At 70.3% G+C, this 56,225-nt stretch carries 50 protein-coding genes, 2 pseudogenes and 1 riboswitch (1 of these 53 running past the window's edge); of the genes and pseudogenes, 22 read left to right on the top strand and 30 right to left on the bottom strand.

Translation table 11 applies throughout. The annotated features are described in order from the left end of the window. Positions 1-330, bottom strand: the start of a protein-coding gene (locus tag ACFXC1_RS12625; RefSeq protein ID WP_463293455.1) for a GMC oxidoreductase. It extends 1,302 nt beyond the left edge of the window; only the first 330 of its 1,632 coding nucleotides appear in the window; the start codon lies at positions 328-330; its stop codon lies beyond the left edge, outside the window. Positions 331-587: 257 nt separating this feature from the next. After that, on the bottom strand, positions 588-1,730 hold the full coding sequence (locus ACFXC1_RS12620; RefSeq protein WP_381241999.1) for a glycosyltransferase family 4 protein: 1,143 nt from the start codon (positions 1,728-1,730) through the stop codon (positions 588-590). A gap of 122 nt (positions 1,731-1,852) precedes the next feature. On the opposite strand from ACFXC1_RS12620, the gene ACFXC1_RS12615 reads away from it, so the two are divergent. Further along, entirely contained in the window at positions 1,853-3,088 is a 1,236-nt protein-coding gene (locus tag ACFXC1_RS12615) for a glycosyltransferase 87 family protein (protein WP_381242680.1), read from the top strand. Positions 3,089-3,151: 63 nt separating this feature from the next. Here the strand turns inward: ACFXC1_RS12615 and ACFXC1_RS12610 are convergent. Both ACFXC1_RS12610 and ACFXC1_RS12605 read right to left on the bottom strand, forming a co-directional pair. Continuing rightward, positions 3,152-3,877 (bottom strand): annotated as a pseudogene (locus ACFXC1_RS12610) (MATE family efflux transporter); the annotation flags it as partial. Between the two features lie 453 nt (positions 3,878-4,330). Next, a pseudogene (locus ACFXC1_RS12605) lies at positions 4,331-5,002 on the bottom strand (MATE family efflux transporter); the annotation flags it as partial. Between the two features lie 97 nt (positions 5,003-5,099). On the opposite strand from ACFXC1_RS12605, the gene ACFXC1_RS12600 reads away from it, so the two are divergent. Beyond that, positions 5,100-5,630 (top strand): PadR family transcriptional regulator, encoded by a 531-nt coding sequence (locus ACFXC1_RS12600; protein ID WP_381241998.1) that lies wholly within the window; start codon positions 5,100-5,102, stop codon positions 5,628-5,630. On the opposite strand, the gene ACFXC1_RS12595 is transcribed toward ACFXC1_RS12600, so the two are convergent. From ACFXC1_RS12595 to ACFXC1_RS12575, 5 genes are all read right to left on the bottom strand, one after another. After that, complete coding sequence (locus ACFXC1_RS12595) at positions 5,618-6,808, bottom strand: hypothetical protein (protein WP_381241996.1); 1,191 nt, start codon at positions 6,806-6,808, stop codon at positions 5,618-5,620. The genes ACFXC1_RS12600 and ACFXC1_RS12595 overlap by 13 nt on opposite strands. A gap of 30 nt (positions 6,809-6,838) precedes the next feature. Continuing rightward, a complete protein-coding gene (locus ACFXC1_RS12590) occupies positions 6,839-7,861 on the bottom strand; it encodes a C40 family peptidase (protein ID WP_381241994.1) in 1,023 nt (340 codons plus the stop codon). 220 nt (positions 7,862-8,081) lie between these two features. Next, positions 8,082-9,116 (bottom strand): C40 family peptidase, encoded by a 1,035-nt coding sequence (locus ACFXC1_RS12585; RefSeq protein WP_381241992.1) that lies wholly within the window; start codon positions 9,114-9,116, stop codon positions 8,082-8,084. Positions 9,117-9,326: 210 nt separating this feature from the next. Then, the gene (locus ACFXC1_RS12580; protein ID WP_381241990.1) at positions 9,327-10,670 is read right to left on the bottom strand and encodes an NYN domain-containing protein; all 1,344 of its coding nucleotides are present in this window, start codon (positions 10,668-10,670) and stop codon (positions 9,327-9,329) included. 38 nt (positions 10,671-10,708) lie between these two features. Next, positions 10,709-10,948 (bottom strand): hypothetical protein, encoded by a 240-nt coding sequence (locus tag ACFXC1_RS12575; protein ID WP_019067815.1) that lies wholly within the window; start codon positions 10,946-10,948, stop codon positions 10,709-10,711. A gap of 161 nt (positions 10,949-11,109) precedes the next feature. On the opposite strand from ACFXC1_RS12575, the gene ACFXC1_RS12570 reads away from it, so the two are divergent. After that, the gene (locus ACFXC1_RS12570; RefSeq protein ID WP_381241988.1) at positions 11,110-11,844 is read left to right on the top strand and encodes a rhomboid family intramembrane serine protease; all 735 of its coding nucleotides are present in this window, start codon (positions 11,110-11,112) and stop codon (positions 11,842-11,844) included. Further along, complete coding sequence (locus ACFXC1_RS12565; protein WP_019062383.1) at positions 11,841-12,122, top strand: Lrp/AsnC family transcriptional regulator; 282 nt, start codon at positions 11,841-11,843, stop codon at positions 12,120-12,122. The genes ACFXC1_RS12570 and ACFXC1_RS12565 overlap by 4 nt, the downstream gene beginning before the upstream one ends. On the opposite strand, the gene ACFXC1_RS12560 is transcribed toward ACFXC1_RS12565, so the two are convergent. The 7 genes from ACFXC1_RS12560 to ctaE form a co-directional block, all read right to left on the bottom strand. Beyond that, positions 12,119-12,805, bottom strand: a complete 687-nt coding sequence (locus ACFXC1_RS12560) for a hypothetical protein (protein WP_381241986.1) — start codon at positions 12,803-12,805, stop codon at positions 12,119-12,121. The genes ACFXC1_RS12565 and ACFXC1_RS12560 overlap by 4 nt on opposite strands. Before the next feature lie 10 nt (positions 12,806-12,815). Next, on the bottom strand, positions 12,816-14,177 hold the full coding sequence (locus ACFXC1_RS12555; RefSeq protein WP_381241984.1) for an aminotransferase class V-fold PLP-dependent enzyme: 1,362 nt from the start codon (positions 14,175-14,177) through the stop codon (positions 12,816-12,818). Positions 14,178-14,343: 166 nt separating this feature from the next. Continuing rightward, positions 14,344-14,460: riboswitch (SAM riboswitch) on the bottom strand. Positions 14,461-14,536: 76 nt separating this feature from the next. After that, entirely contained in the window at positions 14,537-15,601 is a 1,065-nt protein-coding gene (gene trpD, locus ACFXC1_RS12550) for an anthranilate phosphoribosyltransferase (RefSeq protein WP_381241982.1), read from the bottom strand. A 134-nt stretch (positions 15,602-15,735) separates the two neighbouring features. Next, the gene (qcrB, locus tag ACFXC1_RS12545) at positions 15,736-17,373 is read right to left on the bottom strand and encodes a cytochrome bc1 complex cytochrome b subunit (protein WP_381241981.1); all 1,638 of its coding nucleotides are present in this window, start codon (positions 17,371-17,373) and stop codon (positions 15,736-15,738) included. Continuing rightward, on the bottom strand, positions 17,370-18,425 hold the full coding sequence (qcrA, locus tag ACFXC1_RS12540; RefSeq protein ID WP_381241980.1) for a cytochrome bc1 complex Rieske iron-sulfur subunit: 1,056 nt from the start codon (positions 18,423-18,425) through the stop codon (positions 17,370-17,372). The genes qcrB and qcrA overlap by 4 nt, the downstream gene beginning before the upstream one ends. Further along, on the bottom strand, positions 18,422-19,231 hold the full coding sequence (gene qcrC / locus ACFXC1_RS12535; RefSeq protein ID WP_381241978.1) for a cytochrome bc1 complex diheme cytochrome c subunit: 810 nt from the start codon (positions 19,229-19,231) through the stop codon (positions 18,422-18,424). Before qcrC ends, qcrA begins: the two co-directional genes overlap by 4 nt. Before the next feature lie 80 nt (positions 19,232-19,311). After that, positions 19,312-19,932, bottom strand: a complete 621-nt coding sequence (gene ctaE / locus ACFXC1_RS12530; RefSeq protein WP_019067823.1) for an aa3-type cytochrome oxidase subunit III — start codon at positions 19,930-19,932, stop codon at positions 19,312-19,314. Positions 19,933-20,110: 178 nt separating this feature from the next. Between ctaE and ACFXC1_RS12525 the strand changes: the two genes are divergently transcribed. Next, complete coding sequence (locus tag ACFXC1_RS12525; protein WP_381241976.1) at positions 20,111-20,512, top strand: response regulator transcription factor; 402 nt, start codon at positions 20,111-20,113, stop codon at positions 20,510-20,512. 82 nt (positions 20,513-20,594) lie between these two features. Here ACFXC1_RS12525 and ACFXC1_RS12520 read toward each other — a convergent pair whose 3' ends face one another. The 4 genes from ACFXC1_RS12520 to ctaC form a co-directional block, all read right to left on the bottom strand. Then, a complete protein-coding gene (locus tag ACFXC1_RS12520) occupies positions 20,595-21,860 on the bottom strand; it encodes a L,D-transpeptidase (RefSeq protein WP_381241974.1) in 1,266 nt (421 codons plus the stop codon). A gap of 130 nt (positions 21,861-21,990) precedes the next feature. Next, a complete protein-coding gene (locus ACFXC1_RS12515; RefSeq protein ID WP_093625810.1) occupies positions 21,991-22,389 on the bottom strand; it encodes a cytochrome c oxidase subunit 4 in 399 nt (132 codons plus the stop codon). Continuing rightward, positions 22,386-24,122 (bottom strand): aa3-type cytochrome oxidase subunit I, encoded by a 1,737-nt coding sequence (ctaD, locus tag ACFXC1_RS12510; RefSeq protein WP_359604843.1) that lies wholly within the window; start codon positions 24,120-24,122, stop codon positions 22,386-22,388. The genes ACFXC1_RS12515 and ctaD overlap by 4 nt, the downstream gene beginning before the upstream one ends. Continuing rightward, the gene (gene ctaC / locus ACFXC1_RS12505) at positions 24,119-25,078 is read right to left on the bottom strand and encodes an aa3-type cytochrome oxidase subunit II (protein WP_328831917.1); all 960 of its coding nucleotides are present in this window, start codon (positions 25,076-25,078) and stop codon (positions 24,119-24,121) included. The genes ctaD and ctaC overlap by 4 nt, the downstream gene beginning before the upstream one ends. A 285-nt stretch (positions 25,079-25,363) precedes the next feature. Here ctaC and ACFXC1_RS12500 point away from each other — a divergent pair, with 285 nt between their 5' ends. Beyond that, entirely contained in the window at positions 25,364-26,737 is a 1,374-nt protein-coding gene (locus ACFXC1_RS12500; RefSeq protein WP_381241972.1) for a cysteine desulfurase/sulfurtransferase TusA family protein, read from the top strand. A 93-nt stretch (positions 26,738-26,830) separates the two neighbouring features. Here the strand turns inward: ACFXC1_RS12500 and ACFXC1_RS12495 are convergent, their stop codons facing one another. Next, positions 26,831-27,805 (bottom strand): carbohydrate kinase family protein, encoded by a 975-nt coding sequence (locus ACFXC1_RS12495; RefSeq protein WP_381241970.1) that lies wholly within the window; start codon positions 27,803-27,805, stop codon positions 26,831-26,833. Positions 27,806-27,936: 131 nt separating this feature from the next. Between ACFXC1_RS12495 and ACFXC1_RS12490 the strand changes: the two genes are divergently transcribed. Both ACFXC1_RS12490 and ACFXC1_RS12485 read left to right on the top strand, forming a co-directional pair. Further along, positions 27,937-28,158, top strand: a complete 222-nt coding sequence (locus tag ACFXC1_RS12490; RefSeq protein ID WP_381241969.1) for a hypothetical protein — start codon at positions 27,937-27,939, stop codon at positions 28,156-28,158. A gap of 170 nt (positions 28,159-28,328) precedes the next feature. Next, positions 28,329-30,089: a hypothetical protein gene (locus tag ACFXC1_RS12485; protein ID WP_381241967.1), complete on the top strand. Its 1,761-nt coding sequence runs from the start codon at positions 28,329-28,331 to the stop codon at positions 30,087-30,089. A 99-nt stretch (positions 30,090-30,188) separates the two neighbouring features. Here ACFXC1_RS12485 and ACFXC1_RS12480 read toward each other — a convergent pair whose 3' ends face one another. After that, the gene (locus ACFXC1_RS12480) at positions 30,189-30,545 is read right to left on the bottom strand and encodes an iron-sulfur cluster assembly accessory protein (protein WP_019075810.1); all 357 of its coding nucleotides are present in this window, start codon (positions 30,543-30,545) and stop codon (positions 30,189-30,191) included. A 277-nt stretch (positions 30,546-30,822) separates the two neighbouring features. On the opposite strand from ACFXC1_RS12480, the gene nadA reads away from it, so the two are divergent. After that, on the top strand, positions 30,823-32,007 hold the full coding sequence (gene nadA / locus ACFXC1_RS12475) for a quinolinate synthase NadA (RefSeq protein ID WP_381241965.1): 1,185 nt from the start codon (positions 30,823-30,825) through the stop codon (positions 32,005-32,007). Positions 32,008-32,025: 18 nt separating this feature from the next. Here the strand turns inward: nadA and ACFXC1_RS12470 are convergent, their stop codons facing one another. The 4 genes from ACFXC1_RS12470 to ACFXC1_RS12455 form a co-directional block, all read right to left on the bottom strand. Continuing rightward, the gene (locus ACFXC1_RS12470; RefSeq protein ID WP_381241963.1) at positions 32,026-32,709 is read right to left on the bottom strand and encodes a response regulator; all 684 of its coding nucleotides are present in this window, start codon (positions 32,707-32,709) and stop codon (positions 32,026-32,028) included. Beyond that, positions 32,706-33,926 (bottom strand): sensor histidine kinase, encoded by a 1,221-nt coding sequence (locus ACFXC1_RS12465; protein WP_381241961.1) that lies wholly within the window; start codon positions 33,924-33,926, stop codon positions 32,706-32,708. Before ACFXC1_RS12465 ends, ACFXC1_RS12470 begins: the two co-directional genes overlap by 4 nt. A 242-nt stretch (positions 33,927-34,168) precedes the next feature. After that, positions 34,169-34,447 (bottom strand): PspA-associated protein PspAA, encoded by a 279-nt coding sequence (gene pspAA, locus ACFXC1_RS12460; RefSeq protein WP_359604823.1) that lies wholly within the window; start codon positions 34,445-34,447, stop codon positions 34,169-34,171. Between the two features lie 34 nt (positions 34,448-34,481). Then, complete coding sequence (locus ACFXC1_RS12455; protein WP_200716465.1) at positions 34,482-35,282, bottom strand: PspA/IM30 family protein; 801 nt, start codon at positions 35,280-35,282, stop codon at positions 34,482-34,484. Between the two features lie 287 nt (positions 35,283-35,569). Here ACFXC1_RS12455 and ACFXC1_RS12450 point away from each other — a divergent pair, with 287 nt between their 5' ends. From ACFXC1_RS12450 to ACFXC1_RS12440, 3 genes are all read left to right on the top strand, one after another. Further along, positions 35,570-36,172 (top strand): DUF3043 domain-containing protein, encoded by a 603-nt coding sequence (locus ACFXC1_RS12450; protein WP_381241959.1) that lies wholly within the window; start codon positions 35,570-35,572, stop codon positions 36,170-36,172. 83 nt (positions 36,173-36,255) lie between these two features. Then, entirely contained in the window at positions 36,256-36,957 is a 702-nt protein-coding gene (locus ACFXC1_RS12445) for a class I SAM-dependent methyltransferase (protein WP_381241957.1), read from the top strand. A gap of 76 nt (positions 36,958-37,033) precedes the next feature. Continuing rightward, positions 37,034-38,116, top strand: coding sequence for a S1C family serine protease (locus ACFXC1_RS12440; protein ID WP_381241955.1), 1,083 nt, complete (start codon positions 37,034-37,036; stop codon positions 38,114-38,116). A 43-nt stretch (positions 38,117-38,159) separates the two neighbouring features. Here ACFXC1_RS12440 and ACFXC1_RS12435 read toward each other — a convergent pair whose 3' ends face one another. Then, entirely contained in the window at positions 38,160-38,372 is a 213-nt protein-coding gene (locus ACFXC1_RS12435; protein WP_019075820.1) for a hypothetical protein, read from the bottom strand. A 114-nt stretch (positions 38,373-38,486) separates the two neighbouring features. Here ACFXC1_RS12435 and ACFXC1_RS12430 point away from each other — a divergent pair, with 114 nt between their 5' ends. Then, the gene (locus ACFXC1_RS12430) at positions 38,487-39,689 is read left to right on the top strand and encodes a bifunctional adenosylcobinamide kinase/adenosylcobinamide-phosphate guanylyltransferase (protein ID WP_381241953.1); all 1,203 of its coding nucleotides are present in this window, start codon (positions 38,487-38,489) and stop codon (positions 39,687-39,689) included. On the opposite strand, the gene ACFXC1_RS12425 is transcribed toward ACFXC1_RS12430, so the two are convergent. Beyond that, complete coding sequence (locus tag ACFXC1_RS12425; protein ID WP_381241952.1) at positions 39,678-40,202, bottom strand: methyltransferase domain-containing protein; 525 nt, start codon at positions 40,200-40,202, stop codon at positions 39,678-39,680. The genes ACFXC1_RS12430 and ACFXC1_RS12425 overlap by 12 nt on opposite strands. 137 nt (positions 40,203-40,339) lie before the next feature. On the opposite strand from ACFXC1_RS12425, the gene cobT reads away from it, so the two are divergent. The 3 genes from cobT (at position 40,340) to ACFXC1_RS12410 (ending at position 43,926) form a co-directional block, all read left to right on the top strand. Next, entirely contained in the window at positions 40,340-41,431 is a 1,092-nt protein-coding gene (gene cobT, locus ACFXC1_RS12420; RefSeq protein ID WP_381241950.1) for a nicotinate-nucleotide--dimethylbenzimidazole phosphoribosyltransferase, read from the top strand. A 69-nt stretch (positions 41,432-41,500) separates the two neighbouring features. After that, the gene (locus tag ACFXC1_RS12415; protein WP_381241949.1) at positions 41,501-43,267 is read left to right on the top strand and encodes a phosphatidylglycerol lysyltransferase domain-containing protein; all 1,767 of its coding nucleotides are present in this window, start codon (positions 41,501-41,503) and stop codon (positions 43,265-43,267) included. Further along, a complete protein-coding gene (locus tag ACFXC1_RS12410) occupies positions 43,264-43,926 on the top strand; it encodes a hypothetical protein (protein ID WP_381241947.1) in 663 nt (220 codons plus the stop codon). The genes ACFXC1_RS12415 and ACFXC1_RS12410 overlap by 4 nt, the downstream gene beginning before the upstream one ends. 220 nt (positions 43,927-44,146) lie before the next feature. Here ACFXC1_RS12410 and ACFXC1_RS12405 read toward each other — a convergent pair whose 3' ends face one another. Further along, on the bottom strand, positions 44,147-44,914 hold the full coding sequence (locus ACFXC1_RS12405) for a hypothetical protein (protein WP_381241946.1): 768 nt from the start codon (positions 44,912-44,914) through the stop codon (positions 44,147-44,149). A gap of 60 nt (positions 44,915-44,974) precedes the next feature. Here ACFXC1_RS12405 and ACFXC1_RS12400 point away from each other — a divergent pair, with 60 nt between their 5' ends. Beyond that, a complete protein-coding gene (locus ACFXC1_RS12400; protein ID WP_381241945.1) occupies positions 44,975-45,760 on the top strand; it encodes an adenosylcobinamide-GDP ribazoletransferase in 786 nt (261 codons plus the stop codon). Positions 45,761-45,845: 85 nt separating this feature from the next. Here the strand turns inward: ACFXC1_RS12400 and ACFXC1_RS12395 are convergent, their stop codons facing one another. Beyond that, positions 45,846-46,640 (bottom strand): endo alpha-1,4 polygalactosaminidase, encoded by a 795-nt coding sequence (locus ACFXC1_RS12395; RefSeq protein WP_381241943.1) that lies wholly within the window; start codon positions 46,638-46,640, stop codon positions 45,846-45,848. Between the two features lie 246 nt (positions 46,641-46,886). On the opposite strand from ACFXC1_RS12395, the gene ACFXC1_RS12390 reads away from it, so the two are divergent. The 5 genes from ACFXC1_RS12390 (at position 46,887) to aceE (ending at position 56,096) form a co-directional block, all read left to right on the top strand. After that, on the top strand, positions 46,887-48,404 hold the full coding sequence (locus ACFXC1_RS12390; RefSeq protein ID WP_381241942.1) for a leucyl aminopeptidase: 1,518 nt from the start codon (positions 46,887-46,889) through the stop codon (positions 48,402-48,404). A gap of 303 nt (positions 48,405-48,707) precedes the next feature. Then, a complete protein-coding gene (lpdA, locus tag ACFXC1_RS12385; RefSeq protein WP_381241940.1) occupies positions 48,708-50,096 on the top strand; it encodes a dihydrolipoyl dehydrogenase in 1,389 nt (462 codons plus the stop codon). A 57-nt stretch (positions 50,097-50,153) separates the two neighbouring features. After that, positions 50,154-51,974: a 2-oxoglutarate dehydrogenase, E2 component, dihydrolipoamide succinyltransferase gene (gene sucB / locus ACFXC1_RS12380; RefSeq protein WP_381241939.1), complete on the top strand. Its 1,821-nt coding sequence runs from the start codon at positions 50,154-50,156 to the stop codon at positions 51,972-51,974. Positions 51,975-52,471: 497 nt separating this feature from the next. Next, positions 52,472-53,095, top strand: coding sequence for a GntR family transcriptional regulator (locus ACFXC1_RS12375; RefSeq protein WP_362984919.1), 624 nt, complete (start codon positions 52,472-52,474; stop codon positions 53,093-53,095). A gap of 298 nt (positions 53,096-53,393) precedes the next feature. After that, complete coding sequence (gene aceE, locus ACFXC1_RS12370) at positions 53,394-56,096, top strand: pyruvate dehydrogenase (acetyl-transferring), homodimeric type (protein ID WP_381241938.1); 2,703 nt, start codon at positions 53,394-53,396, stop codon at positions 56,094-56,096. Positions 56,097-56,225 lie beyond the last annotated feature (129 nt).

Raw genomic sequence — 56,225 nt, 5'->3', positions numbered from 1 at the left:
CTCGGTGCGGGTCTTGAACCACATGGAGCGCTGGTCCGGGTTGGCGGTGTTGCAGAAGATCTTGCCGTCGGAGCCGGGGGTGTTCCAGAGCCGGCCCATCTCCAGGACGAGGGTGGTGATGCCGGCCTGGCCGAGGCGGAGGGCGGCGACCGCTCCGCCGTAGCCGGAGCCGACGACGATCGCGCGTGCGGTTTCGACGGCCGCGGGTTCGACCGCCTGCGCCGACTGGAGGCCGATTCGGGTGAGACCCGCCGCGGCGGCGGTCTGGAGGGCGATCATGCCCAGTATTTGACGTCTCGTCAGCTGATGCTGCGTCAGTTTTGCTGTCATGCGCGCAGCATGTGCGGATTATTCGGTTCCGCCAAGGGGCTGCGCCGGTTTTGGGGCGTCGTGGGCGGTGTCGGCTGAGGTGTCGGGCGGGTGCTGGTTGTGTGCGGCTGGTCGCGCAGTTCCCCGCGCTCCTAAAAACAACGGGGTCGCCCGGGGCGCGGGGCTGTATCGATATGCGGCTCCGCCGCGTGGGCGCGACCGGCTCCCACGCACCCGCACCCACCCTGGTCGATCAAGTGGCACCCCGGACGGCGCCCCTACAACAGCGCCCTCAGCCTCTCCGCCAGGAGGTCCCAGCGCCACCTTTCCTCGACCCACTGCCGCCCCCGCTCACCCATGTTCCGGCGCAGCTCCGGGTCCCCGAGCAGCGCGAGGATCCGGTCGGCGGCCTCCTCCGGGGAGCCGCCGCGCACCACCCACCCGGTCTCGCCGTCGAGCACCGCGTCCGGCGCCCCGCCGGAGTCGCCGGCGACGACGGGCAGCCCGGTGGCCGACGCCTCCAGGTAGACGATGCCGAGCCCCTCGACGTCGAGCCCGCCGCGCCGGGTCCGGCAGGGCATCGCGAAGACGTCACCGGCGCCGTAGTGCGCGGGCAGTTCGGCCCAGGGCACGGCGCCCGTGAAGCGCACGGAGTCGCTCACACCCGTCTCGCGCACCAGCCGCCGCAGGTCCTTCTCGTACGGCCCACCGCCCACGATCAGCAGGACGGCGTCGGGCTGCCGGGCCAGGATGCGCGGCATGGCGAGGATCAGCGTGTCCTGCCCCTTGCGCGGCACGAGCCGCGAGACGCACACGACGACGGGCCGCTCGGTCAGCCCGAGCCGGGCCCGCACTTCCGCGCCGCCGGAACCCGGATGGAAGACCTTCTCGTCGACACCGGGCGGCAGTTGGACCATCCGCGCCGCCGCCTCCGGACTCAGCGCACCGGCGATCCGCGACCGCGTGTACTCCCCGAGATAGGTGATCGTGTCCGTCGACTCCCCGATGCGGTGCAGGAGTTGACGCGAGGCGGGCAGCTGCGCCCACCCGGCCTCGTGACCGTGCGTGGTGGCCACCAGCCGCTCGGCACCGGCCTTCCGCAGCGCGGGCGCCATCAGCCCGAGCGGCGCCGCCGCCCCGAACCACACCGCCGTACAACCGTGTTCACGCAGCAGCCCGACGGCCGTCCGGGTCGCCGCGGGCGTCGGCAGCAGCATGGTCGTCGTGTCCCGTACGACCTTGAAGGGCTGCTCGGCGTCGAAGGCTGCCGTCGCCTCGGCGCCCTCCCGGCCGCGCTTCCAGGTCGAGGCGTAGACGACGAGCCGCTCGGGCTCGAGCCGCAGCGCCATATTGTGCAGGAAGGCCTGGATGCCCCCGGGCCGGGGCGGAAAGTCATTGGTCACGATCAGGGTCTTGCGCACGCGGCCGACCTTACCCGGGTGGGTTCACAGCTCGGCACGGCCGCGCTTCATGGCCATCGCACAGCGGGTCGGGAGAACATGTGGCCCACACCCGGCAGGCACGGAACGGAACAGGGGCTCAGGTGGAGATCGCGGGCGCGAGACGGCGGCTGGCAGTGCTGCTGGGGACCTGGGGCGTGACCCGGATCGTTCTGCTGCTGTTCGTCTTCAAGGTGTTCGTGTTCCCGGGCCCGGACGTCACCAGCGACGTGTCGGTGATCTACCAGGGCTGGTACGAGACCCTGCGGCACGGCAGCTTCCCGCTGGACGACGTCACCTGGCAGTACCCGCCCGCCGCCGCCCTCCCGATCCTCTCCCCCGCCCTGCTCGGCTTCCTGGACTACGCGTCGGCGTTCTTCGTCCTCGCCTGCCTCGCCGACCTCGCCGTCCTGGCCCTGCTCGTCTACACGGGCCTGCGCCCCGGCCGCACACTCCGCGGTGCCTGGGTGTGGGTGGCGGGCGTCCCGCTGCTCGGCCCGACCGTGTACGCGCGCTACGACGTGATGGTGACCGCGGTCGCCGTGGCCGCGCTGCTCGCCGGCGCCCGGCACCCGCGCGTGATGGGCGCACTGGTGGGCTTCGGCGCCCTGCTGAAGGTGTGGCCCGCGCTGCTCCTGCTGGGCGCGGTCAAGCGCCGGGCGTGGGGCGCGGCGGCGGTGACGGTCGTGGTGGTCGCCGGTGTCTTCGCGATGTCGATGCCGGGCGCGTTCGCCTTCCTGACCTTCCAGCGCGCGCGGGGCACGGAGGTGGAGTCGCTGGGCTCCCTGGTCTTCCATGTGGCCCGGCACTTCGGCTGGCAGGGCCAGGTGCTTCTGAACTACGGCTCGGTCGAGTTCGTCGGCCCCTACGTCAACTGGGTCAGCACGGCCGCCCTCGGCCTCACCGCGATCGCCTTCGGCTGGCTCATGCTCTGGCGTCTGATGGCGGCCCGCTTCCTCCCGCACACCCTCGCGGACGCGGCCTTCGTGGCGGTGCTGATGTTCACGGTCACCAGCCGGGTCATCAGCCCGCAGTACGTCGTCTGGCTGATCGGCCTCGCGGCCGTGTGCTCCTGCTTCCGCGCCAGCCGCATGAAACTGCCGGTCGCTCTCGTCCTGGCGGCAGCCTTCGTGACGGTCCTGGAGTTCCCCGTCTGGTTCGCCGACGTGGTCGCCGGCGACAACCTCGGCATCGTCCTCCTGTTCCTCCGCAACGGCCTGCTCGTCGCGGCGGCGCTCACCGCCGCCCGGGAACTGTGGCGGGCCTCGGTCACCTGGGCGGACGTACCCCCGCTCCCGAATCAGGCCACCCGCTCGAAGGCGACCTCGGCCTCCTCCTGACGCCGGGCCTGTCCTGCGGGTCACGCGGCGGGCGCGGAGGCCGCTACGCACTCCCCGCCGAGGTCACGTGCTCCTCCGCCTTGCGGCGGCACGCACCACCCCCTGCTCGTCGGCGTCGACGGCTCGCCGTTCCTTCCCGGCAGCCCGGTCCGCCGGACGGGCCCCGGCACGCCGGAACAGCACGGCCACCACCCCGCACTGCACCCCCATCGAGAGCGCCATCGCCAGACACACACCGGGCAGCCCGAGCCCCGACAGGCCGTACGCCAGCGGGAGTTGGACCGCCGTGCCGAGCACGGTGACCCGGAGCAGCGCCGGTGCTCCCCCACTCCCCTCGAAGACCCCGCCGAGCGCGATGAAGCAGGCCATCAGCAGCAGATAGGGGCCGACGCAGCGCAGGAACAGGGCGCCCTCGTGGGCGACTTGGGGGCCGGTGCCGAACGCGGCCATGATCCAGGGAGCGGTGACGCAGAGCAGGACGGCCGCCACCACACCGACCGTGCCGGACACGAGCACGGCCTGCCGTCCGATCTCGCGCCTCGCGTCCTTCCCCGTCCCCCGCAGGTGCGCGGTGTGGATGGAGGCGGCCTGCCGCACGGAGTAGAAGGCCATCGTCGCGACGTACAGCACCTTGTATCCGATGGCGTACGCGGCCACCGCCGACACCCCGAGCCGCGCCACGATCGCGACCAGCACCAGCGCACCGCCCTGCCGGACGGTGAAGTCGGCGGACATGGGCAGACCGGTGGTGAAGGTGCGCCGCAGAGCAGCGGGGAGAGAGTCGGCGGGCGCCGGCTCTCCGGGGGCGGGCCGAGCGGGCGCAGGCCGAGCAGATGCGGACTCGGCGGGTGCGGGTGCGGGTGCGGGTGCGGGTGCGGGTGCGGATCGAGCGAGGACGGCCTCCGGAGGGCCGGGCTCGACAACATCGGACTCCCTGGAAGCCGCTTCGGCGGATGCGGACTCGGGGGACGCAGGCTGGGCAAGGACGGCCTCCGCAGGAGAGGGCCCGACGACATCGGACTCGCCGGAAACCGCTGTGGCGGAAGCGGACCCGGCGCAGGCGACCTGAGCGGGGACGGCCTGAGCAAAGACGGCCTCCACAGGGCCGGGCCCGACAGCAGCGGGTCCGGCGGAAGTGGACTCGGCGGATGCAGGCTCGGCAAGGACGCCCTCCCCAGGACCTGGCCCGACAACATCCGACTCACCACATACCGCTTCAGCGGAAGCGGCCCCTTCGAAAGCAAGCCCAGCAGGAGCGCGCCCCGCAGGGATGGCCCCCGCCCGCAGCACGGCGTTGCGGCGCAGCGCGCGCAACCCCACCCCCAGCGCGAGCACCCGGCACAGCACGGTCGACGCGGCGGCGCCCCGGACGCCGTAGAGGTGGATGAGGAACGGGTCGCAGACCAGGATCAGGCCGTTGGCCAGGAGGGCCAGGCGCATCGGGGTCCGGGTGTCGCCGGTGCCCTTGAGGATGCCGTCGACGAGTTGCTGGGCGTAGAAGACGGCGATGCCCGGCAGGGAGATCGTGAAGTAGGCGACCGCGAGAGGGAGTTCGGGGCCGGTGCCGCCGAGGAGCAGGCGGGACAGTGGGGCGCGGAGCAGGAAGCCAGCCACGACGACCGTCGGGGTGACCAGTGCGCACAGGGCCCAGCCGCCGCGGACCGCCGAGCGCAGCGCCGCCGGGTCGCGGGCTCCCCTCGCGTGGGCGACCAGCACGGTCGTACCGGAGGCGAAGACCAGGGCGACGCCCAGCAGCACGTTCTCGGTGCTGGTCGCGACGGCCACCGCGGCGACTGCCGGGCCGCCGAGCCGGGCGACCCAGACGGTGTTGATGATCCCGGCGGCGACGGAGGCGAGGAGCGAGAGGTAGACGGGGTGGGCGAGCGATATGAGCTGCTTGCGGTGACTGTTCACGGCGACTGGACCCCCTCGATACGAGCTACGAGCTACCTCTAATCGAGGTAGCTCGATAAGAGGTACCATGAGGCAATCGCGCCCGCAAGGAGGACACATGCTGGAGCTCTCGATCCTGGGCTTCCTCGCCGAACAGCCGCTGCACGGCTATGAGTTGAAGGAGCGGATCAAGGCGCTCAGCGGCCATGTCCGCCCGGTCAGCGACGGCGCGCTCTACCCGGCGATCACCCGCCTGGTCACCGCGGGCAAGCTCGACCAGCACACGGAGGACGGCACGAGCGCGGCCCCGCGCCGGGTCCTGTCCCTCACCGAGACGGGCCGCGCGGACCTCCTGGAACGCCTCCGCCACCCCAAGCAGACCGAGATCACCGACCACGTCCGCTTCAACACGGTCCTGGCCTTCCTACGGCACCTGCCGGACCGGCGGGAGCAGGCGGCCGTGCTGCGCCGGCGGCTGGAGTTCCTGGAGACCCCCGCGAGTTTCTTCTACCGGGACGGTGAGCCGGTGCGGGCCGAGGAGGCCCAAGACCTGTTCCGGCAGGGCATGTTGAGGGTCGCGCGGGCTACGGGCGCGGCCGAGCGGGAGTGGCTCACGGAGGCCATCACCCAACTGGATCAGGCGAGTTGATCCTTGAGATAGTCCCGCCACTGCGCGGTGAAGTCGTCCAGGCTCACCCCGAGGACGCTCTTCATCGCGTCCTCGACCGCGCCCGCCCGCTTCCTGTGCGCGCCAACCGCCCGGTAGAACTTGCCCAGTTGGGCCACTCCCCACCGGTCCTCGATCATCCGGCAGGCCAGCCAGCCGCCCTCGTAGGCCTGCGCCAGTTCGCCGGCCTCGCCGCTGAAGCCGAAGTCCTTGTCGGCGGGGAGGGCGCTCGGGAGGTGGCCGTCCTCGACCGCGCGGTAGAGCTCGGGGGCTGCCTGGACCGGGGTGCGGCCGGTGCCCCGGTAGCCGATCCAGTCGGCGTAGCCCTCCGAGAGCCAGAGGGGGGTCGCGGGGGTGGTGTGGGCGCGGGTGGCGACATGGGTCGTCTCGTGGGTGAGCACGACCTGCTTGCCGACCGAGCCGAGCATGGCGTACGCGTCCGGGTTGACGATGATCCGGTCCGCCGGGGCGTCGCCCGAACCGCCCGCCTCCCCCGTGGTCACCGCGGCGATGCCCCGGTAGGAGGCGGCCGGTGCGCCCAGGAGCCCCGCCATGCCGTCCAGGGAGCCGGGGACGAGCACGACGACGTGCCGGGTCCAGTCGGTGCCCCAGGCCCCCGACACGGCCGGTACGGCGTGGTCGGCGAGCGCGCGGTACTCGCGCAGACCCGCGGTGGACTGCCCGACCCCCATGACGAGGCTGTGCGCGCCCTTGACGACGCTCACCTTGCCCTGGTCCCACAGCTGCTGGCCGGACTTCTTCGCGGGCTTGTCGGAGTCGACGTACCACTGCCCGTCCGCGGTGAGCCGGAGCGTGAGCGCCCGGCCGACGGTGACGGGTGAGGTGTCGTAACCCCGGACGCGGTAGCTGAGGTCGGCGTCGGCGGTCGCGGTGGCGCCGGTGCGGTGCAGCGAGGTGATCCGGTAGGACCAGGACGCCAGCGGTACGGCGCTCAGGTTCTCGTAGGCGGTGCGCGCGCCGGTGCGGGTGTACGCCGTCTCGTCGTGGTGCAGGACGGCCGCCGCCTGGGTGTCCAGCAGGCGCTGCACCGCCGCGTTCGCGCTGTCCGGCGCCGGCTGCCCGCCGCACGCCACCAGCGAGCCGAACAGCAGACACAGCGCGAGCACTCCGGAGCGCGACGCCCGCCTACGACCAGTCACTTCCCGATCGTACGACCCTTTCGCGCCGGTTCAGACCCTCGTGACCGACGAGACCGGCATCATGCCGACCGGGTCGTAGCGCACCGGCGCGCCGGGGTAGGGGGCGTGGATGACCTGGCCGTTGCCCACGTACATCGCGACATGGCTGGCGTCGGAGCGGTAGACGACCAGATCGCCGGGCTGCGCCTGGGAGAGCGGGATCTGGTGGCCGGCGTAGCGCTGCTCCTGCGAGGTGCGCGGGAGGTGGACGCCCGCCCGGGCGTACGACCACTGCATCAGGCCGGAGCAGTCGAAGCCGCCGGGGCCGGTGGCGCCCCAGACGTAGGGCTTGCCGAGTGCGGACTGGGCGGCGGCCACGGCGGCGGCGGCGCGGCCCGAGGACGGGACGCCGGCGCCGAGGTCGGGGATGTCCTGGCGGGAGGAACGGGAGGCCCGGTCGAAGGCGGCGCGGTCGGCGAGCGGCATTCCGTTGAGGATCTGCCGGGCCTTGGCGAGCTTGCTCTCGACGGTCTTCTTGTGACTGGCCACGGCCTTGCGGCTGCTCTCCAGTTCGGCGAGGTGCCCGCTGGCCTCGCTGCGCTCCTGCGCGAGTTCGCGCATGGCGTCCTGGAGGTCCTTGAGTTCGCCCGCCTGCTCGGTGGTGATGCGGTCGAGGACGGAGGCCTTGTCGAGGTAGTCGGCCGGGTCGTCGGAGAACAGCAGCGCGACGGTGGGGTCGATGCCGCCGGAGCGGTACTGGGCGCCGGCGAGTGAACCCAGCGCGTCCCGCATGGTGTTGATGCGCTGCTGCTGCCGGGCGATCCGGTCCTGGGCGTCGCTCACCTGCCGGTGCAGCTGCGCGGCGCGCTCGTCGGCCTTGTCGTAGGCCTGGGTCGCCTTCTCGGCCTCCTGGTAGAGCCGGTCCACCTCGGCCCGGGCGTCGCCCTGCGGCGCGGCCACGGCGGAGGAGGCCGGAAGGGCGCCCAGGGCGGCGGCGGCAGCGGACATCACACAGACCGCGGCACTGGCGCCTCGGTCGAACCCGGACGGTGCTTGGCGACGACGGGATCCCACGGGAAGCCGCACTCCTTCCGCTGGCGGACACGGACCGCTCCCCCGATGCGGGGAAACGCGCCAGACAGTAGCTCTGTGAAGGGGTGCGGGCCAAAGACCTCCGCGGGCACACAACGTGACGCCCCGCCTATGACGCAGGTCATGGGCGGGGCGCGGGGTCAGCCTGGAGTGTCGTAATTCGCCCGTTCGGGCGGTCCGGAACGACCGGATACGGACCGGATCAGATCCGGACGCCGAACTGGAAGGGCATGTTGGAGATCGACTCGTAGCGCACCACGGCACCGGTGTGCGGGGCGTGCAGCACCTGGCCGTTGCCCGCGTAGAGGCCGACGTGGTGGTAGTCGCCGTAGAAGATGACCAGGTCGCCGACCTTGAGGTCGCTCTCGCTGTAGATCCGGGTGCCGGCGTTCGCCTGCGCCTCGGACGTGCGGGGGATGGAGACACCCGCCTGCGCGTAGGCCCAGGAGGTCAGGCCGGAGCAGTCGAAGGAGGAGGGGCCGGAGGCGCCGTAGACGTACGGGGAGCCGATCACGGACTGGGCGGCGGCGAAGGCCGAGGCGGCGCGGCCGGAGGCGGAACCGGTGTTGCCGAGGTTCACGCGGGAGGTGGAACGGCTGGCCGCGTTGGCCTGCTCCTTGGCGAGGGCCGCCTTCTCCGCCGCCGTCAGGGTGTTGAGGAGCTTCTGGGCCGAGGCCAGCTTGGCCTTGACCTCGTCCTTCTTCTTCTTGAGCTCGGTGCGGGTGGCGGAGAGGTCCTTGAGCTTGGTGCTCGCCTCCGCGCGCTCCTGGGCGAGTTCGCGCTGCTTGCTCTGGATCTTCGTGAGCGCCTCGACCTGCTGAGCGCTCAACTGGTCCATGGTGGACGCCTTGTCGAGGTAGTCGCTCGGGTCCGAGGACAGGAAGAGCTGGATCGACGGGTCGATGCCACCGGTGCGGTACTGGGCGCTGGCCATCGTGCCGAGGCCGTCGCGGAGCTTGTTGAGCTCCTCCTGGCCGCGCGCCACGTTGTCCTGGATGGTGGAGATTTCCTTCTGGAGCTTCTGCTGCTTCTCCTGGGCCCCGTCGAGCTTCTCGGTGGCCTGCTCGGCCTGCTCGTAGAGGGCGTCGACCTTCGCCTTGACCTCGTCCTTGCTGGGCTTCTCGCTCGGCGCGGCATTGGCCGCCTGAGCGCTGAAGGCAACGGCGGCTGCGGCTGCGGTGGTCAGCACAGTCACACGCGTGCGGCTCGGCTGCTTCGGTCGACGATGGGACGCCACGGAGTCGAGCTCCTTCTATTGAGTGATCACCCGTTCGGAGGTTCGAGGCACGACCCTAGTGATGTTCCTGTGATCAGTTCAAATCCTCACACGAAAAAATGCCGTCACTCAAAGCATTCTTTGCACATAACCAACATGCAGTGATGGCCGATTGACGCTACGTTGCGTGACGGTTCGGTCAATTCCGGCATTAAACCTGTACGTTGACCTTCACGACAGTCGCTTGAGGAGTACCGCAGAAGCGACGGGCCGAGCACCCGCCTTCGCGATGCCGTCGGCCACCTCGCGGTCGGTCGACGCCACGATGACCGGCCGGCCCGGTGGCTCCGCGCGCACCAGCTGGCGGATCAACTCGTCGGCGGTGACGCCCGGTTTGGAGAACAGCACCCGCACCCCGCGCGGCGGCGCGAGCAGCACCGGCGCGGCCAGCTCGGCCCCGTCGAAGACACAGGTGACCTCGGCGCCGGTCTGCGCGGCCAGCTGCGAGAGCTGCCCCAGCAGCCTCAACCGCTGCTTCTCCAGGGGCATTTGGGGATAGCCGGTCTTGGTGACGTTGTAGCCGTCGACGACCAGGTGGGCCTGCGGCAGCGCGAGCAACTGGTCCAGGATCGCGGGGTCGTTCTCCGACAGCGCCCGCGCCGCGATGTCTTTCGGGGTCATTCGTCCCGGTTCGACCGCGTCGACGGTCTCGGCGGGCCGTACGGAGACGGGCGGCAGCGCCAGTTCCCTGCGCAACCCCTGGGTCGCCTCCAGCACGGTGTCGAGCAGCAGCCGTACCCGCATGTCCTCGACGCTGCGCCCTTCGCGGGCGGCCTTGCGGGTGGCCTCCAGGGATGCCTCCGCCTCGGCGAGCCGGGCCTTGAGGCGCCGGCCCTCGCTCTCGGCCGCGGACAGCTGCGCCTGACCCTCGGCGCGCGCGGTGTCCGTCTCGGCCCGCAGCTTGCGCAGGGCGGCCTCGCCGCGCTTGATGTCGCTGTGCGCGGAACGCAGCTTGCGGTGCAGCGACTCCGCTTCCTTCTTCGCCGCGTCCAGCTCGGTGCGCAGCCGCTCGGTCTCGGTCCGGGTGGCGTCCCGCGCCTGCGCCAACTCCTCGCGCAGCCGCTCCAGTTCGGCCCGGCTCTCCTCGTCGGCGCGCTCGGCGTCGGCGCGCAGCGCCTCCTCGCCGGCGGCTGTCACCAGCTTGACCCAGCCGGTGGGGCGCAGAACATAGGCCGCGGCCGCCACGTCGAGCGGATCCGCGGCCGGGGGCGGCGAGCCGGAGTCCAGCGCGCCGGCGAGCTCCGACTGGGCCTCTCTCAGCTTCTCCCCGATACGCTGCCGGAACAGCGGATCGGTCTCCAGCGCGGCGGCCATCGCGTTGCCGGCGAACTTGGCGCGCCGGTTGGGGGCGAAGCGGGCGTACTGTCGTAGCTGCGCGGGCAGTTCGGAGACGGTCATGCCGCCGAACCCGTCGGAGACGATCTGTACGACTCTCCTGCGCACGCCGTCGGGCAGCGGGCGGTCGAGCACCTCGGCGGCGCCGTCGCCCGGCCCCCCGCCTGAGTTCTCCACCATCCCTCACACCCCAATACGTGTGCGGGGCCCGCTCCCTCTCAGGAGCCGGCGCCCGGCCTGTCCACGAGTTCCACCTGATCCACGGCGTTGCACCACCGGCAGCGCACCGACTCGATGGTCTCACTGACCACCTCGCGCTCCTCCACCTTCGGCTCACCCGCCAGGTCCAGGTGGAGGTACTCCACGACCTTCGACGAACGCGTCACGTCGAAGCGCGTGAGGTTCCCGCAGAGGGTGCAGCGCCACCGCGTCGAGGCGGTCGGGAGGGGTACCGTCATCGTGGCTTTCCGCTTCCTTCTTGTTCCAGTTTCCGTGATCGCCGGTTTCCCCGGCGAGTGTGGCTCGTAACCCTACGGCCTGGCGGGTACTCGCCGCTCGGCTGTCCGCAGCGGCGAGGCACCCTGTCCGGTTACGTCCCGTTACGCCATGCTCTGTATCCATGATCAGCAACTGGGGAACAGCGGCCTTCAGAGCCCTCCGGAACACCTCGGCACCGACGACCTACGCCTTGATCGCCCTGTGCTGCCTGATCTTCGTCCTCGGCCCGGCCTCGGGCTTCGTCCCGTCCTACGGCACCGGGGACGCACTGCTCGCCGCACAGCGGGCGTACTTCCACCGCTGGGGAGTGGTACCGGCCGACCTCTTCGCGCACCCCGCCCGAGAGGCCCTCACCCCCGTCACGGCCCTCTTCGTCCACGGCAGCTGGATCCATCTCCTCGGCAACATGCTCTTCCTCTACGTCTTCGGAGCGATGACCGAGGAACGGCTTGGCCGAGTCGAGTTCACCCTGTTCTATGTGGTCTGCGGCTATCTGGCGCTGCTGGGCTACGCGCTGGCCAACGCCGACTCGGGGCAGTCCCTCGTCGGCGCGTCCGGGGCGATCTCGGCGGTCCTCGGGGCGTTCCTGTATCTCTTCCCCCGGGCCCGCGTGACCAGCCTCCTCCCCTTCCTCTTCTTTCTGCCGCTGCGCTTCCCCGCGTGGGTCGTACTGCCGTTCTGGGTGACCCTCCAGTGGCTCGCGGCGGGCCAGGCAGCACAGGGACCCGGGGTCGCCTATCTCGCCCACCTGGTCGGCTTCACGCTGGGCTTCGGTTACGCGTGGGTCAGATTCGGCCGTACGACTAGAGTGAGGGCCGCCCCAGCAACGGTCCCCGAGGGAGAGAACCAGCCGTGATCACCGCGATCGTCCTCATCAAGACCAGCGTGGACCGGATTCCGGAGATCGCCGAGTCGATCGCCGCGCTCGAATCCGTGAGCGAGGTCTTCTCCGTCACCGGTACGTACGACCTGATCGCGATGGTGCGGGTCCGGCAGCACGAGGACCTGGCGGAGGTCATCCCGGGCCGGATCAGCAAGATCCCCGGGGTGGAGGGGACGGACACGCACGTGGCGTTCCGGACGTACTCGCAGCACGACCTGGAGGCGGCGTTCGCGATCGGGCTGGACTCCTAGCGGGCGCCCAGCCGCCTCCACAGGGCGACCAGCGCGCCCCAGTTCACGACCTCCCAGGCCGGTAGCTCGGTGCGGTGCGGGTCGCCGTGCGCGTCCTTGCCCCGCAGGACGAGCCGGACGTCCCGGGGCCGCAGCCACCAGGACGCCGGCACGGGAAAGTCCGGCAGTTCGACGGCGGGGTACGGCTCCCGCATCTCGGCCCAGCGATAGGCCGGCAGGCCGCCCGGCAAGAAGAGCCCGCGCGCATCCGCCGTGAGCGGGCCGAAGGTGACCTGCCGACCCGCCTCGATCCGGTCGAGCAGCGCCGGTGCCTGAGCTTCGGCCACTCGCTTGCGGATGTGCTCGGCGGCGGTCCGGATCCGCAGGTTCTCGAAGGGCTCGGCGACCATCGGCCCCAGTTCGGTCCGCCGCTCGTCGAGCAGGAAGCCCTGTTCCGTCCCGTCACCGAACCGCAGCAGATGCCGGTGGGCCAGGGTGTACCAGGCCCTGTCCCCCTGCTCGTTGCCGGTGACGATCACGTCGACGGTGGAGCGCCAGTGCGTCACGTCCGCCCAGCGACGGACCCGCGCACCGCGTACGAACCCCTCCTCGTACAGCTGGACCGGCCTGCCGCCGAGGAGCCGCGGCAGCCGACGTACGACCGCCTCGATCAGCGGCTCGCCCAGTCCCGTCGGAGTGCCCACCCCTGGATGGTCACACGGCCGGCACGCAACGGCCGTCCTGCGTACGGTAGTTCCACTTCGCGCCGTCGGTCACGAGCTCCCGTACGGCCGTCACGAAGCGCTCGACGTGCTCGTCGGGGGTGCCCGCGCCGAAGCTCACGCGGATCGCGTTGAGGGACTTCTCGCCCGGGGCCGCCTCGGGGGCGCCGCACTCGCCCTGGGTCTGGGGGTCGCTGCCGAGCAGCGTGCGCACCAGCGGGTGGGCGCAGAAGAGGCCGTCGCGGACGCCGATGCCGTACTCGGCGGAGAGGGCGGCGGCGAAGTGCGAGCTGTTCCAGCCCTCGACGACGAAGGAGATCACGCCGACGCGCGGGGCGTCGTCGCCGAAGAGGGACAGGACGCGGACCGCCGGGACCTCGGCCAGGCCCGCCCGCACCTTCCCGATCAGGTACTGCTCACGCGCCACCAGCGTGTCGAAGCCCGCCTCCGTCAGCGCCTTGCAGGCCGACGCGATGGAGTAGGCGCCGATGACGTTCGGGGAGCCGGCCTCGTGGCGGGCGGCGCTGTCGTGCCACTCGACGTCCACTCCCCCGTCCTCGCGCCGGGTGACCTTGCGGCTGGCGCCGCCGCCCGCGAGGTAGGGGTCGGCCGCCTGGAGCCAGTCGGCGCGGCCCGCGAGGACGCCGGAGCCGAAGGGGGCGTAGAGCTTGTGGCCGGAGAAGGCGATCCAGTCGACGTCGAGGCCCTGGACGGACACCGGGTGGTGCGGGGCGAGCTGGGCGGCGTCCAGGACGATCCGGGCGCCGTGGGCGTGAGCCGCGGCCGCCAACTCCCGTACCGGCCACAGCTCGCCGGTGACGTTCGAGGCGCCGGTGACACAGACCAGGGCCGGGCCGTAGGGGTCACGGGCGGCGAGCGCCTGCTCCAGGGTCTCGACGGCCTGGGCCGGGGTGCGCGGGGCGTTGAGGTAGGTGACCCGGGCGTCCTTCCAGGGCAGCAGCGAGGCGTGGTGCTCGGTCTCGAAGACGAAGACCTGGCAGTCGGCGGGGAGGGCGGCGGCGAGGAGGTTGAGGGAGTCCGTGGTCGAGCGGGTGAAGATCAGCTGGTCGTCGGGGCGGCAGTCGAGGAACTCGGCGACGGTCTTCCGCGCGTTCTCGAAGAGGTCCGTCGACAGCTGGGAGAGGTAGCCGGCGCCGCGGTGGACGCTGCCGTAGTACGGGGCGTAGGCCGCCACGTCGTCCCAGACGCGCTGCAGGGCGGGGGCGCTGGCCGCGTAGTCGAGCGCCGCGTAGGTGACCTCGCCGCCCGTGACGAGCGGGACGGTGACATCCCGGCCGAGAACGGGCAGCTGGGCACAAATGGTCTGGGCGGCGGCAGTGGTGGAGACAGACATGGCGAACTCCTGTGAGAGGCAAGGCGGTTCCGCCGTGCGAGCGCGCAGGGCTCAAGCACGGAGGGAGTGAAAAGGGGGTATGCGGAGGCGGGGCTCGACGCCCTATCGCATTCGCTTGCTCACAGAGGGCTCCCTCGATGACCAGGACCCCTGGTGTCTTTCGAGGGGCCCGCGCTTGCCGCAGACCTCGCTGCCTACGGCCTGGTCTTCACCCGGGGCACCCCGCCACGGACGGAGGGTTGCCGGACAGTCGGCCGGGGCCTCATGACTGTCACTCATGACCTGGTCAGAAAACTTACGTGAGGTGATCGTCGCCCCGCAACCCGTGTCCGGATCGCGGGACGACGACCGCCGTACCGCTACGCGTTGGTGGAAGCCGCCCAGCGCTCCAGAGTGCGCTTGGCCGCCCCCGAGTCGATCGACTCGGCCGCCTTCTCCATGCCGGCCCTGATCCGGTCGGCCAACGGCCCGTCCCCTTGCTCCAGCGCCACCAGGGCCGCCGCCGAGTTCAGGAGTACGGCGTCCCGCACCGGGCCCGTCTCGCCGTCCAGGAGACGGCGGGCGACGCCGGCGTTGTACTCGGGGTCGGCGCCGCGCAGCGCCTCGATGGGGACCAACGGGAGGCCGACGTCCCGGGGGTCGAAGGGCTCCTCGGTGACCTTGCCCTCGCGGACGATCCACACCCGGGAGGTGGCGGTGGTCGTCAGCTCGTCGAGGCCGTCGTCGCCGCGGAACACCAGCGCGGACGAACCGCGATCGGCGAGCACACCGGCGATGAGCCCGGCCATGCGGGTGTCGAAGCAGCCGACCGCCGAGGTGGTGACGCGGGCCGGGTTGGTGAGCGGGCCGAGGAGGTTGAACGCGGTCGGAATCCCCAGGGCCCCGCGGACCGCGCCGGCGAACCTCATCGCGGGGTGGAACTTGGCCGCGAAGCAGAAGGTGATCCCGGCCTCCGCCGCCACCCGCGCCACCTGCTCGGTCGGCAGGTCCAGGTTGATGCCGAGCTTCTCCAGCACGTCGGAGGAGCCGCTCGCCGAGGACGCGGCCCGGTTGCCGTGCTTGACGACCTTCGCACCCGTACCGGCGATCACGATGGCGGACATCGTCGAGATGTTGACCGTCTTGGCCCGGTCGCCGCCCGTTCCGACGATGTCGACGGCCGGTCCCGGGATGTCCAGCGGCTTCGCGTGGGCGTACATCGTCTCGACGAGACCGGTGATCTCCTCGACCGTCTCACCCTTGGCCCGCAGCGCCACCAGGAAGCCCGCGATCTGCGCGTCCGCGGCCTCACCGCTCATGATCCGGTCCATCGCCCACGCCGTGTCGGCGGTGCTCAGGTCCTGTCCGGCCAGCAGCGCGCTCAGTACGTCGGGCCAGGAACGGGCCGCCGCGGTGTCGCCTCCAGCGGGGGTCACAGCGCTCATACGGCCGCTCCTGGGTGTCGTAGAAAAATGGTTCAGCGATGTGCCCCCACCCTATCCAGCGCGGGACACGGCGAAGGGCCCCGTCCGGTGTTCGGACGGGGCCCTTCTACCGCGGCGTGGCGACGCCTCAGCGATCAGTGGTGGCCGTGGCCGCTCGTGATCTCCTTGTACTCCTCGACGGTGGGCTTGGCGATCTGGGACTCCTCGCCGTAGTACGCCTCGCTCAGCTTGGCGCGCAGCTTCTCGGAGCCCTTGACCTTGCGCTCGACACCGTTCTCGTCGACGGTCGCGCCGATCGCGGCCGGCTCGTACTGCTGGTGCGCGGTGAGCGTGTGCAGCGCGTCCTGGCTGAGCGGCTCGTGGATCTCGACGAACTCACCGTGCGGCAGGCGCTTGATGATGCCGGACTCGCGGCCGTGCAGCACCTTGTCCTTGTCGCGGCGCTGGAGGCCGAGGCAGACCCGCTTGGTGGCGAGGAAGACCAGGACCGGCACGACGAAGAAGCCGACGCGCACGAACCAGGTGATCGAGTTGATCGACAGGTGGAAGTGCGTGGCCCAGATGTCGTTGCCGCCACCGACGAGCAGGACGAAGTACCACGAGATCCACGCGGCACCGAAGGCCGTACGGGTCGGGACGTTGCGCGGGCGGTCCAGGATGTGGTGCTCGCTCTTGTCGCCGGTGACCCAGGACTCGATGAACGGGTAGACCGCGATCGCGACCAGGACCAGCGGGAAGATCACCAGCGGGATGAACACGCCCAGGACGAGCGTGTGACCCCAGAAGTTGATCTCCCAGCCCGGCATGACACGGATCAGGCCCTCGGAGAAGCCCATGTACCAGTCGGGCTGGGCGCCCGTGGACACCATGTCCGGACGGTACGGACCCATGGCCCAGATCGGGTTGATCGAGGCGATCGCCGCGACGGCCGCGATGACACCGAAGACCAGGAAGAAGAAGCCTCCGGCCTTGGCCATGTAGACCGGCAGCAGCGGCATGCCGACGACGTTGTTGTTCGTCTTTCCGGGACCCGCGAACTGCGTGTGCTTGTGGTAGAAGACCAGGATCAGGTGGCCGACCACCAGCCCGAGCATGATGCCCGGCAGCAGCAGGATGTGGATCGAGTAGAACCGCGCGACGAAGTCGCCGCCCGGGAACTCGCCGCCGAAGAGGAAGAACGAGATGTACGTGCCGACGATCGGCACGGACAGGACCGCGCCCTCCATGAAGCGGACACCGGTGCCGGAGAGCAGGTCGTCCGGGAGCGAGTAACCGGTGAAGCCGGTGAACATGCCCAGGACGAACAGCAGGAAGCCGAACAGCCAGTTGACCTCACGCGGCTTGCGGAAAGCACCCGTGAAGAACACGCGCATCATGTGCACGAACATGGCGGCGAGGAAGATCAGCGCCGCCCAGTGGTGGATCTGACGGATCAGCAGACCGCCGCGCACATCGAAGGAGATGTGCATGGTCGAGTTGAACGCCTCCGACATCAGCTGTCCCTGGAGCGGGACATAGCTGCCGTGGTACGTCACCTCGTTCATCGACGGGTGGAAGAACAGCGTCAGATACACACCCGTGAGGATGATGATGATGAAGCTGTAGAGGCAGACCTCGCCCAGCATGAACGACCAGTGGTCGGGGAAGATCTTGCGCATGTTGGACTTGGCCAGGGAGTAGATCCCGAGGCGTCCGTCCGCCCAGTCGGCGATCTTCTCGCCGGCCGGTGCTTTCTCGCGCGAACGCGAGTCGGTGTTCGTCGTAGTGCTCATCCGCGCTCCCAGAATGCAGGACCGACGGGCTCCTCGAAGTCGCCGAGCGCTTCGAGGTAACCCTCGTCGCTCACGCCGATGCGCAGCTGCGGCAGGGCGTGACCGGCCGGGCCGAAGATCACTCGGGCACCGTCGGAGAGGTCGAAGGTGGACTGGTGGCACGGGCACAGCACGTGGTGCGTCTGCTGCTCGTACAGGGAGATCGGGCAGCCCACGTGGGTGCAGATCTTCGAGAAGGCGACGATGCCCTCGTGCGCCCACTCCAGCTCGCGCTTGTCCTTGATGTTCTCCGGCTGCAGCCGGACGATCATCAGCGCCGACTTGGCGATCTCGGTCTGGAACTCCTCGTCGGTCTCCTCCAGGCCCTCGGGCTTGGCGAAGGTGAGCGAGCCGACGGCCACGTCCGAGGGACGCAGCGGCAGGTTCGTGTTCATGTTGACGAGCAGCTTGCCCTTGGACCACAGCGTGTGGCGGAGCTTCGTCCCCGGCAGCGGGCCCAGGTCGCGCAGCAGCATGACGCCGGAGAGCGGGAACAGGGCCAGCGCGCCGAACATCGTGTTGCGAATCAGCTTGCGACGGCCGAGCGCGGACTCCTTGGCGCCCTGCTTGAAGTCGGCCAGAACCTTGGCCTTGACCTCGGGGGGCGCCTCGATCGCGTGCCGCTCGTCGGCGATCTCCACGTCGGACATCAGGGTGCGGGCCCAGTGGACCGCGCCCGCGCCGATGGTGAAGAGCGCTCCGCCGAGGGTCAGGCCCAGCGCGAAGTTGAGCGCGCTGATGTGACCGATCGGGAAGACGAAGATCGACTTGTCGGCCGGGATCGCCACGTACGAGGCGATGAAGCCGACCGTGAGGAGCATCGACAGCGTGAACAGGAAGGCGACGACGCGCTCGGACCGCTTGGCGGCCCGCTCGTCGATGTCCTGCACCCGGTGCTCGTGCGGCGGCAGTCCCGGGTCGGCGAACGGGTTCTGCTCATCCGCGACCGACACCGCGCCGTGTGCGTCCTGCTCAGCGGGCAGGTTCTCTTCTGGAATGTCTTGGCTACTCATGACTTCTTGGCCTTTGCGGTCCGAGCGGCGACCCAGACGGCTACCGCGATCAGCGCGCCCAGACCGAAGATCCAGGCGAAGAGACCCTCACTGACCGGACCGAGACCGCCCAGCTCAAGACCGCCGGGGCTCTCGGTGTTGTCGCCGTTGACCGCGTTGAGGTACGCGATGATGTCCTTCTTGTTCTTCGACGACAGCGTGGTGTCGGGGAAGGAAGGCATGTTCTGCGGGCCGGTCTGCATGGCCTCGTAGATGTGCTTCGGGGCAACGCCCTCGAGGCTCGGCGCGAACTTGCCGTGCGTCAGCGCGCCGCCCTTGCCGGTGAAGTTGTGGCACTGGGCGCAGTTGGTGCGGAACAGCTCGCCGCCCTTGGCGATGTCCGACCCCTCCGGCCCGTACTCGTTCTTCGTCGGGATGGCCGGTCCGGCGCCCAGCGAGGCGATGTACGCCGCGAGCTGGTCGATCTCGGCCTGGGAGTAGATGACCTTCTTGGCCGGGATCTGGGCGCCCGGCTGCTGGGCCGGCATACGGCCGGTGCCCACCTGGAAGTCGACCGCCGCGGCGCCGACGCCCACGAGGCTCGGCCCGTCGGAGGAGCCCTGACCGCCGGTGCCGTGGCAGCTGGCGCAACCGACGGCGAAGAGCTTCTTGCCCTCGTCGATGGAGAGGGACTGAGCTGACTCGTCGGCCTGCGCCTTGCCCGCGGGCGCGAGCAGGCTGAACGCCCCCCCGGCTACCGCCAGCGCGAGGAGTAGTACGACGACCGCCGCCAGCGGATGGCGTCGTCGTGTGGAGAGCTTTTTCACGGATTACCCCGGTGTCAGGATCTTCTGCGTCGATGCTTCTGGAATGTGCGCTTCTTGGCTGCGCGCGGGATCGGGCCCGACTACTTGATCAAGTAGATCGTGGCGAAGAGGCCGATCCAGACGACATCGACGAAGTGCCAGTAGTAGGACACGACGATGGCCGCGGTCGCCTGTTCGTGGGTGAACCTCTTCGCCGCGTAGGTGCGGCCGAGGACGAACAGGAAGGCGATGAGGCCGCCCGTCACGTGCATGCCGTGGAAGCCGGTGGTCAGATAGAACACCGAGCCGTACGGGTCGGAGGACAGCGACAGGCCGTCCTTCTTCACCAGCTCCGTGTACTCGAAGATCTGACCGCCGATGAAGATCGCACCCATCACGAACGTGATGATGAACCAGCCCCTGAGCTTCTTCACGTCCCCGCGCTCGGCGGCGAAGACGCCGAGCTGGCAGGTGAGGGAGGAGAGCACCAGGATCGTGGTGTTGGTCGCGGAGAACGGAAGGTTGAGATGGCTCGCCATCTCCTTCCAGTGATCCGGACCGGTCACCGATCGCAGGGTGAAGTACATCGCGAAGAGGGCCGCGAAGAACATCAGCTCGGAACTCAGCCAGATGATGGTTCCGACGCTGGTGAGGTTCGGCCGGTTGACCGACGGGTGCGCGTGCCCGGTTTCTACTGTCGTTGCTGTCGCCACGACCGACATTATGTCGGTCGCTTATCCCGCCCTCACTCCGGGGGGTGCCGTTCGGAGTGTTCGCAGCGTGTGTACTGCCCGTATGGCCCATCGCAGGGGTGTTCCAACAGGTGTTGACGGGGTGTTCAAGGGAGTAGCATCCGCCGCATCGGTACCTGGAGTTCCCGATCGACGACGCGGAGGAACAATGCAGCCGACTGCCACGGTGCTCGTCTACAGCGACGACTCCAACACCCGCGAGCAAGTCCGGCTGGCCGCCGGGCGCCGGCCGGCTCCGGACGCTCCGCTGGTGGAGTTCCTGGAGTGCGCGACGCAGGCGGCGGTCGTGAAGGAGCTGGACCGGGGCGGGATCGATGTCTGCGTCTTCGACGGTGAGTCCGCGCCGATGGGTGGCATGGGGCTGTGCCGTCAGGTGAAGGACGAGATCTTCAACTGCCCGCCTGTGCTTGTCCTCATCGGGCGGCCCCAGGATGCGTGGCTTGCCACGTGGAGCCGGGCGGACGCGGCTGTGACGTTGCCTGTTGACCCTGTTGAGTTCGCTGCCTCGCTGGCCTCGCTGTTGCGGGAGAAGCGGGCCTTGAGCGCCTAGTGGGGTGGGTCGGCCCGCAGTCCCGCGGCTGCGGGCCGTCATCGGTTGCTCGCGCAGTCCCCCGCGCTCCTGACGGGGCGCTTCACACGGACTCCGGCCGCAAGCGCGCCGCGTCTTCGGGCCTCGGACCGTCCGGCGTTCCGCCGACCAGCGCGCTGCCGCCCCGCCACTTCTTCCAGCCCAGGTTCCAGTCGCCGAAGCCGTTGCCGAAGGGTTCCATGTCGTCGCCGTTGGAGTTGACGACCTTGACGACGTCGCCCTCGTGGATGGTGTCGAAGAACCACTCAGCGTTGCTGGTGCTCATGCCGGTGCAGCCGTGGCTGACGTTCGCGGAGCCCTGGGAGCCGACGGACCAGGGGGCGGCGTGGACGTACTCGCCGCTCCAGGTGACGCGGGTGGCGTAGTACACGGGGAGGTCGTACGAGTCCGAGGAGCCCTCGGAGATGCCGACCGTGGTACCGCGCATCCGTACGAAGTACTCCTTGCCCAGTACGACCTTGACGCCGTTTCGGGTCTCGAAGCCTGGCTTGCCGGTGGTGACGGGGATCTCGTTGATCTCCTCGCCGTTCTTGTAGACCGTCATCTCGTGGGACGCGGCGTCCGTCACGGCGATGATCTTGTCGCCGGTGGTGAGCTTGAGCCCCTTGGACCTGCCGCCCCACAGGCGGTCGCTGATCTTGGCGCCGTCGAGGTCGCTGTGGACCTGGATGGTGGCGTGGGCGGGCCAGTACTCCTTGGGACGGTAGTGGAGTTCCTTGTCGTCCACCCAGTGCCAGGCGCCCTCCACGGCGGGCGTGGAGTCCACCCTGAGGGCGCGTTCCACGATGGCCCGCTGTGCCTTGTCCTTGACGGGCTTGTTCAGTTGGGCGGTGACCGGCTGGCCGACGCCGTAGCTGCCGGCGTCCGGACCGAACTTCACGGTCAGGCTCTTCTTGGAGGTCGGCCTGGTGGTGTCGAAGGTGAGGACCCTGCGACCGGGGGCGCCGTCCTCGTCCTCCGTGCTCACCCGAACCGTGTAGTGGGCGTTGGCGGCCAGCGGGGAGGTGCTGCGCCAGCGGGTGCCGTCGGCGTTGAGTTCGCCCGTGACGTAGCGACCCGTGGCGTCCGTGGCCGTGACGTCCGTGATCCGCCCGTCGTCACCGGAAGCGGTGACCTCCAGGGGCTTGTCGGGGTCGGCCTTCTTGCCCTTGCCGGACGGGCCGTTGAAGGAGATCTGCCCCGCCGCGTCGTACGGCTTGCCCGACAGCGGGTTGCCGCCGCCGGACCCGCAGGCGGTGACGCCCGCGCCGAGGGAGATCACCAGCAGGGTGCAGCTGACGACGGTGCGGATACGCGGAGAGTGGTTCATGAGCCGAGGCTATGAAGGTTCGTCAGCGGCGGCGCGGTGGGTCACTCGGACGAGGGACCAGTAGTGCGGCAAAAGCACGAGCCCGGACCCTCCTGACGGAGTGTCCGGGCTCGTGTGCGTTCGGCGTGTGCTACTGAGTGCGGTTCTCACCGCGGTAGTACTCGAAGACCCAGCCGAACAGGCCGAGCATGATGAGCGGCGCCGAGAAGTACAGCAGCCACCAGCCGATGGCCACGCCGAGGAAGGCCAGCGCGCCACCGATGCCGAGGGCGAGGGGCTGCCAGCTGTGCGGGCTGAAGAAGCCCACCTCGCCGGCCTCGTCCGCGACGTCGGCCTCCTTGTTGTCCTGCGCCAGGGTGTCGACCCGCCGGGCGGTGAAGCCCAGGTAGAAACCGATCATGACGCAGAGGCCGAAGGCCATGAAGAGGGCCGTGGTACCGGCCGCCTCCTTGGACCAGAGGCCGTAGACAACCGCCATGGCGAGCACGAAGACGCTCAGCCACATGAACATCCAGCCCTGGACCTTCACTTGCCCGCCTCCTTGCCGCCGGCGAGGGCCTTGTCAGCGTGGTGCGCGTTCTCGAGCTGGTCGAGAGCGGCGATCTCCGGGTGGTGCAGGTCGAACGCCGGGGATTCGCTGCGGATACGGGGCAGGGTGAGGAAGTTGTGCCGCGGCGGCGGGCAGGACGTCGCCCATTCGAGCGAGCGGCCGTAGCCCCACGGGTCGTCGACCTCGACCTTCTTGCCGTACTTGGCCGTCTTCCACACGTTGTAGAGGAACGGCAGGATCGACAGACCGAGCAGGAAGGAGCTGATCGTCGAGATCGTGTTCAGGGCGGTGAAGCCGTCGGCCGCGAGGTAGTCCGCGTAACGACGGGGCATGCCCTCGGCACCCAGCCAGTGCTGGACCAGGAAGGTGCCGTGGAAGCCGATGAACAGCGTCCAGAAGGTGATCTTGCCGAGGCGCTCGTCGAGCATCTTGCCGGTCATCTTCGGCCACCAGAAGTGGAAGCCGGAGAACATCGCGAACACGACCGTGCCGAACACCACGTAGTGGAAGTGCGCCACCACGAAGTACGAGTCCGAGACGTGGAAGTCCATCGGCGGCGAGGCCAGGATGACACCGGTCAGACCACCGAAGGTGAAGGTGATCAGGAAGCCCGTCGCCCAGAGCATCGGGGTCTCGAAACTCAACGACCCCTTCCACATCGTTCCGATCCAGTTGAAGAACTTCACGCCCGTTGGCACGGCGATGAGGAACGTCATGAAGGAGAAGAACGGGAGCAGGACACCGCCGGTGACGTACATGTGGTGGGCCCACACCGTCACGGACAGGCCGGCGATGGAGATCGTCGCGGCGACCAGGCCCATGTAGCCGAACATCGGCTTGCGGGAGAAGACCGGGATGACCTCGGAGATGATGCCGAAGAACGGCAGCGCGATGATGTACACCTCTGGATGGCCGAAGAACCAGAAGAGGTGCTGCCACAGCAGCGCACCGCCGTTCGCGGCGTCGAAGACATGTGCCCCGAATTTCCGATCCGCCTCCAGCGCGAACAGCGCGGCGGCGAGAACCGGGAAGGCCAGCAGAACGAGGACGGCGGTCAGCAGCACGTTCCACACGAAGATCGGCATGCGGAACATCGTCATGCCCGGTGCGCGCATGCAGATGATCGTGGTGATGAAGTTGACCGCACCGAGGATCGTGCCGAAGCCGGAGAAGGCCAGACCCATGATCCACATGTCGGCGCCGATGCCCGGGGAACGGACCGCGTCCGACAGCGGGGAGTAGGCGAACCAGCCGAAGTCGGCCGCGCCCTGCGGGGTGAGGAAGCCACCGACCGCGATGGTCGAGCCGAAGAGGTAGAGCCAGTAGGCGAACATGTTCAGCCGCGGGAACGCCACGTCGGGCGCGCCGATCTGCAGCGGCATGATCCAGTTCGTGAAACCGGCGAACAGCGGCGTCGCGAACATCAGCAGCATGATCGTGCCGTGCATCGTGAACGCCTGGTTGAACTGCTCGCTCGACAGGATCTGCAGACCCGGTCGCGCCAGCTCGGCGCGCATCAGCAGCGCCATGACGCCGCCGATCAGGAAGAACGCGAAGGACGTGACCAGATACAGCGTGCCGATCGTCTTGTGGTCGGTGGTGGTGAGCCACTTGATCACGACGTTGCCGGGTTGCTTGCGCCTTACCGGCAGCTCATCCGCGTAGTGGGACTCTGCTGCCGCGGCACCCTGAGGTTCGTTGAGGATGCTCACAGGTTGTTCGTCTCCCGGTTCTTCTCGTGGCTCGTCTGCGCGATGCCAGCGGGGATGTAACCGGTCTGCCCCTTCTTGGCGAGGTCCTTGAGGTGCTGCTGGTAACGCTCCGGCGAGACGACCTTCACGTTGAACAGCATCCGGGAGTGGTCGACGCCGCAGAGCTCGGCGCACTTGCCGAGGTAGGTGCCCTCCTTGGTGGGGGTCACCTGGAAGGCGTTGGTGTGACCCGGGACGACGTCCATCTTCATGAGGAACGGCACCACCCAGAAGTCGTGGATGACGTCACGCGAGGTGAGGACGAAGCGAACCGTCTCGCCCTTGGGGAGCCAGAGGGTCGGACCCGGGTTGCCGGTCTGCGGGTTCTTCGTGGCGGGCGTACCGACGTCGTAGACACCGCCGGCGTTCGCCGGGAACTCCTTCTTGAACCGGTCCGGGATCGCGGCCAGGTTCTTGTCGGTCGTCGCGTCACCACTGACACCGTCGACGTTCTCGATGTAGTTGAAGCCCCAGCTCCACTGGAAGCCGACGACGTTGACCGTCACGTCGGGCTTCTTGTCGAGGCTCAGGAGCTTCGTCTCATCGCGGGCCGTGAAGTAGAACAGCACCGAGACGATGATGAGCGGAACAACCGTGTACAGCGCCTCGATGGGCATGTTGTACCGGGTCTGCGGGGGGATCTCGACCTTGGTGCGGCTGCGCCTGTGGAACACGACGCTCCACATGATCAGGGCCCACACCAGGACGCCGACGGCGAGCGCGGCAGCCCAGGATCCCTGCCACAGGGAGAGGATCCGCGGACCCTCCTCCGTGGTCGGGGTGGGGAAACCAAGGCGAGGGAAGTCCTTGGATGTGCAACCGGTCGCGGTCGCCAGGACCAGGCCCGCAGTCATTGCCTGCAGCAGCTTCCGCCGCATCGGGCGCCGCGGCGAGCGGTCGGAGCCGTTGGGACTCACGTAGCGCCTTCCCGAGAGTCTCGCCCGCGCGGATTGGCTGCGGCCTGCCTTCACGCGGGTCGGTCGCCGCCCTGCGTCGGGCAGGGGTTTGGATGTTTATGCGGACCAAACCCTAGCCGACGCCCTCCGGGGGTTCAGCGGGAGGGTGGCATACGCGCGGCGGGTTACTCCTTGCGCCTAATAGCTCGGGGATTCAAGTGGTTTGGGCGGGTGCGGGGCGCGTTGTGGCTTGTCGCGCAGTTCCCCGCGCCCCTGCTTTGCTCGCCCTCGTTTTAACGTTGCCGTGTGTCCTACTTCGATGCTGCCTCCTCCTCTCCCCTTCATCCCGTCGCACGGCAGGCCTTGTTGGCCGCTCTCGACGACGGGTGGGCCGATCCCGCTCGGCTCTATGGAGAAGGACGTAAGGCACGGCTTCTGCTCGATGCCGCGCGGGAGGCCGCTGCCGAGGCCGTCGGGTGTCGGGCCGACGAGCTGGTGTTCACCACCTCGGGTACTCGGGCCGTGCACACGGGAATTGCCGGGGCTCTGGCGGGGCGGCGGCGCGTCGGACGTCACCTGATCGTGTCAGCGGTTGAACACTCTTCCGTGCTCCATTCGGCCGAGGACCTGGTGGCGGCGGACGGTTCGGTGACCGAGGTCCCCGTGGACCGGACGGGGGCGGTGAGCGCGCGGGCCTACGGCGAGGCGCTGCGGCCGGACACGGCGCTTGCCTGTCTCCAGTCGGCCAACCACGAGGTGGGCACCGCGCAGCCGGTCGCCGAGGTGGCCGAGGTGTGCCGGGCGGCCGGGGTGCCGTTGCTGGTCGACGCTGCGCAGTCGCTGGGGTGGGGGCCGGTCGAGGGCGCGTGGTCGCTGCTCGCGGCCAGCGCGCACAAGTGGGGCGGGCCGGCCGGGGTCGGGCTGCTGGCGGTGCGCAAGGGCGTGCGCTTCGCGGCCCAAGGCCCCGTCGACGAACGGGAGTCGGGCCGCTCCCCCGGCTTCGAGAACATCCCGGCGATCGTGGCCGCGGCGGCTTCCCTGCGCGCCGTCCGCGCGGAGGCGGCCGAGGAGGCGCTACGGCTGCGGGAGCTGACGGAGCGGATCCGGGCGCGGGTGCCGCAGCTGGTGCCCGACGTGGACGTGGTCGGCGATCCGGTGCGGCGGCTGCCCGGGATCGTCACCTTCTCCTGTCTCTATGTCGACGGAGAGACCCTCCTGCACGAACTCGACCGCGCCGGTTTCTCCGTCTCGTCCGGATCGTCCTGTACGAGCAGCACACTGACGCCCAGCCATGTGCTCAAGGCGATGGGGGTGCTGAGTGAGGGAAACGTGCGGGTGTCGTTGCCGCCGGGGACGACGGAGGAGGACGTCGAGCGCTTCCTCGCGGTGCTGCCGGGGGCGGTGGCGGGGGTGCGGGAGAAGCTGGGGGTCTCAACACCGACGCCCGCCGCCGTCGTAGCGGAGCACTCGCTCGTCGTGGACGCCCTCGGGAAGCGCTGCCCGATCCCGGTCATCGAGCTGGCCAAGGTCATCGGGGACGTGCCTGTGGGCGGCTCTGTGCGCGTCCTGTCCGACGACGAGGCAGCACGGTTGGACATCCCGGCATGGTGCGAGATGCGGGGCCAGGAGTACGTGGGCGAGGAGGAAGGCTACGCGTACGTGGTCCGCCGGTTGACCTGAGGCACCCCTGAAGGGGCGCGGGGCCGTGTCGATTTGCGGCTACCGCCGCGTGTGCGCGACCAGCCCCCACGCACCCACAGACAACAAACCAGCTCAGCCCAGGTGCTTACGGACCTCCACGGCCGCATCGTCCCCATACGCCTTGGTGAACCGCTCCAGGAAGTGCGCCCGCCGCAGCTGGTACTCCTGCGTCCCCACCGTCTCGATGACGAGGGTCGCGAGCATGCACCCGACCTGCGCGGCCCGCTCCAGCGAGACACCCCACGCCAGCCCAGACAGGAACCCCGCGCGGAACGCGTCGCCGACACCCGTGGGGTCGGCCTTGCGCTCCTCCTCCGCGCAGCCGACCTCGATCGGGTCCTCGCCGACGCGCTCGATGCGGACGCCGCGCGAGCCGAGCGTGGTGACGCGGTGGCCGACCTTCGCCAGGATCTCCTCGTCGCTCCAGCCGGTCTTGGACTCGATGAGGCCCTTCTCGTACTCGTTCGAGAAGAGGTAGGCCGAGCCCTCCAGCAGGACGCGGATGTCGTCGCCGTCCATGCGCGCGATCTGCTGGGAGAAGTCCGCGGCGAAGGGGATGGACCGGGTACGGCACTCCTCCGTGTGGCGGAGCATCGCCTCGGGGTCGTCGGCGCCGATCAGGACCAGGTCGAGACCGCCCACGCGGTCGGCGACGGTCTTCAGCTCGATCTGCCGGGCCTCGCTCATGGCGCCGGTGTAGAAGGAGCCGATCTGGTTGTGGTCGGAGTCGGTGGTGCACACGAAGCGGGCGGTGTGCAGCGTCTCCGAGATACGGACCGAGCCGGTGTCGACGCCGTGGCGGTCGAGCCAGTCGCGGTACTCGGCGAAGTCGGAGCCCGCGGCGCCGACCAGGATCGGCGCGGTGCCGAGCTGGCCCATGCCGAAGGCGATGTTGGCGCCGACGCCGCCCCGGCGTACGTCGAGGTTGTCGACCAGGAAGGAGAGCGACACCGTGTGCAGCTGGTCCGCGACCAGCTGGTCGGCGAAGCGGCCGGGGAAGGTCATGAGGTGGTCGGTGGCGATGGAGCCGGTGACTGCGATGCGCACGGCGAGGACTCTCCTGAGGGAGGCTGCGTTGACAGTTCACGCTACCCGGTCGGCCCGGCGGCTCTGAAGCGGCCAAAACTACCCGATAGTAGATCTTTCTTCGCGAGGTAAAGCGTGTCTACGGTGCCGCTATGACGAACCTCAAAGTCGACGGTCCCGTTCCGGCCCACCTCGAAGGCGAAGGTGAGACGGACCTCGCGGCGCTGCGCGGCGACTGCGCCCGGATGGCTCCCCACTGGGCGGTTCCCGACCGGATCGTTTCCCTTCCGGTGTCGCCGTCCCTCATCCACGGCGTGTCGGTGCCGTCGAAGTCGGCCCGGCTGCTGGACGCGATGGGCGAATACGGCGACTGAGGCCGAAGCTCGTCGGCTCCATCGGCGCGCTCGGGGGAACCGTGCGCTCCCCCGCTGCGTCCCATCGCTGTCCCCCGTAAAGGGGATGCGGGATACGACCTTTTCGCCTGCCTCTTTGACAGGGGCTGGTCAGGGTCATGGGACAGTTGCGCAGCCGAAGGAGCGATGCGGTGAACACCGAGCGACCCGACAACGAGGACGCGACCGGCGCCTCCGATGATGTGCCGGGCGTGGGGGACGCCGTGAAGGGTGCCGTGGAAGGGCCCGAGGGCGAGGACACGGCGGAAGGTGCCGTTTCCGAGGAGACCGGCCGATCGGAGGGGACGGGGGCCGAGGAGACGGAGCCTGAGGAAACCGGGTCCGAGGAAACCGACACAGAGGCCGCCTCTTCGGAACATCCCACCCCGGTGACATCCGAGGTCCGGCCCGACCAGCCGGAAGCCTCGGACCCCTCCGAATTCTCCGACCACACCGACGACGGGCACCCGGCGCGATCCCGGTCCCGTTCCCCTCTCGTCATCGCCTCCGTGGCCGCCGCCGTACTGCTCGTCGGAGGCGGCGGGGCGTACCTCGCGTCGTCCTCCTCGGCCTCCGGGGGTTCGGGCGACGGGACCGGATCCGCCGCCTCCGGTGCCGACGGCACTCCCCCGCCGCTCGCGCTCGACGGGTACGCGACGGGCGGTACGAACGGGATCGCGTCCGGGGAGCCGAATCCGTACGGCGAGACCTACAAGGCCCAGGGCACCCTGCCCGCCGGCCCCGGCTCCGCGGCCGTGTACTCGGCGGAGGGCCAAGTCGGCAAGGACGCGGTCGCCCGGCTCGCGAAGGCGCTCGGTGTCGCGGGGACCCCGGTGGCCGAAGGGCAGTACTGGAAGGTCGGCGGGCAGGACGGCAGCGGGCCGAGTCTCCAGGTGAACAAGACGGCGCCGGGACTGTGGACGTTCAACCGCTACGCGCCCGGCACCGACAGCTGCACCGACACCCTCAAGTGCGCGCAGGATCCCGGTACTTCGGCCACCGACCCGGTGAGTGTCGCGGTCGCGAAGCAGGCCGCCGCCCCGATCCTCAAGGCGGTCGGCCAGGACGACGCGAAGGTGGACGCGAGTCAACTCATGGGCGCGCAGCGGGTGGTGAACGCCGAACCGGTGGTCGGCGGGCTGCCCACGCACGGCTGGACGACCGGGCTGACCGTCAGCGCCCAGGGTGAAGTGGTCGGCGGGAGCGGGCAGTTGGCGGCGCCGATGAAGGGTGACGTCTATCCGGTGCTGAGCGCGCAGAAGACGCTGGCCCTGCTGAACGCGGCGCCGGGGACCGACCACCGCATGGGTATCGGCGGCTGCGCCAGTCCCGTACCGCTGAAGGACCGGCTGGAGGCGCCCTGCGGATCGTCGACCGCCGGCTCCGCCACACCCGCGCAGGCTGCTGCCGTCGTCGAGCACGCGGTGTTCGGGCTCGCCGCGCACTCCGTGGACGGGAAGCAGGCGCTGGTGCCGTCCTGGCTGTTCGAGGTGCGGCAGTCGGGTACGCAGGACAGCTTCACGGTGACGTACCCGGCGATCGATCCGAAGTACCTGGCCTCGGCCGGCACGCCCACTCCGACTCCGACCTCGACGGCGACCGCGGCTCCGCACGATGTGAAGGCGGACGGCTACTCGGCCGACGGGAAGAGCCTCACCGTGGCCTTCACGGGCGGGGTCTGCGCGGACTACAGGACGACGGCCGTGGAGAGTTCGGACAAGGTGACGGTCACGGTGACCGCGACGCCCTGGCCGAACAAGGTCTGCATCATGATCGCCAAGATCTACCACCAGAAGGTGGAGTTGAAGGCCCCGCTCGGCGACCGGAAGGTCGTGGGTCCGGACGGCAGGGCGATCCCCGTGGAGAAGAGCACGCAGCCGACGGCGGGCGCGGGGCCCTCGCTGGCCCGGTAGGCACTTCTCGACGGGCATCGGAAAGCCCGAAGGCGGCGGCCCTGTCGGAGGGGGCCGCCGCCTTCGCCGTACTCAACCGCCCTGTCAGGGCCGGCCGGTTTAGCTGAACGAGTCGCCGCAGGCGCAGGAGCCCGTCGCGTTCGGGTTGTCGATCGTGAAGCCCTGCTTCTCGATGGTGTCGACGAAGTCGATCGAGGCGCCACCCAGGTACGGGGCGCTCATGCGGTCGGTGACCACCTTGACGCCGCCGAAGTCCTTGACGACATCGCCGTCGAGGGAGCGCTCGTCGAAGAAGAGCTGGTAGCGCAGGCCGGAGCAGCCACCGGGCTGCACGGCGACGCGCAGGGCCAGGTCGTCCCGGCCTTCCTGGTCGAGCAGGGCCTTGACCTTCGCCGCGGCGGCGTCGGACAGAAGGATGCCGTCGGTGACGGTGCTGGTCTCGTCCGATACGGACATCTACATCTCTCCCGGGTTGTACGGAGACTGCTTGCCGACGATGTCAACCGCCGGGGCCGTGGATTCATTCCGGGCCGTGCCCGGTGTCTTTCCCCCGGCACCTCTCTCCATGCTCGCACACCCCCGCAAGGTCCCCCGCTGAGTGCGTATCGAGCACCTGCCGGGATTGATGTCACATCGACGCTATGGGCATCGTCAAACTGACGTGAAGCGGTTATGATAGATAACGTCAATTAGACGAAAAGGCTTGTCTGTCAGAACAGAAAGGGTGCGTGTCGTGACCACCGCCCAGACCCAGGAGCTCGACGTTCAGCCGACGCCCCTCGCCCTGCTGCTGCTCGGCCGTGAGGCCGACCCGAGGAGCGAGCGGGGTGTCGAGTGTCCCGGCGACCTGCCCTCGCCGTCCGACCCGGACCTGGTCGAACGGGCCCGCGCCGCCAAGGAGAAGCTCGGCGACAAGGTCTTCGTGCTCGGCCACCACTACCAGCGCGACGAGGTCATCCAGTTCGCCGACGTCACGGGCGACTCCTTCAAGCTGGCCCGGGACGCCGCCGCGCGACCCGAGGCCGAGTACATCGTGTTCTGCGGTGTGCACTTCATGGCGGAGTCCGCGGACATCCTGACCGGCGACGACCAGAAGGTAGTCCTGCCCGACCTCGCGGCCGGCTGCTCGATGGCCGACATGGCCACCGCCGAGCAGGTCGCCGAGTGCTGGGACGCGCTGACCGAGGCCGGTACAGCCGAGCGGGTCGTGCCCGTCTCGTACATGAACTCGTCCGCGGACATCAAGGCGTTCACGGGCAAGCACGGCGGCACGATCTGCACCTCGTCGAACGCGCAGCGCGCCCTGGAGTGGGCCTTCGAGCAGGGCGAGCAGGTGCTGTTCCTGCCCGACCAGCACCTCGGCCGCAACACGGCGGTGCGGGACATGGGGATGAGCCTGGACGACTGTGTCGTGTACAACCCGCACAAGCCCAACGGCGGCCTCACGGCGGACCAGTTGAGGTCCGCGAAGATGATCCTCTGGCGCGGCCACTGCTCGGTGCACGGCCGCTTCTCGCTGGAGTCGGTGGAGGACGTCCGCGCCCGCATCCCCGGGGTCAACGTCCTGGTCCACCCCGAGTGCAAGAACGAGGTCGTGGCCGCGGCCGACTACGTCGGCTCGACGGAGTACATCATCAAGGCACTCGAGGCGGCCCCCGCCGGCTCCAAGTGGGCCATCGGCACCGAGCTGAATCTCGTACGGCGGCTCGCGAACCGTTTCGCTCCCGAAGGCAAGGAGATCGTCTTCCTCGACAAGACGGTCTGCTTCTGCTCGACCATGAACCGCATCGACCTCCCCCACCTGGTCTGGACCCTGGAGTCCCTCGCCGAGGGCAACCTGGTCAACCGCATCGAGGTCGACAAGGAGACGGAGACCTTCGCCAAGCTGGCGCTGGAGCGGATGCTGGCGCTGCCGTAGACCCGTACGTCCGGGGTGCTACTCCACCCGCGGCCGGACCAGGCCCGACTCGTAGGCGATGACGACGAGTTGGGCCCGGTCACGGGCGCCCAGTTTGGCCATCGCCCGGTTGACGTGGGTCTTCACCGTCAGGGGGCTGACCTCCAGGCGTTCGGCGATCTCGTCGTTGGAGTGGCCGCCGGCGACCTGGACCAGGACCTCGCGTTCGCGCACGGTGAGGGCTTCGAGGCGTTCGGCGCGGGCCGGGTCGCGGTCCTCGTCCAGGTCGCCCTGGGCGAGGAAACGGGCGATCAGGCCCTTGGTCGCCACGGGTGAGAGCAGGGCCTCGCCGGCCGCGGCGACCCTGATCGCGCTCAGGAGTTCCTCGGGTTCCGAGCCCTTGCCGAGGAAGCCGGAGGCGCCGGCGCGCAGGGACTGCACCACGTAGTCGTCGACCTCGAAGGTCGTCAGGATGACCACCCGGACATGGGCGAGGGACGGGTCGGCGCTGATCATGCGGGTGGCGGCGAGGCCGTCCGTGCCGGGCATCCGGATGTCCATCAGCACGACGTCGGCCCGCTGCTCCTTCGCGAGCCGCACGGCCTGCGCGCCGTCCGACGCCTCCCCTACGACCTCCATGTCGGGCTCGGAGTCGACGAGTACGCGGAAGGCGCTGCGCAGCAGGGCCTGGTCGTCGGCGAGCAGGACACGGATCGTCGTCATACGGGGTCCCCCGAGGCGCGTGGGCGGGTCTTGACCGGCAGGATCGCATGGACGCGGAAGCCGCCTCCGTACCGGGGACCGGTGGTGAGGGTGCCGCGCAGGGCGGTGACGCGCTCGCGCATGCCGAGCAGGCCGTGGCCGCCGCCGGAGTCGGGGTCGTGGTCCTCGCCGGAGCCGTTGTCGAGGACGGTGACCTCCACGTTCGGGCCGACGCGTACGACGCTCACCTCGGCCTTCGCCTCGATGCCGGCGTGCTTCTGCACGTTGGTGAGGGCCTCCTGGATGACCCGGTAGGCGGCCAGGTCCACGGCGGCGGGGAGGGTGGTGCCGTTGTCCGCGCGGGCGACCAGGACCTGGAGGCCCGCGCTGCGGAAGGTGCCGGCGAGTTCTTCGAGGCGGTCGAGGCCGGGGGCCGGTTCGGTGGGGGCCTCGGGGTCGCCGGACTGGCGCAACAGGCCCACGGTGGCGCGGAGTTCGTTGAGCGCGGAGCGGCTGGCCTCGCGTACGTGGGCGAGGGCCTCCTTGGCCTGGTCGGGGCGCTTGTCCATGACGTGCGCGGCGACTCCGGCCTGGACGTTGACCAGGGCGATGTGGTGGGCGACCACGTCGTGCAGGTCGCGGGCGATGCGCAGCCGTTCCTCGGCGACCCGGCGGCGGGCCTCCTCCTCGCGGGTGCGCTCGGCCCGTTCGGCGCGCTCACGGATGGCGTGCACGAACTCCTTGCGGCTGCGTACGGCGTCCCCGGCGGCGGCCGCCATGCCGGTCCAGGCGAAGATGCCGAGGTTCTCCTGCGCGTACCACGGGAGCGGACCGCCGAGCATCGCGGCGGCGGTCAGCACGGTCATCGTGAGCAGGCCGACGCGCCAGGTGGTGGAGCGGTCGGTGGACACCGCGACGGTGAACAGGGCGACCACGGCGCACATCGCGACCGGGGCGCGCGGGTCGCTGGTGACGCTCTCGACGAGGGAGGCGGTGGCGGTGACGGCGAGGACCATCATCGGGGCGCGGCGGCGGAAGACGAGCGCGGCGGCACCGACCGCCATCAGGACCAGGCTGAGCGGGTCGGGGGTGCGGATGCCCCAGCTGACGCCGTGCCCGCCGTGCGGGTCCACGAACGAACCGGCCACCATGCACACGAGCACCGCGGCGGCGAGCACCGCGTCCAGCGCGGAGGGGTGCGCCTTCGCTTGGCAGCGGGCTCGGTCGAGAACGCTCATTCTGGCAACCGTACGGGGTCCCTGGCGGGGGCGGAACGGGGGGCAGCTGTACGTTCCCTGTACTTGTGCGGGGTGTTGGTGCGGGCGTCTCTGGGGGCTCTGCCCCCAGGCCCCCGTTCGGCCTTGAAGGGGCCTCGTCCTCAAACGCCGGGCGGGCTGGATTTTGCTGGCCGGCGCCGGAAAAGTGCCGGACAGGCTGACCAACGCCGACCTTGGTCAAGAAAGAGCCCTGAAGAAAGCCCTCACCCCGGGATCAAGCCGTCGTCGCTCAGCAGGTCCCGGACCTCCTCCAGCGTCGCGTCCGGGGACGGGAGGATCAGTTCCGACGGCTCCAGGGAATCGTCGGGCAGCGGTTCGCCCAGTTCGCGGACCTTGGCCAGGAGTGCCTGGAGGGTCTCGCGGAAGGCGGGGCCGTCGCCGTTCTGTATTTCTCTCAGGAGTACGTCGTCCAGCTTGTTCAGTTCGGTGAGGTGGCCGTCGGCCAGCCTCACCTGCCCCTCCCCCATGATCCGTACGATCATGTCGCCCTCCTCAGGCGTGGGCCGTCACATCACGTCACTGCTTGTCGAAGCGCGGGGTGTCCTGCGGCTGGGACGACGACTGCGACTGGGACTGGTCCTTGCCGCCCTCGATCGCCTGCTGCGACGCCGATCCGCCGGCCAGCTCCGCCTTCATCCGCTGGAGTTCCAGCTCTACATCCGTACCACCCGACAGCCGTTCCAGCTCGGCCTGGATGTCGTCCTTGGCCATGCCGGTCGGGTCGTCCAGGGCTCCGGAGGCGAGCAGTTCGTCGATGGCGCCGGCGCGGGCCTGGAGCTGCTGGGTCTTGTCCTCGGCGCGCTGGATGGCAAGCCCGACATCGCCCATCTCCTCGGAGATGCCGCTGAAGGCCTCGCCGATCCGGGTCTGTGCCTGGGCCGCCGTGTACGTGGCCTTGATGGTCTCCTTCTTCGTACGGAAGGCGTCCACCTTGGCCTGGAGGCGCTGGGCCGCGAGGGTGAGCTTCTCCTCCTCGCCCTGGAGGGTGGTGTGCTGCGTCTCCAGGTCCGTCACCTGCTGCTGGAGCGCGGCCCGGCGCGAGAGCGCCTCGCGGGCCAGGTCCTCACGGCCGAGGGCGAGCGCCTTGCGGCCCTGGTCCTCCAGCTTGGAGGACTGCGACTGCAGCTGGTTGAGCTGGAGCTCCAGACGCTTGCGGGAGGTGGCGACGTCGGCCACACCCCGGCGCACCTTCTGAAGCAGCTCCAGCTGCTTCTGGTACGAGTAATCGAGGGTTTCGCGCGGGTCCTCGGCCCGGTCAAGGGCCTTGTTCGCCTTCGCGCGGAAGATCATCCCCATACGCTTCATGACACCGCTCATGGGCTTCGCGCGCCCCCTTCTGACGGACTCCAGCTCCAGCGACTACAACAGGACCAACAGTACGGGCCCTGCATCCATTACCGCACTGTTCGGGGACGGATGCGCTCATCCCCAAGGACGACTGCCTACGGTCCTGCTCCGGCGTAAGGAGTAGGTGTTCCCCGGGTAACAACCCGGAGCCGACCGTCTGCGACGTCTCTCTTGTCCCCCTACAGACGACTGGTGTTGCCGGATCGTTCCCCACCGGACTGGGGTCCAACCGCGTCCACCCCGTAAGCTTGGGTTTTGTGTTCCGTAGCCGTTCCAAGGAAGAGCAGGCAGCGCCCACCGACAAGGTGCCGCTGACCGACTCCAAGCAGCCCCGAGACCCTCAGGCCCCCAAGGGTCGGCCCACGCCCAAGCGCAGTGAGGCCCAGACCCAGCGCCGCAGCGTGGCCAACACCACGCTGACGCGCAAGGACGCCTCCAAGCGGCAGCGCGACGAGCGGCGGGTGCAGCTGGAGAAGCAGCGCCAGGCGCTGTCCGGCCGCGGCAACGAGCGGGATCTGCCGCTCCGTGACCGGGGCCCGGTCCGCAAGTTCGCGCGTGACTACATCGACTCGCGCTTCAACGTCGCCGAGTTCTTCCTGCCGATGGCCGTGGTGATCCTGGTGCTCAGCGTGGTGCAGGTGCCCGCGCTGCAGAACGTCGCGCTGCTGCTGTGGCTCGTGATCATCATCCTGATCGTGGTCGACTCGTTCCTGAACGTGTTCCGGCTGCGCAAGCAGCTCGCCGAGCGCTTCCCGGGCCAGGACACCAAGGGCACGGTCTGGTACTCGCTGATGCGCTCCCTCCAGATGCGTAGACTCCGGCTGCCGAAGCCGCAGGTCAAGCGCGGAGAGCGGCCCTGAGCGCGGACTCCTTCTCCGCGGGCGCGGCGGATGCCTGGCTGGCAAGGCTGGGCGGGCTGCGGGATCTCGTACGCCAGGAGCTGGTGGCCCGGCAGCTCGACGAGCAGATAGCCGGCCGGTATCCGGTCGGGCAGCGGCTGCGGGTGCTGGACGTCGGGATGGGGCAGGGCACGCAGGCGCTGCGGCTGGCCCGGGCCGGGCATCAGGTGACCGGGCTCGAACAGGAACCGAAGATGATCGCCGCGGCGCGTGCGGCGCTGTCCGGTGAGCCGGAGGGCATCCGGGATCGGGTGCGGATCATCGAGGGCGACGGCCGGGACACGGGCGTGCACTTCCTGCCGGGCAGTTTCGACGTCGTGCTCTGTCATGGCGTACTCATGTACGTGTCCGAGCCCGATCCGCTGCTCGCGGGTCTTGCCCGGATGCTGGCGCCGGGCGGGCTCCTGTCCCTGCTGGTGAGGAACGCCGACGCGCTGGCGATGCGCCCCGGGCTCTCCTGGGACTGGGCGACCGCGCTGACCGCGTTCGACTCGACCGCGTACCGCAACCGTCTGGGCCTGGATGTGCGGGCGGACCGGCTGGACACCCTGACGGCGACGCTGGCGGGGATCGGGGCGCCGTTGCAGGCCTGGTACGGCGTGCGGGTCTTCACCGACACCGCTCCGGAAGGCGTCGAGATCCCGTCGGACGTCGAACCGCTGCTGGCCGCCGAGGAGCGGGCCGGGCGGACGGATCCGTATCGGGCGGTGGCCGCGCTGCTGCATCTGTGCGGCGTACGGGGCTGAGCGCGCGCCCCTCGCCGAGGGCCCGTTCGGGTCAGCAGCACAAGCCTGGCATTCACCCCAAAGAGACACTCGGCGTATGGACGCTCCCCGTACCCGGACCCGTACGCGCGCCCTCCGGCCCATGGCCCTGCTCGTCTGTTCGCTCGCGCTGGTCGCCGGATGCGGTGGCTCCGGATCCTCCTCGAAGAAGGACACCTCGACCGCGCAGGCCGCCCAGGCCGCCGTACCGATGGCCGGCGACGACCTGCAGAGCGACTACCAGAAGGTGATCAAGGAGGTCCTGCCGTCGGTCGTGCAGATCCAGGCCAGCAGTGATCTGGGGTCGGGGGTCGTGTACGACGGCCAGGGGCACATCGTCACCAACGCGCACGTCGTCGGGAACGAGAAGACCTTCAAGGTGACCACCGCGAACAGCGAGGACGTGCTCACCGCCGAGCTCGTCTACTCGTATCCCGACCAGGACCTGGCCGTCGTCAAGCTGGACAAGGTGCCGGACGGGCTGAAGGCGGCGGCCTTCGCCGACTCCGCCAAGGTCCAGGTCGGGCAGATCGTCCTCGCCATGGGCTCGCCGCTGGGACTGTCGTCCAGCGTGACGCAGGGCATCGTGTCGGCGACCGGACGGACCGTCAGCGAGGGCAGCAGCGACGGGGGTACGGGCGCGACCATCGCCAACATGGTGCAGACCTCGGCCGCGATCAACCCCGGCAACAGCGGGGGCGCGCTGGTCGACCTCAACGGGCAGGTCATCGGCATTCCGACGCTCGCGGCGACCGACCCGAACCTCGGGGGCGGTGCAGCGCCCGGGATCGGGTTCGCGATCCCGTCCTCGATGGTGAAGACGGTCGCCGGCCAGATCGTCAAGGACGGCAAGGTGACCGACTCGGGGCGGGCCGCGCTCGGCATCACCGGCCGTACGGTCGTCGACGACAACTACCGGGCCGCCGGGGTGGCGGTGGTCGAGGTGAAGAGCGGCGGGGCCGCGGACAAGGCCGGGATCCGGGCCGGCGACATCATCACGAAGCTCGGCGACACGGCCATCAGCACGATCACCTCGCTGTCGGAGGCGCTGGCGTCCGACAAGCCGGGGCAGCGGACGACGGTGACGTACACGCGCAACGGCGCGTCGAAGAAGGTCGATGTGACGCTGGGCGAGCAGTGAGAGAGGGGGCGGCCGGTATTTCTCCGGCCGCTCCCTCCCCCGGTTACGCCTCCTCGGCGTGCAGGCTCATCGGGCCGTAGATCTCCGTGGAGTCCTCGAACAGCCGTACCTGGTCCGCGCCACCCGCGACGAGGTCCTTCCACACCTCGCCGAGCCAGGACTCCGCGTCCCCCTGCGTGGTGAACTCCTCCGGCGGGACCGCGGGTTCGACCTCGGTCCCGTCGGACTTCTCGAACCGCCAGATCCATGCCGCCATGTACGCCTCCAAGGTCTCAGCGCATGCAGAGCAGAAGCCGGATCTTGGTCCGGCTTCTGCCGAGAAGACTAGTCGGATGCGCAACACCTGGTCAGACGCGCGAAAATCAACACCGTGGAACTCACTCTGCTCGGCACCGGTGCCCCCGCTGGACTCCCCCGCCTCGACTGCCCCTGTGCTGCCTGTGCCGTGTCGCTCGGGCTGGATGCCCGGGCGGCTACCGCCGTGCTCGTGGACGGGACGCTGTTGCTGGATCTGACGCCGGGGGCCGCCTTCGCGGCGGCTCGGGCCGGGCATTCGCTGGGGGGTGTGCGGCAGGTGCTGTTGTCGCATCCGCACGACGGGCCCGCGGTGGAGGTGCCGGTGGGGCTGCCGCAGCCTGGGCGGGTGCCGGACGGGCGGGAGCTGGCGTTGCTGACGGGGCACCGGGTGCGGGCGGTGGCGATGGACGCGCCCGGTACCGGGTACGCCGTCACGGGGCCGGACGGGCAGCGGGTGCTGTATCTGCCGCCGGGGGCCGCGCCCGCCGGGCTCGAGGAGGGGAGCGCCGAGTCGTACGACATGGTGCTCGCCGATGTGGTGGGGCGGCCGGACGCGCTGGCGAAGCTGCGGGCGGTGGGGGCGATGGGGCCCGCGACCGATGTGATCGCCGTGCATCTCGACCACGATGTGCCGCCGGGCGCGGAGTTGACGCGGCGGCTGGCGGCCGTGGGGGCGCGGGCCGTGCCGGACGGGTCGACGCTGACCGTGGGGGTCTACGAGGACGTGCCCGATGTGCCGCGGCGGACGCTGGTGCTGGGCGGGGCGCGGTCCGGGAAGTCGGTGGAGGCGGAGCGGCGGCTGGAGGCGTTCCCGGACGTGCTGTACGTCGCCACCGGCGGCTCGCGCAACGGGGACACCGAGTGGGCCTCGCGGGTCTCCGCGCACCGGGAGCGGCGGCCGGGGTCGTGGCGTACGGCGGAGACCTGTGACCTGGTGCCGTTGCTGGCGCAGGACGGGCCGCCGTTGCTGATCGACTGTCTGTCGCTGTGGCTGACGGACGCGATGGACTCCGTGGGGGCGTGGGACGACACGGAGTGGGGGGACGGCGGGGAGAAGCAACTCCGGGAGCGGGTACGGGAGTTGACCGCCGCCGTGCGGGCCACCCGGCGCACCCTGGTGGCCGTGTCGAACGAGGTCGGCTCGGGGATCGTGCCGGCGACCGCCTCCGGGCGCCGGTACCGGGACGAGCTGGGGCGCCTGAACGCGGCGGTCGCCGGTGAGTGCGAGCACGTGCTGCTGGTGGTGGCGGGGCAGGCGATCGCGCTACGGGGCTGACGGCTTCCGGCGCGCGATCAGCCGCTGCGGGGCCGGGAGCCGGTCCGGGAGGCGGCGGGGTTCGGGGACGATCTCGCAGTCGTGGGGCTCCAGTTGGGCGCGCAGGTCGTCCGGACGTCCTTCCATGAGGAGGAGGCCGCCGGGGCGCAGGACCGTGAGGGCCGCGTGGAGTTCGGCGGCGGGGTCGGGGGCGGGGGTGCGGTCGCGCAGGAGGGTGACGACGTCGTAGCGGGAGTGCAGGGCGGAGGTGATGTGCGGGTCGGTGAGGTGGCCGGCGTAGCCCTCCTCGATGCGTTCGGCGGCGCGGGCCCGGACGGCTCGGGGGGTGGGGTCGAGGCCGTCGAAGGAGGTGTAGGGGAAGAGTTCCTTCGCGGTCTCGGGGAAGTGGGCGTCGCCCGTGCCGACGTCGAGCCAGCTCTCCGGTTCGGGGAGCAGGCGCAGGATCGCGCGGGCCAGTGTCCGGTGACGGCGTCGCTCGTCGAGGGCGCTGACACGGGTGCGCAGGCTGTTCATGGCGGCTCCCGGGGACGTACGGCAAAACGGTACAAAACGATACGTACGGGATACCGATCCTGGAGGCAAGGACGTCCGGGGCGCGTGGTGACCATGTGGCTCTGTCGCGCGCGATCGCTGCCGGTACTGTTCGGCGAATGAGCTCGCTTAATCTCGACGACTTCACCGATCTGATCGAGCGCCCCGACGGCGGTGTGCGCCGTGACGCCGAGGCGCGGCGTGAACGTCAGATCGTGCCGCCCGGGTCGCTGGGCCGACTCGACGACCTGGGTGAGTGGCTGGCGGCGGCGCAGTCCTCGGTGCCGGTGCGGCCGATCGAACGGCCGCGGGTGGTGCTGTTCGCGGGCGACCACGGGGTCGCGGAACTCGGTGTGTCGGCCCGACCCGCGGGCAGCGCCGGGGAGTTGGTGCGGTCGGTGCTGGAGGGCGGCAGCCCGGCCGCGGTGCTCGCCCGGCGGCTCGGGGTGCCGGTACGGATCGTGGACATGGCCCTGGACTGCGAGCCGGACTCGCTGCCCGACGAGGTCGTGAAGCACCGGGTACGGCGGGGCAGCGGGCGGATCGACATCGAGGACGCGCTGACCCTGGAGGAGGCGACGGCCGCGTTCGAGGCGGGTGTCGCCGTGGCGAACGACGAGGCCGACTCCGGTACGGATCTGGTGGTGCTCGGCGATGTGAGCGTCGGCGGTACGACCCCGGCCTCCGTGCTGATCGCCGCGCTGTGCGGGACCGACGCGTCCGTGGTCACCGGGCGGGGCGGCCTGGCGATCGACGACCTGGCGTGGATGCGCAAGTGCGCGGCGATCCGGGACGCGCTGCGCCGGGCCCGGCCCGTGCTCGGCGACCAGTTGCAGCTGCTCGCGACGGTGGGCGGGGCCGACCTCGCCGCGATGACCGGGTTCCTGCTGCAGAGCGCCGTACGGAAGCTGCCGGTGATCCTGGACGGGGTGGTGGCCGCCGCGTGCGCGCTGGTGGGTCAGCGGGTCGCGTTCCGGGCGCCGGACTGGTGGCTGGCCGGGCAGAACAGCGGGGAGCCGGGGCAGGCGAAGGCGCTGGACCGGATGGCACTGGAGCCGCTGCTCGACCACGGGGTGACCGTCGGCGAGGGCGCGGGCGCGCTGCTCGCGCTGCCGCTGGTGCAGGCCGCGGCGGCGCTGGCGGCCGAACTCCCGCTCAAGCCGGAGGAGCCGGCGGAGGAGCCGGCCGAGGTGGAGAAGCCCGAGGAGTGATCCGAGCGTGATCGTTGCGGCGACGGAAAAGAAACGTTCGCCGCAACAACACCCATATGATCCTCCTTCATGGGAGATGTCCGGGTCGGGCCCGTTCAAGAACGTCACAGCACAGGCGCCTCGCGGCGGGCAGCGGCCTTCGCCGTCTGGTATCTGCGGGCCGTCGCGTTCATCAACTTCCTCAGCGCGGCGTGGGTTTCGCTGGGGCAGGACGTACGACGGCACAACCAGGAGAACTTCTTCACGCCGTATCTGCTGACGGCCGGTTTCGCGTCCGGGGTGTTCACGGCGTTCCTCGCCATCACCATGCGGCGCCGCAAACGCGCCGCGTGGATTCTGAACCTGGTGGTCAGCGGGCTGTTCCTGGCGCTGTTCGGGTTCGCGATGTCGTTCCAGGAGATCCGCCAGTACGTGCAGAACTGGATCTCCCTGGGCCTGACCGCCGCCTTCGTCGCCGCGCTGCTGGTGGGGCGCCGGGAGTTCTACGCCAAGGGCGACCGGTCCAACCCCCGGCTCGCCGCCGTCGTGGCCGTCGGCGGCACACTGGCCGCCTCGCTGCTGGCCGGGCTGCTGGTGACGGTCACCAACCAGGCGCACGACGCGTCCCGTTCGACGTTCCTGGAGCGCTGGCACTACGGCGCGTTCCGGCTGGTCACGATCGACGCCCCGGAGAACCGCTTCCCCGGGATCTGGACCCCGAACTGGGTCAATGTCGCCATCAACGTGCTCAGCACCGTCCTGGTCCTCGCGGTCTTCTACGCCGCCTTCCGCTCCCGGCGCGCCGTCGACCCGCTCACCGAGGACGACGAGAAGAAGCTGCGGGCGCTGCTGGAGCGGCAGGGCGAGCGGGACTCCCTCGGGTACTTCGCGCTGCGCCGGGAGAAGAGCGTGGTGTGGTCGCCGACCGGCAAGGCGGCCGTGGCCTACCGGGTCGTGGGCGGGGTGTCGCTGGCCTCCGGCGACCCGATCGGCGACCCCGAGGCCTGGCCCGGCGCGATCGAGCCCTGGCTCGCGGAAGCCCGCGTTCACGGATGGATTCCGGCCGTCATGGGCGCGAGCGAGGAGGCCGGCACCGTCTACGCGCGGCACGGGCTCGACGCCCTCGAACTCGGTGACGAAGCTCTCGTCGAGGTCGCCGACTTCACCCTTGAGGGCCGCGCCATGCGGACCGTGCGGCAGGCCTACAACCGGGTGAAGCGCGCCGGTTACACGGTCCGCATCCGTCGCCACGAGGACATTCCGGGCGAGGAGATGGCGTACCTGCTGAAGCGGGCCGACGACTGGCGGGACGGGGCCACCGAGCGCGGCTTCAGCATGGCGCTGGGGCGGCTCGGGGACCCCGACGACGGGCAGTGCGTGATGCTCGAATGCACGGACGGGGAGGGCGAGTTGAGGGCGGTGCTGTCCTTCGTGCCGTGGGGCCCGCACGGGCTGTCCCTCGACCTCATGCGGCGGGACCGCGACTCCGACAACGGCCTCATGGAGTTCATGGTGATCGAACTCCTCCGTCGCGCCCAGGAAATCGGAATCACCCAGGTATCGCTCAACTTCGCCATGTTCCGTTCGGTCTTCGAAAGGGGGGCGCGGATCGGCGCCGGACCGGTGCTGCGGCTGTGGAGGTCACTCCTCAGCTTCTTCTCCCGGTGGTGGCAGATCGAGTCGCTGTACCGCGCCAACGCCAAGTACCGGCCCATCTGGGAACCCCGGTTCCTGCTCTTCGAGAAGAGCGCGGACCTGCTGCGCATCGGCCTCGCGTCGGCGCGCGCGGAGGGGTTTTTGGAGGCGCCGGGACTGCCGAAGTGGCTGCACCGCAAGCACCTGGAGACGCACAGATGAACCGCCTCGCCCGCTGGGCCCGCGCCGAATGGGGACTGCTCTACGTCACCGTGCGCGAGCCACTGCTGAAGCAGCGCCGGCGGGCGATCCCGATGACGATCGGGGCGGTGTTGCTGACGGCGGCACTGCAGTTCGTGCAGAACCAGTCCTGGGGCTACCAGTTCGTGCAGGACGCGGGCGCGGTACGGGCCGAGGACCCACTCTGGCTGGCCCTCCTGCGCACCCCGCTCTCCCTCTTCGTCCCGGCTCTGGACCTCCCGGTGTGGGGCGCGCTGGCCCAGATCCTCTTCGTCTTCGGCATCGCGGAGATCTGTATCGGCCGCTGGCGCACCCTGGTCATCGCCTACACCGCGACCCTCGCCGGCACGCTCTACGCCCGCCTCGGCATCTGGCTCGGCTTCGACAACCCGTTCGGGCTGCCCAGCTCGGACAAGTGGGTCGTCGACACGGGCCCTTCGGCGGCGGTGGTCGGCCTCGCCGTGTTCGTCGCGTGGCGCTACGGCGCGTACGCGACGGCGCTCGCGGTGACCGGCGCGATGGCCATCGAGGTGATGCTCAAGGGCAACCTCGCCGGCAAGGAACACCTGGCGGCGATCATCGCCGTAGGGCTGCTGTGCCTGGCTTCGGCACTACGGCACCGGCGGCTGCGCGTGCGGTAGGGGGGCGGGGTTCGGTCACCGGTGGTGGGTGACCGGGGCTGCACAGCGGGGCGCGGTCACCGGACATGAGCGGCCGGGGCTGTGCGGCGGGGCGCGGTCACCGGACATGAGCGGCCGGGGCTGTGCGGCGGGGCGCGGTCACCGGAGGTGAGCGGCCGGGGCTGTGCGGCGGGGCGCGGTCACCGGAGGTGAGCGGCCGGGGCTGTGCGGCGGGGCGCGGTCACCGCCGACCGGGGATTCGTACCGGCTCCGGGTCCGGCTTCCCCCCGATCCAGTCCTGGAAGGCGCGGCGCGGGCCCGCCCAGCGGCGGTCGTGGTGGTAGGCGCGGAGGGTGGAACGGGCCCGGGCCCGATGGCGGCGCTTGCGGTAGAAGCGCTTGGCCCAGGGGGAACCCGGGCGGGCCAGCCGGATCGCGCCGACGAGGGCGACCAGCGGGACGAGGATGCCGAAGACCGCCGTGCGGGCCTTGCCCTTGCTCAGGGCGATGAGGGAGAAGAGGAAGTTGACCCCGACGCTGACGATCACGCCGGCACGGTCGTGGAGTTCGGCGGCGGAGAGGTCGTTGACCCCGAAGGGCGAGAAACCGGCGAGGACGAAGCCGACCAGGGCCGCCGTGAGCACCACCGCCTCGACGCTCTTGCGGCCCGCCTCGGTCCAGTACACGTCGTCGAGATAGAGGATCAGCGCGAACTCGTCCAGCACCAGGCCCGCGCCGATCCCGAAGACGATCGCGAACAGGGCCGACCCGACGCCGTAGCGCGTACTGGCCACCGCGCCGAAGCCGCCGAGCACGGAGAGGACCACGCCCGGGACGACGTGGTGGATGTGCACGTCGCCCGCCTTGATGTTGCCGAAGGGGCCCTTGCCGGCGCGGATCAGCCGGGTGATGACACGGGTGATGACGAACGTCAGGACGAAGGCGGTCAGCGCGAGGAGCAGGGGCAGTTTGCCCGGCTCGACGATGTTGCGGTGCAGCCAATGTCCCATATGTGCACTTTAACGATGGCCGCCGGTACCGCTCCCCGGACCGCCGGGTAACCTGCGCCGGTGTCCAAGACCCCGCCTCTCGACAGCCTCCGCTTCGCGTTCGGCACCCTGACTGTTCTCCCGGTCGGGGTCACCCGCTGGGACCGGGAGGCCGCGCGCGCCGGGATGATGGCCGCGCCGCTCGTCGGGGTGGTCGTCGGCGGGTGTGCGGCCGGGCTCGGGCTGTTGCTGCTGTTCCTCGGCGCGGGCGCGCTGCTCGCGGCTGTCGCCACGGTTGCCGTGCCCGCCGTTCTCACCCGGGGGCTCCATCTGGACGGGCTTGCGGACACTGCGGATGGGTTGGGCAGCGGGAAGCCCGCGGAGGACGCGCTGCGGATCATGAAGCAGTCGGACATCGGGCCGTTCGGGGTGCTCAGCCTTGTCTTCGTCCTGCTGGCTCAGGTGGCTGTGCTGGCGCAGCTCTACGGCGACTCGTGGGTGCGGGGGGCGGCCGCGGCGATCGTTTCCGCGGTCGCTGCGCGGCTTGCGTTGACCTGGGCCGCCCGTGCGGGGGTGCCGGCGGCTCGGCCGGAGGGGCTGGGGGCCGCGGTTGCGGGGGTTGTGCCGGTGGGAGGTGCGGTGGCTGTGACCTTGTCCTACTTGGTGATCTCTGCGGCGCTCGGGCCGTTCTTCGGAGGGCAGGGGAGGGTGCGGGGGGTTGTTGCGGTTGTCGTGGCGCTGATCGTGGCCGAGCTCCTGCTCCGGCACTGCAGGCGTCGGTTCGGTGGGGTCACGGGGGACGTGTTCGGGGGGCTTGCGGAGACTGCTGCGACTGCTGCGCTTGTGGTGCTTGCGCTGGGTGGGTGAGTACGGGTGCGTTGGGGCTGGGCGCGCAGTTCCCCGCGCCCCTGGGTGGGCTGCCCTCAAGTGTTTTTGACAGGACCCGAGTTGCTTAACAGGCCTTGCGCCAGGCTCCCAGTTCGTACTTCTTCTCCAGTGAACTCAGCTTCAGGCGGCGGGAGTTCGCGCAGAACTTTGTGGTCGGGAGTTCGTACTCGACGTGGAAGACCGCCTTGTTCGCCTTGATGAAGGGGGTCAGGGTGTCGCATTCGCCGTACTGGGCGCACTGTTCGTTGACCGCGAAGTCGAAGTCGCTCACCAGGGCGGGGATTTGGTCGAGGTCGTTCTTGAGGCCGACCGCCATTCCACGGTCGTGGGCCATCTTTGCGATGAGGCGGTTGTAACGGAGTTGGTCGGCGGCCTTCAGGGGGAAGCCGGTGTCGTTCCGGTAGCCGTCCATGTTGTCGGGCTCCACCGCGTCGAAGCCCTTCGCACGGCACATGTCGAGGCGGGTCGCCATCAGGGGTTCGAGGACGGCTGTACGGCGGATGTCCAGCCAGCGTTCGCCCTTCCAGCCGTTGCCCTTGCCCAGGACCGACTTGGGGAACTTCTTCGCGTCGGGGCGGAAGTCCTCCCAGGCGCCGGTGGAGATGTAGCAGATGACCTTGCGGCCCTTGTCGTGCAGCGCGGTCACCGTGGCCCTGGACTGGTCGAAGCCGTCGATGTCGTAGACCGGGACGTCGACGGAGGTGTCCAGGCGTCCGCTGAGCTGCCACTGCCAGGCCACACCCGGGCGGGGCTGCCACCGTTTCGCCGCCTCCGGCTTGTCGTCGGGGGTGGCGGTGCAGGCCGCGAGGAGCAGGAGGAGGAGCGGGAGCAGGGGGAACAGCGCGGTGGGGCGTCTCACGGGACGGGCTCCAGGGTGTGGGGCGGGGACCCCAAGGATGATCTCCCATGTCCGGTACCGCGCCGCACACCGAGGCCCCCGCGCGAACGCCCCGTCGCGCACACGCGCGTAGGCTCCGTTCTGGGCCGTCACCAGCCCCCTCTGTCCACCGCCGCCGCAGGTCGGAAATAGGGTCGGCTGTCGGGCCCGGTCGACCCACCCCGTTCGACCACGGAAACTTCACACCGGAAGCGAGAATTCACCACTGTGACTGCTCTCACTCTCAGCACCGCCGCGGCGCCCGGCCTGCGGGCCGACGCGATCGTGATCGGTGTCGGCAAGGGCGGCAAGGGCCCGGTCGTCGCACCGGGCGCCGACGCCGTGGACAAGGCGTACGACGGCAGGCTCGCCGGCGTCCTGGAGACCCTGGGCGCCTCCGGTGCCGAAGGCGAGATCACGAAGCTGCCCGCCCCGGCCGGCTTCAAGGCGCCGCTCGTGCTCGCGGTGGGCCTCGGCGCCGAGCCCAAGGACGGCGACGCGTACGACGCCGAGGCGCTGCGCCGGGCCGCCGGTGTCGCCGCCCGCGCCCTGACCGGTGCCAAGAAGGCCGCCTTCGCGCTGCCCCTCGCCGACGCGGCCGACGCCGGCGCGATCGCCGAGGGCGCGCTGCTCGGCGCGTACTCCTTCGACGCGTACAAGGACAACGGCAAGGACGCCAAGGGCAAGGGCCCGCTCGGCGAGGTCGCCCTGCTCGGCGGCAAGCCGCGCGACAAGGAGTACAAGGCGGCCGTAGAACGCGCGCTGGCGGTCACCGAGGAGCTGAACCGCGCCCGCGACCTCATCAACACCCCGCCGAACGACCTCGACCCCGAGGCCTTCGCCGCCGTCGCGCAGACCGCGGCGAAGGAGCACGGCATCAAGGTCGAGGTGCTCGACGAGAAGGCCCTGGAGAAGGGCGGCTACGGCGGCATCCTCGGCGTCGGCGCCGGTTCCGCGGCCGGTCCGCGCCTGGTGAAGCTGTCGTACACGCACGCCGACGCCACCAAGCACCTCGCGTTCGTCGGCAAGGGCATCACCTACGACTCGGGCGGCATCTCGCTCAAGCCCGCCGGGCACAACGAGACGATGAAGTGCGACATGAGCGGTGCGGCGGCGGTCTTCGCCGCCGTGGTCGCCGCCGCGCGGCTGGGACTCGAGGTCAACGTCACCGGCTGGCTGGCGCTCGCCGAGAACATGCCGTCCGGTTCCGCGACCCGTCCCGGTGACGTGCTGCGCATGTACAGCGGCAAGACCGTCGAGGTCCTCAACACCGACGCCGAGGGTCGGCTCGTCCTCGCGGACGCGCTGTGGGCTGCGTCTGCGGAGAAGCCGGACGCGATCGTGGACGTGGCGACGCTGACCGGGGCGATGGTCCTGGCTCTCGGGAGCCGGACCTTCGGTGTCATGGCGAACGACGACGCGTTCCGCGCGGCGATCGTCGACGCGGCGGAGGAGGTCGGTGAGCCGTCGTGGCCGATGCCGCTGCCGGAGCACCTGCGCAAGGGGATGGACTCCCCGACCGCCGACATCGCGAACATGGGTGAGCGGATGGGCGGCGGGCTGGTCGCGGGGCTGTTCCTGCGCGAGTTCGTGGGCGAGGGGATCACCTGGGCGCATCTCGACATCGCCGGGCCCGCGTTCAACGAGGCCGGGCCGTTCGGTTACACGCCCAAGGGTGGGACCGGGTCCGCTGTGCGGACGCTGGTGCGGCTTGCGGAGCTGACCGCGGCGGGGGATCTGGGCTGAGGTTCGCCCAGTAGCTCGATGCCTTTAGGTGCGTGGGCGACTGCGGGCCGGTTGTGGCCGGTCGCGCAGTTTCCCGCGCCCCTAGGGGGTCGCACCCAGGTGTCTCACCAATTCACCGTCTCTCATGTGAGCGTGTGGTGTCTCACACCCCGGCCCGGCGTCTCGTTGGGCCCCGACAAGTGCGAAGATGGGGCTCGGCAGGACAGGGCCCCCACCACAGGGCCGAAGAAAGAGCGGCCGGACACCAGCCGCCGCCCGGTCACTGACGACCGGCGTACGGCGCACATGCATGGAGGACGTGACGTGGCGAACGACGCCAGCACCGTTTTCGACCTAGTGATCCTCGGCGGTGGTAGTGGCGGTTACGCCGCGGCGCTGCGCGGGGCCCAGCTGGGACTGGACGTCGCCCTGATCGAGAAGGACAAGGTCGGCGGCACCTGCCTGCACCGGGGATGCATCCCCACCAAGGCTCTGCTCCACGCGGGCGAGATCGCCGACCAGGCCCGCGAGAGCGAGCAGTTCGGCGTCAAGGCCACCTTCGAGGGCATCGACGTACCGGCCGTCCACAAGTACAAGGACGGCGTCATCTCCGGCCTGTACAAGGGGCTGCAGGGTCTGATCGCGTCCCGCAAGGTGCACTACATCGAGGGTGAGGGCAGGCTCTCCTCCCCCACCTCCGTCGATGTGAACGGCCAGCGCATCCAGGGCCGCCACGTCCTGCTGGCGACCGGCTCCGTGCCGAAGTCGCTGCCGGGCCTGGAGATCGACGGCAACCGGATCATCTCCTCGGACCACGCCCTCGTCCTGGACCGCGTGCCGCAGTCCGCGATCATCCTGGGCGGCGGTGTCATCGGCGTGGAGTTCGCCTCCGCGTGGAAGTCCTTCGGCTCCGACGTGACGATCATCGAGGGCCTCAAGCACCTCGCCCCTCTCGAGGACGAGAACTCCTCCAAGCTTCTTGAGCGCGCGTTCCGCAAGCGCGGCATCAAGTTCAACCTGGGCACCTTCTTCTCCAAGGCCGAGTACACCGAGTCCGGCGTCAAGGTCACCCTCGCCGACGGCAAGGAGTTCGAGGCCGAGCTGCTGCTCGTCGCCGTCGGCCGCGGCCCCGTCTCCGCCGGTCTCGGCTACGAGGAGCAGGGCGTCGCGATGGACCGCGGCTACGTCCTGGTCGACGAGTACATGCGGACGAACGTCCCGACCATCTCCGCCGTCGGCGACCTCGTCCCCACGCTCCAGCTCGCGCACGTCGGCTTCGCCGAGGGCATCCTGGTGGCGGAGCGGCTGGCCGGTCTGAAGGCCGTCCCGATCGACTACGACGGTGTCCCCCGGGTGACCTACTGCCACCCCGAGGTCGCCTCCGTGGGCATCACCGAGGCCAAGGCCAAGGAGATCTACGGCGCGGACAAGGTCGTCGCTCTGAAGTACAACCTCGCGGGCAACGGCAAGAGCAAGATCCTCAACACCTCCGGCGAGATCAAGCTCGTCCAGGTGAAGGACGGTGCCGTGGTCGGCGTCCACATGGTCGGCGACCGCATGGGCGAGCAGGTCGGCGAAGCCCAGCTGATCTACAACTGGGAAGCGCTGCCCGCCGAGGTCGCGCAGCTCATCCACGCCCACCCGACGCAGAACGAGGCGCTCGGCGAGGCCCACCTGGCGCTGGCCGGCAAGCCTCTCCACTCCCACGACTGACCCCCTCGGTCGGACGACGACACAGACTTCCGCAATTCGTAAGGAGCAACCGAAACCATGGCGGTTTCCGTAACCCTTCCGGCGCTCGGTGAAAGCGTCACCGAGGGCACTGTCACCCGCTGGCTGAAGGCCGAGGGCGAGCGAGTAGAGGCCGACGAGCCGCTGCTCGAGGTGTCGACCGACAAGGTCGACACCGAGATCCCCTCGCCGGTCGCCGGTGTCCTGGCCTCCATCAAGGTGGCCGAGGACGAGACCGTCGAGGTCGGCGCCGAGCTGGCCGTGATCGACGACGGCACCGGCGCCCCCGCCGCTGCCCCGGCCCCGGCGGCCGAGCCCGTGGCGGCTCCGGCCCCCGCTGCCGCTCCGGCTCCGGTCGCCGAGGCCCCCGCGGCTCCGGCGCCCGCCCCGGCCGCGCCCGCCCCCGCTGCCGCCGCTCCGGCGGCCGGCGCCTCCGGTACCGACGTCGTGCTGCCCGCACTGGGCGAGTCGGTCACCGAGGGCACCGTCACCCGCTGGCTGAAGCAGGTCGGCGAGGAGGTCGCCGAGGACGAGCCCCTCCTCGAGGTCTCCACCGACAAGGTCGACACCGAGATCCCCTCGCCGGTCGCCGGCGTGCTGCTGGAGATCCTGGTCGGCGAGGACGAGACCGCCGAGGTCGGCGCCAAGCTCGCCGTCGTCGGCGCCGCGGGTGCCGCTCCGGCGGCTGCCCCCGCTCCCGCCGCTCCGGCACCGGCGCCCGCCGCCGCTGCCCCGGCTCCGGCGGCTCCGGCCCCCGCGCCGGTCGCACCCCCGGCCCCGGCCCCCGCCCCGGCTCCGGCGCCCGCTCCGGTCGCCGCGGCTCCGGTCGCCCCCGCCGCCCCGGCCCCCGCGCCGGTCGCGGCTCCGGCTCCGGTGGCCCCGGCCGCTCCGGCGCCCGCCGCCGCGCAGGCCACGGACGACGGCGCCTACGTGACCCCGCTGGTGCGCAAGCTCGCCGCCGAGAACGGCGTCGACCTGTCCACCGTCAAGGGCACCGGCGTCGGCGGCCGTATCCGCAAGCAGGACGTCCTCGCCGCCGCCGAGGCCGCGAAGGCGGCAGCCGCTGCTCCGGCCCCGGCCGCCGCAGCCGCTCCGGCCGCCGTCGCGGCGAAGAAGACGCCGACCCTGGAGGCCTCTCCCCTCCGCGGCCAGACCGTGAAGATGCCCCGCATCCGCAAGGTCATCGGCGACAACATGGTCAAGGCGCTGCACGAGCAGGCGCAGCTGTCCTCGGTCGTCGAGGTCGACGTCACGCGGCTGATGCGCCTGCGTGCCCAGGCCAAGGACTCCTTCGCCGCGCGCGAGGGCGTCAAGCTCTCCCCGATGCCGTTCTTCGTCAAGGCGGCGGCCCAGGCGCTGAAGGCCCACCCGGCCATCAACGCCCGGATCAACGTCGAAGAGGGCACGATCACCTACTTCGACACCGAGAGCGTCGGTATCGCGGTGGACTCCGAGAAGGGCCTGATGACCCCGGTCATCAAGCACGCGGGCGACCTGAACATCGCCGGTATCGCCAAGGCCACCGCCGAGCTCGCGGGCAAGGTCCGGGCGAACAAGATCACCCCGGACGAGCTGTCCGGCGCGACCTTCACCATCTCCAACACCGGTTCGCGCGGCGCGCTCTTCGACACGATCATCGTGCCGCCGAACCAGGTCGCGATCCTCGGCATCGGCGCCACGGTCAAGCGCCCGGCCGTCATCGAGACGGAGGAGGGCACGGTCATCGGCGTCCGCGACATGACGTACCTGACCCTCTCCTACGACCACCGCCTGGTGGACGGCGCCGACGCGGCCCGTTACCTGACGGCCGTCAAGGCGATCCTGGAGGCGGGCGAGTTCGAGGTCGAGCTCGGCCTGTAACCCACCTCGCTCGTACGGCGCCCCCGTTCCGGAACCTTCCGGGCGGGGGCGCCCTGCGTTTCCCGGCCCCACGGCACGTCGTACGCCGCCCGGTATCCGGGCGTACGATCCCGTCGTGTGCCGGCGCCGCTGTCGCCGCCGGGCCGGGCGCACAGCCGGCCCCGACCGACTCGGCCCGGCTCCAGGGCGCCGTCCGGTCTCACGAAGACACGGTGCCGCCGGAACCGGGATGCCGGCCATGATCCGTAGCCGCGCGATGCCCGTCGGGCCGCACGCCGGAGTGAGCGCCGGTCGACAGCCGGTCACCGCCATCAGCCCGGGCCACCGCCCCGAACTCCCCGGTTCATCGCGCCCCCGACACCCCGCACGACGACCGCACCACCCGCCCCACCAGCGTGTAAGTCTCGTCTCACCTGCATGAAAGCGCCCCCGTGCGCCCCTCCCGAGCGGGCGTGCGGCCTTATTGTCTAAACGTCAAACGCCCTTAAGGAGCTCTCATGACCGCGCCCGTCGTCCACTCGCTGCGCGAACAGATCCGCGAGCACATCGTGGAGGGGATCGTCAGCGGCCGCTGGAAGCCGGGCGAGCGGATCGTGGAGCGGCGGATCGCGACCGAACTGGAGGTCAGCCAGACGCCGGTGCGGGAGGCGTTGCGCGAGCTGGAGTCGCTGCGGCTGATCGAGTCGGCGCCGAACAAGGGCGTACGGGTACGGAATCTGACGGCGGCCGACCTGGAGGAGAGCTACCCGGTGCGGGCCGGCCTGGAGGCGATCGCGGCGGAGCTGGCGGCCGAGAAGCTGGCCGAGGACTGCTCGGCGCTCGAACCGCATGTCGCCGCCCTGTACGAGGCGGACCGCGAGGCGGACGGGACGGGCCAGGTGCGGCACACGGTGGGCTTCCACCGGGAGCTGGTGCGGGCGGCCGGCAACTCGGTGCTGCTGCACACCTGGGAGGGCCTCGGTATCGAGGTGTTCACGGCGCTGTCGATCCGTTGGCTGGGGACGGTGCAGCAGTCGTACGCGGAGGAGCACGAGGAGTTGGTGGCCGCGTTCCGGCGCCGGGATCCGCGGATCGCGGAGCTGGTGAAGGCGCACGTTCTGGGCTGCGCCCCGCGACCGTGACGCAGCCGAGCGCAGCCATGCTCACCTGCGAAAACTCTCCGGAAAACGGCCAAAAACACGGCACCCGGTGCCCCCGCAAAAGGCACGCCGTGCCGACTTTCTCGTAATCAAGATATTTTGCCCGGGAACCTTTGATCGATCATCGATCAGGGAGTTACAGTCACCGACGGGCCCGCGGCGGAAGCCGCAAAGTGTCACAGCACAAGGGCCCGCCGCCCTGTCCTGCCAAAGACCAAGGGCACCCCCGAAAACCCCTTGCCGACGAGGGAACCCCCCTTCGACTGAGGAAGGCGGCGTTATGACCGACCCCTACGCCATCCAGCCGAGCGAGCTCGACCAGCTCCCGGACCGCGACCCCGAGGAGACCGCCGAATGGCAGGCCTCCCTGGACGCCGTCGCGAAGGCTGCCGGCCCGCACCGCGCCGCGTATCTGATGCGCCGCACGCTGGAGCGCGCGGAGGGCAACGGCATCGCGCTGCCCAAGCTCCTCGAGACCGACTACGTCAACACCATCCCGACCGCCGCCGAACCGGCCGCGCCCGGTGACGAGGCGCTGGAGCGCCGGATCACCGCGTGGAACCGCTGGAACGCGGCGGCCATGGTGACCCGGGGCGCGAAACACGGCGTCGGCGGCCACATCGCCACCTTCGCCTCGGCGGCCTGGCTGTACGAGACCGGCTTCAACCACTTCTTCAAGGGCAAGGAGGCGGACGGCTCCGGCGACCAGCTGTACATCCAGGGCCACGCCTCCCCCGGCATCTACGCCCGCGCCTTCCTCGACGGCCGCCTCACCGAGGCGCACCTCGACAACTTCCGCCAGGAAGCCGGCGGCAACGGCCTCCCGTCGTACCCGCACCCGCGCCGGCTGCCCTGGCTGTGGGAGTTCCCGACGGTGTCGATGGGCCTCGGCCCGCTCTCCGCGATCTACCAGGCACGCTTCAACCGCTACCTCACCGCGCGCGGCATCAAGGACGTCTCCGAGTCCCACGTCTGGGCCTTCCTCGGCGACGGCGAGATGGACGAGCCCGAGTCGACGGCGGCACTCGCACTCGCCTCCCGCGAGGGTCTGGACAACCTGACCTTCGTCATCAACTGCAACCTCCAGCGCCTCGACGGCCCGGTCCGCGCGAACTTCAAGATCGTGCAGGAGCTGGAGGCCCAGTTCCGGGGCGCCGGCTGGAACGTCGTCAAGTCGCTGTGGGGCAACGCCTGGGACGAGCTGTTCCAGCTCGACACCACGGGCGCGCTCGTGCGCCGCCTGCGCGAGGTACCCGACGCGCAGGTGCAGACGTACCAGACCCGCGACGCGGCCTACATCCGCGAGGACTTCTTCGGCAAGGACCCGGCGCTCGTCGAGCTCGCGAAGCTGCTCAGCGACGACAAGATCCTCGAGTGTTTCCACCTCTCCCGCGGCGGCCACGAGTCCCGCAAGGTGTACGCGGCCTACAAGGCGGCCCTGGACCACAAGGGCGGCCCGACCGTCATCCTGGCCCAGACCGTCAAGGGCCACACGCTGGGCGAGGGCTTCGCGTCGAAGAACGCCAACCACCAGATGAAGAAGCTGTCGACGGACGAGTTCAAGCAGATGCGTGATCTGCTCGAACTCCCCATCAAGGACAGCGACTTCATCGACGGGGTCGTTCCCTACGGCCACCCCGGCGCCGACTCCCCCGAGGTCCGCTACCTCCAGGAGCGCCGCGCGGCCCTCGGCGGTCCGGCCCCGGCCCGCCGTACGCACGCCATCGCTCCGCTGCCCTCCGCTTCGGAGAAGGCGTTCGCGTCCTTCGACAAGGGCTCGGGCAGCCAGAACGTGGCGACGACGATGGCCTTCGTCCGACTGGTCAAGGACCTGGTCCGCGACAAGGAGACGGGCAAGCGCTGGGTGCCGATCGTCCCCGACGAGGCGCGCACGTTCGGCATGGAGAGCCTGTTCCCGTCCCTCGGGATCTACTCCCCCAAGGGCCAGACGTACGAGCCCGTCGACCGCGACCAGCTCATGTACTACAAGGAAGCCAAGAACGGCCAGATCCTCAACGAGGGGATCACCGAGGCCGGTTCGATGGCCGACTTCATCGCCGCGTCGACGTCGTACGCGACGCACGGCGAAGCGATGATCCCCTTCTACATCTTCTACTCGATGTTCGGCTGGCAGCGCACGGCCGACCAGATGTGGCAGCTCGGCGACCAGCTCGGCCGCGGCTTCCTCGTCGGCGCGACGGCCGGCCGTACGACCCTGACGGGCGAGGGCCTCCAGCACGCGGACGGTCACTCGCCGGTGATCGCGGCGACGAACCCGGCGGCGCTGTCGTACGACCCGGCGTTCGCGTACGAGGTCGCGGCGATCGTGAAGGACGGCATCCGCCGGATGTACGGCGAGGCCGCGCCCGGCGAGGACCCGAACGTCTTCTACTACCTCACCGTCTACAACGAGCCGATCCCGCAGCCCGCCAAGCCGGCCGGACTCGGCATCGACGAGGGCATCGTCAAGGGCCTGTACCGCTTCAACACGGCGGAATCGGCGGGGCTTTCGCCCGCGGCCAACGCGGCGCGCATTCAGCTTCTCGGTTCCGGTACGGCGATCCACTGGGCGCTGAAGGCGCAGCAGCTGCTCGCCGAGGACTGGGGTGTCGCGGCCGACGTGTGGTCGGCGACGTCCTGGACCGAGCTGCGGCGGGACGCGCTGGAGGCGGACGCGGCGCTGCTGCGGGGCGAGGAGCGGGTGCCGTACGTGCGGCAGGCGCTGCACGGTGCGGAGGGCCCGGTGCTCGCGGTCTCCGACTACATGCGGCAGGTTCCCGACCAGATCGCGCAGTGGGTCGAGCAGGACTACTCCTCGCTGGGCGCGGACGGCTTCGGTCTCTCCGACACCCGTGACGCGGCCCGCCGTTACTTCGGCGTCGACGCGGAGTCGATCGTGGTGGCGGCGCTGGCGCAGCTGGCGCGGCGCGGGGAAGTAAAGGCGACGGCGGTGAAGGAGGCGCGGGAGCGCTACGGGCTGTAGGGGTTTTTCGCCCCCGCCGCCCCTACCCGTCCCGTCCCCGGGGGCTGCCGCCCCCAGCCCCCCCCCCCGGGGGGGGGGGGGCCCCGCGCCCCCCCCAGCGCCCGCGCACCGCCGGAGGGGGGGGGGGGC

This window comes from Streptomyces hokutonensis (genome assembly GCF_042751305.1).
Taxonomy (GTDB): Bacteria; Actinomycetota; Actinomycetes; order Streptomycetales; family Streptomycetaceae; genus Streptomyces; species Streptomyces hokutonensis_A.
This window is presented reverse-complemented; position numbering and strand designations above follow the sequence as displayed.

Excerpts from the sequence above, each read along its gene's own strand:
- ACFXC1_RS12490 (WP_381241969.1), top strand. The coding sequence starts at position 27,937 with ATGACGAACCTCAAAGTCGACGGTCCCGTTCCGGCCCACCTCGAAGGC.
- ACFXC1_RS12480 (WP_019075810.1), bottom strand. The coding sequence starts at position 30,545 with ATGTCCGTATCGGACGAGACCAGCACCGTCACCGACGGCATCCTTCTG.
- trpD (WP_381241982.1), bottom strand. The coding sequence starts at position 15,601 with ATGAGCGCTGTGACCCCCGCTGGAGGCGACACCGCGGCGGCCCGTTCC.
- ACFXC1_RS12465 (WP_381241961.1), bottom strand. The coding sequence starts at position 33,926 with ATGAGCGTTCTCGACCGAGCCCGCTGCCAAGCGAAGGCGCACCCCTCC.
- ACFXC1_RS12440 (WP_381241955.1), top strand. The coding sequence starts at position 37,034 with ATGGACGCTCCCCGTACCCGGACCCGTACGCGCGCCCTCCGGCCCATG.
- ACFXC1_RS12570 (WP_381241988.1), top strand. The coding sequence starts at position 11,110 with ATGATCAGCAACTGGGGAACAGCGGCCTTCAGAGCCCTCCGGAACACC.
- ACFXC1_RS12575 (WP_019067815.1), bottom strand. The coding sequence starts at position 10,948 with ATGACGGTACCCCTCCCGACCGCCTCGACGCGGTGGCGCTGCACCCTC.
- sucB (WP_381241939.1), top strand. The coding sequence starts at position 50,154 with ATGGCGGTTTCCGTAACCCTTCCGGCGCTCGGTGAAAGCGTCACCGAG.
- aceE (WP_381241938.1), top strand. The coding sequence starts at position 53,394 with ATGACCGACCCCTACGCCATCCAGCCGAGCGAGCTCGACCAGCTCCCG.
- ACFXC1_RS12435 (WP_019075820.1), bottom strand. The coding sequence starts at position 38,372 with ATGGCGGCATGGATCTGGCGGTTCGAGAAGTCCGACGGGACCGAGGTC.
- ctaE (WP_019067823.1), bottom strand. The coding sequence starts at position 19,932 with ATGTCGGTCGTGGCGACAGCAACGACAGTAGAAACCGGGCACGCGCAC.
- ACFXC1_RS12525 (WP_381241976.1), top strand. The coding sequence starts at position 20,111 with ATGCAGCCGACTGCCACGGTGCTCGTCTACAGCGACGACTCCAACACC.
- cobT (WP_381241950.1), top strand. The coding sequence starts at position 40,340 with ATGAGCTCGCTTAATCTCGACGACTTCACCGATCTGATCGAGCGCCCC.
- ACFXC1_RS12600 (WP_381241998.1), top strand. The coding sequence starts at position 5,100 with ATGCTGGAGCTCTCGATCCTGGGCTTCCTCGCCGAACAGCCGCTGCAC.
- qcrA (WP_381241980.1), bottom strand. The coding sequence starts at position 18,425 with ATGAGTAGCCAAGACATTCCAGAAGAGAACCTGCCCGCTGAGCAGGAC.
- ACFXC1_RS12555 (WP_381241984.1), bottom strand. The coding sequence starts at position 14,177 with ATGTCTGTCTCCACCACTGCCGCCGCCCAGACCATTTGTGCCCAGCTG.
- pspAA (WP_359604823.1), bottom strand. The coding sequence starts at position 34,447 with ATGATCGTACGGATCATGGGGGAGGGGCAGGTGAGGCTGGCCGACGGC.
- ACFXC1_RS12405 (WP_381241946.1), bottom strand. The coding sequence starts at position 44,914 with ATGGGACATTGGCTGCACCGCAACATCGTCGAGCCGGGCAAACTGCCC.
- qcrB (WP_381241981.1), bottom strand. The coding sequence starts at position 17,373 with ATGAGCACTACGACGAACACCGACTCGCGTTCGCGCGAGAAAGCACCG.
- ACFXC1_RS12520 (WP_381241974.1), bottom strand. The coding sequence starts at position 21,860 with ATGAACCACTCTCCGCGTATCCGCACCGTCGTCAGCTGCACCCTGCTG.
- ACFXC1_RS12410 (WP_381241947.1), top strand. The coding sequence starts at position 43,264 with ATGAACCGCCTCGCCCGCTGGGCCCGCGCCGAATGGGGACTGCTCTAC.
- ACFXC1_RS12415 (WP_381241949.1), top strand. The coding sequence starts at position 41,501 with ATGGGAGATGTCCGGGTCGGGCCCGTTCAAGAACGTCACAGCACAGGC.
- ACFXC1_RS12580 (WP_381241990.1), bottom strand. The coding sequence starts at position 10,670 with ATGGTGGAGAACTCAGGCGGGGGGCCGGGCGACGGCGCCGCCGAGGTG.
- ACFXC1_RS12470 (WP_381241963.1), bottom strand. The coding sequence starts at position 32,709 with ATGACGACGATCCGTGTCCTGCTCGCCGACGACCAGGCCCTGCTGCGC.
- ACFXC1_RS12455 (WP_200716465.1), bottom strand. The coding sequence starts at position 35,282 with ATGAGCGGTGTCATGAAGCGTATGGGGATGATCTTCCGCGCGAAGGCG.
- ACFXC1_RS12425 (WP_381241952.1), bottom strand. The coding sequence starts at position 40,202 with ATGAACAGCCTGCGCACCCGTGTCAGCGCCCTCGACGAGCGACGCCGT.
- ACFXC1_RS12375 (WP_362984919.1), top strand. The coding sequence starts at position 52,472 with ATGACCGCGCCCGTCGTCCACTCGCTGCGCGAACAGATCCGCGAGCAC.